The 41,655-nt window shown below is 70.7% G+C and carries 32 protein-coding genes and 1 pseudogene; 11 read left to right on the top strand and 22 right to left on the bottom strand.

All coding sequences use genetic code 11. The features are described from left to right. On the top strand, positions 1 to 1,971 hold a 1,971-nt coding region (locus tag ABZS69_RS63395), incomplete at its 5' end, for a CBM35 domain-containing protein (RefSeq protein ID WP_355393590.1). A gap of 103 nt (positions 1,972 to 2,074) precedes the next feature. On the opposite strand, the gene ABZS69_RS63390 is transcribed toward ABZS69_RS63395, so the two are convergent. Continuing rightward, positions 2,075 to 3,430 carry an OFA family MFS transporter gene (locus tag ABZS69_RS63390; protein ID WP_355393587.1) on the bottom strand — a complete coding sequence of 452 codons (1,356 nt, stop codon included), beginning with the start codon at positions 3,428 to 3,430 and terminating at the stop codon, positions 2,075 to 2,077. A 361-nt stretch (positions 3,431 to 3,791) separates the two neighbouring features. Then, positions 3,792 to 4,367, bottom strand: a complete 576-nt coding sequence (locus ABZS69_RS63385; protein WP_355393584.1) for a helix-turn-helix domain-containing protein — start codon at positions 4,365 to 4,367, stop codon at positions 3,792 to 3,794. 98 nt (positions 4,368 to 4,465) lie between these two features. Here ABZS69_RS63385 and ABZS69_RS63380 point away from each other — a divergent pair, with 98 nt between their 5' ends. Beyond that, complete coding sequence (locus tag ABZS69_RS63380) at positions 4,466 to 5,305, top strand: oxidoreductase (protein WP_355393581.1); 840 nt, start codon at positions 4,466 to 4,468, stop codon at positions 5,303 to 5,305. 176 nt (positions 5,306 to 5,481) lie between these two features. Here ABZS69_RS63380 and ABZS69_RS63375 read toward each other — a convergent pair whose 3' ends face one another. Beyond that, positions 5,482 to 6,315, bottom strand: a complete 834-nt coding sequence (locus ABZS69_RS63375) for an AraC family transcriptional regulator (protein WP_355393578.1) — start codon at positions 6,313 to 6,315, stop codon at positions 5,482 to 5,484. A gap of 80 nt (positions 6,316 to 6,395) precedes the next feature. Here ABZS69_RS63375 and ABZS69_RS63370 point away from each other — a divergent pair, with 80 nt between their 5' ends. Further along, on the top strand, positions 6,396 to 7,214 hold the full coding sequence (locus ABZS69_RS63370; protein ID WP_355393575.1) for a phytanoyl-CoA dioxygenase family protein: 819 nt from the start codon (positions 6,396 to 6,398) through the stop codon (positions 7,212 to 7,214). Here ABZS69_RS63370 and ABZS69_RS63365 read toward each other — a convergent pair. From ABZS69_RS63365 to ABZS69_RS63335, 7 genes are all read right to left on the bottom strand, one after another. Next, positions 7,186 to 8,484: a Gfo/Idh/MocA family oxidoreductase gene (locus tag ABZS69_RS63365; protein ID WP_355393572.1), complete on the bottom strand. Its 1,299-nt coding sequence runs from the start codon at positions 8,482 to 8,484 to the stop codon at positions 7,186 to 7,188. The two genes, ABZS69_RS63370 and ABZS69_RS63365, sit on opposite strands and share 29 nt — an antisense overlap. Positions 8,485 to 8,498: 14 nt before the next feature. Further along, entirely contained in the window at positions 8,499 to 9,323 is an 825-nt protein-coding gene (locus ABZS69_RS63360; protein WP_355393570.1) for a carbohydrate ABC transporter permease, read from the bottom strand. After that, positions 9,320 to 10,300 carry a sugar ABC transporter permease gene (locus tag ABZS69_RS63355; protein ID WP_355393567.1) on the bottom strand — a complete coding sequence of 327 codons (981 nt, stop codon included), beginning with the start codon at positions 10,298 to 10,300 and terminating at the stop codon, positions 9,320 to 9,322. The genes ABZS69_RS63360 and ABZS69_RS63355 overlap by 4 nt, the downstream gene beginning before the upstream one ends. Before the next feature lie 4 nt (positions 10,301 to 10,304). Beyond that, a complete protein-coding gene (locus ABZS69_RS63350) occupies positions 10,305 to 11,759 on the bottom strand; it encodes an extracellular solute-binding protein (protein WP_355393564.1) in 1,455 nt (484 codons plus the stop codon). Positions 11,760 to 11,823: 64 nt separating this feature from the next. Then, the gene (locus tag ABZS69_RS63345; RefSeq protein ID WP_355393561.1) at positions 11,824 to 13,635 is read right to left on the bottom strand and encodes an endo-1,4-beta-xylanase; all 1,812 of its coding nucleotides are present in this window, start codon (positions 13,633 to 13,635) and stop codon (positions 11,824 to 11,826) included. Positions 13,636 to 13,745: 110 nt separating this feature from the next. Beyond that, positions 13,746 to 14,768, bottom strand: a complete 1,023-nt coding sequence (locus ABZS69_RS63340) for a LacI family DNA-binding transcriptional regulator (RefSeq protein WP_355393558.1) — start codon at positions 14,766 to 14,768, stop codon at positions 13,746 to 13,748. After that, positions 14,699 to 15,433 (bottom strand): helix-turn-helix domain-containing protein, encoded by a 735-nt coding sequence (locus tag ABZS69_RS63335; RefSeq protein ID WP_355393555.1) that lies wholly within the window; start codon positions 15,431 to 15,433, stop codon positions 14,699 to 14,701. Before ABZS69_RS63335 ends, ABZS69_RS63340 begins: the two co-directional genes overlap by 70 nt. Before the next feature lie 88 nt (positions 15,434 to 15,521). On the opposite strand from ABZS69_RS63335, the gene ABZS69_RS63330 reads away from it, so the two are divergent. Beyond that, a complete protein-coding gene (locus ABZS69_RS63330) occupies positions 15,522 to 15,872 on the top strand; it encodes a phytanoyl-CoA dioxygenase family protein (RefSeq protein ID WP_355393552.1) in 351 nt (116 codons plus the stop codon). Here ABZS69_RS63330 and ABZS69_RS63325 read toward each other — a convergent pair. Further along, on the bottom strand, positions 15,816 to 17,798 hold the full coding sequence (locus ABZS69_RS63325) for a hypothetical protein (RefSeq protein ID WP_355393549.1): 1,983 nt from the start codon (positions 17,796 to 17,798) through the stop codon (positions 15,816 to 15,818). The two genes, ABZS69_RS63330 and ABZS69_RS63325, sit on opposite strands and share 57 nt — an antisense overlap. A 237-nt stretch (positions 17,799 to 18,035) precedes the next feature. On the opposite strand from ABZS69_RS63325, the gene ABZS69_RS63320 reads away from it, so the two are divergent. Both ABZS69_RS63320 and ABZS69_RS63315 read left to right on the top strand, forming a co-directional pair. Beyond that, positions 18,036 to 19,007 (top strand): Gfo/Idh/MocA family oxidoreductase, encoded by a 972-nt coding sequence (locus ABZS69_RS63320; RefSeq protein WP_355393546.1) that lies wholly within the window; start codon positions 18,036 to 18,038, stop codon positions 19,005 to 19,007. Continuing rightward, on the top strand, positions 19,004 to 19,993 hold the full coding sequence (locus tag ABZS69_RS63315) for a Gfo/Idh/MocA family oxidoreductase (RefSeq protein ID WP_355393543.1): 990 nt from the start codon (positions 19,004 to 19,006) through the stop codon (positions 19,991 to 19,993). The genes ABZS69_RS63320 and ABZS69_RS63315 overlap by 4 nt, the downstream gene beginning before the upstream one ends. Positions 19,994 to 20,066: 73 nt before the next feature. On the opposite strand, the gene ABZS69_RS63310 is transcribed toward ABZS69_RS63315, so the two are convergent. After that, a complete protein-coding gene (locus ABZS69_RS63310) occupies positions 20,067 to 20,675 on the bottom strand; it encodes a maleylpyruvate isomerase N-terminal domain-containing protein (protein WP_355393541.1) in 609 nt (202 codons plus the stop codon). Then, on the bottom strand, positions 20,672 to 21,547 hold the full coding sequence (locus ABZS69_RS63305; protein WP_355393538.1) for an NAD(P)-binding domain-containing protein: 876 nt from the start codon (positions 21,545 to 21,547) through the stop codon (positions 20,672 to 20,674). Before ABZS69_RS63305 ends, ABZS69_RS63310 begins: the two co-directional genes overlap by 4 nt. 118 nt (positions 21,548 to 21,665) lie before the next feature. Here ABZS69_RS63305 and ABZS69_RS63300 point away from each other — a divergent pair, with 118 nt between their 5' ends. Further along, entirely contained in the window at positions 21,666 to 22,673 is a 1,008-nt protein-coding gene (locus ABZS69_RS63300) for a helix-turn-helix domain-containing protein (RefSeq protein ID WP_355393535.1), read from the top strand. Here the strand turns inward: ABZS69_RS63300 and ABZS69_RS63295 are convergent. After that, positions 22,651 to 23,316, bottom strand: a complete 666-nt coding sequence (locus ABZS69_RS63295; protein ID WP_355393532.1) for a DUF2306 domain-containing protein — start codon at positions 23,314 to 23,316, stop codon at positions 22,651 to 22,653. The two genes, ABZS69_RS63300 and ABZS69_RS63295, sit on opposite strands and share 23 nt — an antisense overlap. A 90-nt stretch (positions 23,317 to 23,406) precedes the next feature. Further along, positions 23,407 to 25,989 carry an MXAN_6230/SCO0854 family RING domain-containing protein gene (locus ABZS69_RS63290; RefSeq protein ID WP_355393529.1) on the bottom strand — a complete coding sequence of 861 codons (2,583 nt, stop codon included), beginning with the start codon at positions 25,987 to 25,989 and terminating at the stop codon, positions 23,407 to 23,409. Positions 25,990 to 26,303: 314 nt separating this feature from the next. Between ABZS69_RS63290 and ABZS69_RS63285 the strand changes: the two genes are divergently transcribed. The 4 genes and pseudogenes from ABZS69_RS63285 to ABZS69_RS63270 all read left to right on the top strand — a co-directional run bounded on the left by ABZS69_RS63285 (position 26,304) and on the right by ABZS69_RS63270 (position 33,199). Next, positions 26,304 to 27,161 (top strand): hypothetical protein, encoded by an 858-nt coding sequence (locus ABZS69_RS63285; RefSeq protein WP_355393526.1) that lies wholly within the window; start codon positions 26,304 to 26,306, stop codon positions 27,159 to 27,161. After that, entirely contained in the window at positions 27,155 to 29,869 is a 2,715-nt protein-coding gene (locus tag ABZS69_RS63280; protein WP_355393523.1) for a PQQ-binding-like beta-propeller repeat protein, read from the top strand. The genes ABZS69_RS63285 and ABZS69_RS63280 overlap by 7 nt, the downstream gene beginning before the upstream one ends. A 9-nt stretch (positions 29,870 to 29,878) precedes the next feature. Continuing rightward, positions 29,879 to 30,822: pseudogene (locus ABZS69_RS63275) on the top strand (ADP-ribosylglycohydrolase family protein). A 220-nt stretch (positions 30,823 to 31,042) separates the two neighbouring features. Further along, the gene (locus ABZS69_RS63270) at positions 31,043 to 33,199 is read left to right on the top strand and encodes a fibronectin type III domain-containing protein (RefSeq protein WP_355393520.1); all 2,157 of its coding nucleotides are present in this window, start codon (positions 31,043 to 31,045) and stop codon (positions 33,197 to 33,199) included. 43 nt (positions 33,200 to 33,242) lie between these two features. Here the strand turns inward: ABZS69_RS63270 and ABZS69_RS63265 are convergent, their stop codons facing one another. The 7 genes from ABZS69_RS63265 to ABZS69_RS63235 all read right to left on the bottom strand — a co-directional run. Beyond that, complete coding sequence (locus ABZS69_RS63265; protein WP_355393517.1) at positions 33,243 to 34,100, bottom strand: carbohydrate ABC transporter permease; 858 nt, start codon at positions 34,098 to 34,100, stop codon at positions 33,243 to 33,245. Further along, the gene (locus tag ABZS69_RS63260; RefSeq protein ID WP_355393514.1) at positions 34,097 to 35,011 is read right to left on the bottom strand and encodes a sugar ABC transporter permease; all 915 of its coding nucleotides are present in this window, start codon (positions 35,009 to 35,011) and stop codon (positions 34,097 to 34,099) included. Before ABZS69_RS63260 ends, ABZS69_RS63265 begins: the two co-directional genes overlap by 4 nt. A gap of 1 nt (position 35,012) precedes the next feature. Further along, positions 35,013 to 36,332, bottom strand: a complete 1,320-nt coding sequence (locus ABZS69_RS63255; protein ID WP_355393511.1) for an extracellular solute-binding protein — start codon at positions 36,330 to 36,332, stop codon at positions 35,013 to 35,015. Between the two features lie 11 nt (positions 36,333 to 36,343). After that, the gene (locus ABZS69_RS63250) at positions 36,344 to 38,437 is read right to left on the bottom strand and encodes a glycoside hydrolase family 36 protein (RefSeq protein WP_355393508.1); all 2,094 of its coding nucleotides are present in this window, start codon (positions 38,435 to 38,437) and stop codon (positions 36,344 to 36,346) included. A gap of 69 nt (positions 38,438 to 38,506) precedes the next feature. Further along, on the bottom strand, positions 38,507 to 40,561 hold the full coding sequence (locus ABZS69_RS63245) for a CBM35 domain-containing protein (protein WP_355393505.1): 2,055 nt from the start codon (positions 40,559 to 40,561) through the stop codon (positions 38,507 to 38,509). Between the two features lie 195 nt (positions 40,562 to 40,756). Next, entirely contained in the window at positions 40,757 to 41,323 is a 567-nt protein-coding gene (locus ABZS69_RS63240; RefSeq protein WP_355393502.1) for an NADPH-dependent FMN reductase, read from the bottom strand. Positions 41,324 to 41,340: 17 nt separating this feature from the next. Beyond that, positions 41,341 to 41,655, bottom strand: a 315-nt coding sequence (locus ABZS69_RS63235) for a nitroreductase family protein (protein ID WP_355393499.1), incomplete at its 5' end; no start/stop codon positions are given.

Here is a 41,655-nt window from a genome sequence, read left to right as displayed (position 1 = left end):
GTGAACGGCCGCTTCCCGCCCCAGCAGGAGGCCTTCAACGCCTTCATGTCCACGTGGGTCCCGCCGATCCAGGAGTCCCTGCGGGGCACCGAGGGTGGCGGGTACATGTACGGCGGCATGCAACCGGGCTTCTGGAACGACGGCGCCCACGGCGTGATCACCGTCAGCCGCGACGGCGCTCGGACCCAGTATGTCCATGTGGTGACCAGGCCCAGCACCGATCTGGTGCGGCTGCGTGACAACGGTTACCGGGTGACGGGGGTGAGTGACCTGCGTACGGGCGAGCGGATGCGCTTCAGCCAGTCCGGCGGTTACCTGACGATTCTCGGCGTCACGCGATGGGACGACTACGACACGGTGTTCAAGGTCGAGACGGCCGGCCGCCAGGGCTTCTACGACGGGCTCAAGGCCACCGCGTCCGCCTCGCGCGACGGGCACCCCGCGGCCGCGCTCGTGGACGGCAGCCACGAGGTCTACTGGGACAGCGGCGCGACCCTGCCCGTCTCGATGACCCTCGACCTCGGCCGCGTGCGCGAGGCCGCGTACCTGGCGGTCAGCCAGCGCGAATGGTCGCCGACGTACGCGCGGGAGACGTTCGGCCGCCCCGAGGACTCCGCGCGGATCAAGGACTACCGGGTCTACGCGAGCGACGACGGCCGGCACTGGGGCAGGCCGGTCCGCACCGGCGCGATGCGCAGCGCGCGCGGCACGCAGATCGTCGACCTGGGCGAGCTCCGCGCCCGCTACCTCAAACTCGAGGTGCTGAACACCTGGGCCGGCCCGCAGGCGCCGCGCTTCCAGCGGGAGCTGCAGATCGACGAGCTCCGGGTCGCGCGCGACTACCCGCTCTCCTTCGGCGACCCGGTGCCGCTCGAGGCCGAGCGTCAGCACCGCACGGGGTCCGCCCGCCCCGACCTCTGCCAGGCGTGCTCGGGTCACGCGCAGGTCGCCGGGCTCGGCGGCGGGGCGCGGAACGCGATCACGTACCGGGACGTCACGGTGGCGGCGGCGGGCGACTACCGCCTGCAGATCGACCACACGGCAGCCGCGGCCACCTCCCTGAAGGTCGCCGTCAACGGCGCCGCGCCCGCAGAGGTCCAGGTTCCGGGGGACAACCCGGACGTGCCGCTCTCCACCGCGCTGCCGGTGCCGCTCAAGGCCGGGGCCAACACGATCACCCTGTTCAGCGACGCGGCCAGGGGGCCGGGCGTCGATCGCCTCGCGGTCGCGCCGCTGCCGCCCGCCTCGTCCGTGCCCAAGACGACCATGACCGTCGAGCCCGGCGGCCTGCAGTGGGCCGGCCCCGGACAGCAGACGCTGAAGGTGTCGGCCAAGCTGCGCCTGGACGCCGACGACGCGCTCGACCAGGTCCGGCTCGCCCCGGCCGCGCCCGCGGGCTGGACCGTCGAGGGCGCCCCCGTCACGGCGGCCACGATGCGGCTCGGGCAGACGCTCGAAGGCACCTGGACCCTCACCTCGCCGCCCGGCCAGGACGTCACGGCGACCGACCTCCAGGTGACGGCCGCGTTCGGGGTGCTGGGCCGCCCGAACACGGTCACCCGGCAGGTACGGGTCCGGCCGCGCCCCGCCGACCGGGTGTTCATGCGCGAGGCCGAGGACTCGCGCAACGGGCTCGGCAGCGCGGGCATCACGAGCTGCTCACCGTGCTCCGGCGGCCAGAAGGTGCGCAACCTCGGCGGCACCCCCGACGCCTTCGTGCTGTTCGAGGACGTCGTGGTGCCCGAGGCCCGGCAGTACACGCTGTCCGTCGACTTCACCGTCAACGGGCAGCGCTCGTACTTCGTGACCGTCAACGGCGGGGCGCCGGTCGAGGTGAAGGTGAGCGGGGTGGGCAACAACACCCCCTACACCACGACCGTGCCCGTCACGCTGCGAGCCGGCGCCAACACCATCAAGATCCACAATGATACGGAGGCGGCGCCCGACCTGGACCGGATCTCGCTCGGCTAGTCGAACAGCTGCGTGAGCTTCAGCACCAGCTCGTACACGCCGAACGCGAAGGGCAGCGCGACCCACGCCCACGCCAGCACCATCAGCGGGGTCCGCCTGGACGTCATGTCGCCTGCCCTTCCATCGCCGGCTCGGCCGGCTTCTCGTGGTACTTCTCGCTCACCGGCCGGATCAGCTCGTTCGCGACCAGGCCCACCGCGAGCAGCCCGATCATGATGTAGAGGGAGGTCGTGTAGAGCGCGGGCCCCGACCGCCCGGCCGCCTTCTGCGCGTCGGCGATGGCGTTCACGATCAGCGGGCCGAGCACGCCCGCCGTCGACCAGGCCGTGAGCAGGCGGCCGTGGATCGCGCCGACCTGGTAGGTGCCGAACAGGTCCTTCAGGTACGCCGGGATCGTCGCGAAGCCGCCGCCGTAGAAGGACAGGATGCCCAGCGCGCACAGGATGAACAGCGGCTTGGAGGAGTTGCCCGCCAGCGCGATCACCAGGTAGAGCAGCGCGCCGACGCCCAGGTAGACGCGGTACATGTTCTTGCGGCCGATCAGGTCGGAGGTGGACGACCAGACGAAGCGGCCGGTCATGTTCGCCAGCGACAGCAGCGCGACGAACCCCGCCGCCGCCCCCACCGCGACCGGCGTGGCCGTGTTCGTGAAGAAGTCCCTGATCATGGGCGCGGCCTTCTCCAGGATCCCGATGCCCGCGGTGACGTTGCAGCACAGCACGACCCACAGGCAGTAGAACTGCGGGGTGCGGATCGCGTTGCGGGCCGAGACGTCCGCGTCGGTGATCAGCGGCCTGGCCGCGACCGCGGGCGGCGTCCACCCCGGCGGCGACCACCCCTCCGCCGGGACGCGCACCAGCAGCACGCCCATCGTCATGAAGACCGCGTAGACCACGCCGTGCACGAGGAACGTGGTGGCGATCCCGCCCGTGCTCGTGCCGAACGACTCCAGCATCTGCGCCGACCACGGCGAGGCGATGAGCGCGCCGCCGCCGAACCCCATGATCGCGATCCCCGTCGCCATGCCGGGCCGGTCGGGGAACCATTTGATCAGCGTGGAGACGGGGGAGATGTAGCCGATGCCGAGCCCGATCCCGCCCACGACGCCGTAGCCGAGCACCACCAGCCAGTACTGGCTGGTGGCCACGCCGAGCGCGGACAGCAGGAAGCCGGAGGAGAAGCAGACCATCGAGACGAACATCGCCCAGCGCGGCCCGTTGCGCTCCACCAGCGTGCCGCCGAAGGCCGCCGACAGGCCCAGCATGACGATGCCCAGCTGGAACGGCAGGGCGCTCTGGGTGCCGGACAGGTGGAGAGAGGATTCCAGCGGGGGCTTGAAGACGCTCCACGCGTACGCCTGCCCGATCGCCAGATGGACGGAGAGTGCGGCGGGCGGCACCAGCCACCGGCTCCAGCCGGGTGCCGCCACGATCCGGGAACGGTCGAGGAATCTTGCCACCTCACACGCGTACCACATACGGTATGCAGCGTTGAAGATCTTTACGATGAGTGGTCAGAAACCAGCGACGAACGGTTCGGAGCGAGGGTAGGCAACCTCGCAGTCGCTGCCCCAGTGCCCATTCCGCGACGGGCCGGCACAGATGGCGTTGCGACCGGCCGGGCCGTGGTTCGGAGTCGTTCGATCTCGGCCCGGATGCCGGGCTGGGCGTTGAGCCGGGAACGGGAGACAGAAGCTCTGGGCGACGGTTTGGTGGGCGACTGGGACGCTGGTGCGGTTGTGCTCGCGCAGTGCCTGGATGGCCTTGGAGCGGGTGAGTTCGTGCCGCTGATTGGCTGCGCTGATCAAATAGCGGGTGTTGTCAGCCGTCGGTGGTGCGGGCGCTGGTGGTGAGGCCGGGCAGGGTGAGGGTGAGCCAGCGGGTGCGGGTCGCTTGGGGCTGGTCGGTGGGTGCGGTGTTGAAGAGCAGGTAGATGTCATCGACCGTGACGTCGGGGTGGACGTCCCCGTCTGCCTGTGCCTGGTGGATGAGGGTGGCCAGGGCTGCTTCGGCGCGGCGTTGGTCGGCGCCGGCACCGGTGTCGGCGCCGAGAGCGTGGGCGGCGGCTTTGACGGCGTGGTTGGTCGCGGAGGCTTCGATGACGCGGCCGAGGAAGGCGTTGATCTCGTCGAGGGCGGGGGCGCCGGCGGTGACGCGGTCGCGGGCGGCCTCGGCGTCGGCCGCGACCTGGTCCATGAACTCGGCGATGACGGCGGCGACCAGGTCGGTCTTGGTCGGGAAGTGCCGGTACAGGGTGCCCACGGCCACTCCCGCGGCGGCCGCGATCTCGTCCATCCCGGCGTCCGGTCCCCGTTCGGTGATCTGCGCGCGGGCGGCGGCCAGGATCTTCTTGCGGTTGCGGACGGCGTCGGCGCGCGGCGCTCGGGTTTGGGTCATGGGTCTCTCCAGCGGCCGGGACCTGCACTTGCATTAAGGTGAACCATGGTTCATGATAAATGTGAACCGTAGTTCATCTTACTCTTCAGGGAAGCGACATGCCCACCAAGACCGCCATCGTCACCGGCGCCTCCTCCGGCATCGGCGAGGCCACCGCGCTGAAGCTGCTAGCACTCGGCCACACCGTCTACGGCGCCGCCCGCCGCACCGACCGGCTGCAGAAGCTGGCCCCGACCGGGATCCGGCCACTGGCCATGGACGTCACCGACGAGGAGTCCATGCACGCCGGCATCAAGCACGTCATCGCCGAGACAGGCCGGATCGACGTCCTGGTCAACAACGCCGGCTACGGCTCCTACGGCGCCCTTGAGGACGTGCCGATCGACGAGGGCCGCCGGCAGTTCGAGGTCAACGTCTTCGGCGCGATCCGCCTGGCCCAGCTGGTCCTGCCGTCCATGCGCGCCCAGCGCAGCGGAACCATCGTCAACATCACCTCGATGGGCGGCAAGCTCCACACGCCGCTGGGGGGCTGGTACCACGGGACCAAGTTCGCGCTTGAGGCCCTGAGCGACTGCCTGCGCCTGGAGGCCAAACCCTTCGGCATCGACGTCGTCGTCATCGAACCGGGCGGGATCGCCACCGAATGGGGCGGGATCGCCGCCGACCACGTCGAGAACACCTCCGGCCACGGCCCCTACGCCGCGCAGGCCAACGCCGTCGTCAAGGCACTCCGTTCGGAGGCCAACGCACGCCGCAGCTCGCCGCCCTCAGTCATCGCCGACGCGATCGAGAAGGCCGTGACAGCCCGCCGGCCCAAGACCCGATACGCCGTCGGGTTCGGCGCCCGCCCCCTCATGGCCGCCCGAGCCATCCTGCCCGACCGCGCCTTCGACGCGCTCATCAGCGGCGTCATCGGACTGCCCACCAGGGCGGCCTGACCCGGGCCCGCAACCCCTCTGCCGCCGCCCGCGACACCGGCGAGCCGGCTGACCGACGGCGCAGGTCAGGGCCTTGGGCCTGGTAAGGATGGAGTTTTCGGCAGGCGCGGTCCAGGCGGGTGCCCGGGGAGCGGCTCTGCGGTGTGCCGCGCTCAGCCGCGGGTCGAGCCGCGTTGTCAGGTCCGCCAGAGCGCCCGGTACTCGCGGGGCGACATGCCCCTCAGCTCCCGGAAACGGCGGTTGAAGTTGGACAGGTTGGAGAAGCCGCAGTCGGCGGCGATGCCGGAGACGGTGCGGTCGGTCTCCCTCAGCAACCGGCAGGCGGCGTTGACCCGCAGCATGGTGAGGTAGCCGGTGATCGTGGCGCCGGTGGTGCGGCGGAAGAACCGGCTGGCCGAGGCCGGGGCCAGGTGGGCGGCGCGAGCGACGGCTTCCAGCGTGACCGGCCCGGCGTACTCCTCGTTGAGCAGCCGGACGATCGCGTCGATGCGGTCGCGGGTGGCCCCGTCGAGAGAGGGGACGTGCCGGTCGCCGGCCAGCGGGCGCGTCTCGGCGCAACGCGACAGCCGGACGAGCGCGTCGATCAGCGCGAGGGTTCGCTCGGGTGGCGGCATCGCGTCGAGCTCGCCGAGGTCCACGGCGTACGGGGGAAAGCTCAGCCCCCGCGCCGAGCGTTCGAGCAGCGCGGCCACGTCGGCGAACTCGGGGCGGTCGAAGAAGTCCCGTCCCAGGAAGTCCCGGCGGAACTGGCCGACGATCGCCTCGTGCCTGCCGTGACCGGGCACTGACTGGTACGTGTGCGGCATCTGGGGGCCGATCAGGGTCAGGTCGCCGGGACCGTACTCCTCGACGCAGTCGCCCACGAACCGGGTGCCGGTGCCGCGGGTGATCAGGGTCAGTTCGTATTCGCGGTGGAAGTGCCAGGCGAAGCGGAAGTGCGTCGCCTGGCGGACGTACAGCTTCCAGGAGAGCTGGGAGGTGGCCTCGATGTACTCGTAGATCGCGCGCATGGTGCTCCGTCGTCATGAAAGTATCGGAATCGGTCATCCGTCGCGTGGCTCGAACGCGAGGGGGCGGCGAGGCTGGTCGCATGACGATCACTCACCACGATCTCGAGTCCCGGTACGACCTCGACGCCGTCGCGCGGCGGCATTTCGACGACGACGGGTTCGTGAAACTGCCCGGCGTGCTGGACGCCGGGACGATCGCGGCGTACGAACCCGAGATCACCGCGAAGGTCATCGAGCTGAACACCCAGCACCTCCCCCTCGCCGAACGCGACACGTACAGCAAGGCGTTCCTCCAGGTCACCAACCTGTGGCGGCACAGCGACCTCGTCCGCGAGTTCGTCTTCTCCGCGCGCCTGGCCCGCATCGCGGCCGAGCTGCTCGGCGTGGACGGCGTTCGGCTCTATCACGACCAGGCGCTGTACAAGGAGTCGGGCGGCGGGTTCACCCCGTGGCACGCCGACCAGTACTACTGGCCGCTGGCCGGCGACCGGACCGTGACGGTCTGGATCCCCCTGCAGGAGACGCCGGCCGAGATGGGGCCGCTGGCCTTCGCCGCCGGCAGCCACCGCTTCGAGTACGGCCGCGACCTGCCCATCAGCGACGAGTCCGAGCGGGAGCTGCAGCGGGCGCTGGCCGAGCGGGACTTCCCGTCGGTCGAGACGCCGTACCGGCTCGGCGAGGTGAGCTATCACCTCGGGTGGACGTTCCATCACGCCGCGCCGAACCGGTCGGACATCCCGCGCCGGGTCATGACCGTGATCTACATGGACGCCGACATCACGGTCTCCCGGCCGGTCAACGACAACCAGCAGCACGACCTGCGCACGTGGCTGCCCGGAGCCGAGGTGGGAGCCGTCCCGGACACCCCGCTCAATCCCGTTCTGTATAGGGCAGGGTGACCGGCTCCCCGGTGGCGAACGACTCGTTGGCGGCCAGCCCGATCGCCAGGGCGTGGGCGCCGTCCCGTTCGTCCGCGAGCGCCACCGGGGAGGTCACGCCGTCGAACATCGCGGCGAGCATGCGTTCGTCGGCGCCGCCGTGCCCTTCGTGGACCACCGTCACGGGGATGTCGCGCGGCGGCGCCCACAGCGGGCGCACCCGGATCCGCGCTCCGCCCGAGTTGGGCAGGGCGATGTCACCGTGCAGCGCCCCCGACCCTGCGGTGACGCCCGTGCCGGGATCGGCCCACTGGGTCTCCTCCACCTCCAATTCGAGGCGTCCCCGGGTGCCGTTGAACATCACCCGGTACCCCTCCCAGGGGGAGTACGCCGTGAGGTGGTAGGTCATCGTGGCGCCGCCGGCATAGGTCACGAGGACCGCCATGTCGTCCTCGATTGTGATGCCGTCGCCGAACACGTTGAGGTCGCGAAGGTAGCCGTCCTCGTGCTCGGCGTTCAGGTACAGCTCTCTGAGCTGGTTGTTCGCGGCGAGGTCCAGGGCGAACGGATCATGCGTGGACTCGGGCGTCCCATGGGCGCGTTCGTAGTCTCGCGCGTAGCCGGACGCCCGCCCGTTGTCCGCGCCGTAGAACGCCAGCCGGCCCTGCCCGTATACGCGCCGTGGCACGCTGCCCAGCCACCAGTTCACCAGGTCGAAGTGGTGCCCGGATTTGTGCACCATCAGGCCGCCGCTGCTGTCCCTGAACCGGTGCCAGCGCCGGAAGTAGTCGGCGCCGTGGCGTACGTCCAGGAGCCACTCGAAGTGGACGGACAGGACCTCGCCGATCTCGCCCGCCCGCAGCAGCTGATGGACCTTCTCGTGCACCGGGTTGAACCGGTAGTTGAAGGCCACCGTCACGCCCGATCCGGTGCGGTCCACGGCGTCCAGGATCCGGGCGCAGCGGGCGGCGTCGGTGGTCATGGGCTTCTCGGTGATCACGCGGCAGCCCGCCTCGAGCGCGGGGACGATGTAGGCGTCGTGGAGGGCGTCGACGGTGGTCACCACCACGGTGTCGATGTCGCGGAGCACGCCGGCGTAGTCGTCCGGGCGCAGGGTCGCGGCCGGGGGCCGGCCCAGCGCGGTGATGAGGCGGTTGTGCACGGCCATCCGGGTCTGGTTCGGGTCGCACAAGGCGACCAGGTCGATGTGCTCGCGCCGGGCCAGGCCCTCGGTGAACAGCTGCGCGCGCAGGCCGGTGCCGACGATCGCCGCCCGCCGGGGATGGGACATGGAAACCCTCTCTGTCACTGCTTGACGGCGCCGGCGAGTCCGTTCACGAAGAACCGCTGCAGCACCAGGAAGATCGCGATGATGGGGGCGAGCGTGATGACGGAGCCGGCGCACAGCAGCGTCCAGTCGGTGGAGTTCTCGCCGATGAAGGCGTACATCCCGACGCCCAGGGTGCGCAGCTCGGGACGGGCGAGGGTGAACACGAGCGGGATGAAGAAGCTGTTCCACGCCGAGATGGCGGTGAACAGGCCGACCGTGGCCAGCATCGGCCCCGACAACGGGAGCATGATCCGCCAGAAGACCTGGTGGAAGCCGGCCCCGTCCACCCGGGCGGCGTCCTCCAGCGAGCGGTCGATGGCCCGGAAGTAGCCCATGAACAGGAAGGTGCCGAAGACGATCCCGCCCGCGGACTGCACGATGATGATCGACCAGAGGCTGTTGAGCAGGCCGAGCGCGTCCATGATGTCGAAGATCGGGATGATGGTGTAGCCGTGGGGCAGGAACACCGTCCCCGCGACCGCGACCAGGACGAGCCCCTTGCCGGGGAACTCTGTGCGGGCCAGCGTGTAGCCGGCCATGGCGGTGACGAGCAGGGTGATGACCACCGTGGCGACGGTGATGGTGAGGGTGTTGAGGAAGTACTGGCCGAAGGACGCCCCCTGCCAGGCCTGCCCGTAGTTGGCCCACAGCGGCGTGCCGGGCAGCGGGTTCAGGCCGCGGCCGAAGAACTCGTCGGTGCTCTTCAGCGAGCTGCCCAGCGTCCACAGGAACGGGTACAGCCAGGCGATCCCGCCGAGGAGCAGGAACGCGTGCGTCAGCCACGGCGCGCGCCGGGTCATGCGCGGCCTCCCCTGCGCCTGACCAGCGCCCGCAGGAAGAGGCCCTGGGCCACGGCGAAGAGGATGAGCAGCATCCCGTAGAAGAACGACGCCGCCGAGGCCAGGCCGACGTCCCGCTCGACGCCGGTGCCGCCGAACCCGCCGAACGCCAGGTGGTAGACGTAGGTGTTCACGACCTCGGTGGCGAAGTACGGCCCGCCGTTGGTGAGCACCTGCACGAGGTCGAAGACCTGGAACGAGCCGATGACCGACAGCAGGACGATGACGACCCCCACCGACCTGAGCATGGGGACGGTGATGTAGCGGAAGCTCGCGAGGGCGCCCGCGCCGTCGAGCCGAGCCGCCTCGTACAGCTCGTCGGGGATCGTCTGCAGACCGGCCAGGAAATAGACGAGGTTGTAGCCCAGCGTGTGCCAGATCCCGACCCCGATGATGATGAGCATCGCGAAATTCGGGTCGCCGAGCCAGTCCACGTAATCGTCCGTGAGACCGGTCGACATCAGCACGTCGTTGACCACGTCGCCGAAATTGGAGAAGAGCAGCTGGACGACCACGCCGACGACCGCGGCCGACGTCACCACCGGAAGGAAGAAGAGCGTCCGGTAGACAGTCCGGCCGCGCAGGCGGCGATTGTTCAGCACGAGGGCGAGGGCGAGCGCGAGAACGAGCTGGACGGGCACCACGATCAGCACATAGAAGAACGTGTTGCGCAGGGCTCCCCAGAAGATGGAGTCGGTCATCACTCGGGCGAAGTTGGCGAGCCCGACGAAGTCGCCGGGCTCGCCGATTCCGTCCCACCGGTAGAAGGTGTAGCCGAGCGACGCGATGATCGGGTAGATCACGAACGCCAGCAGCAGCACCAGCATCGGCAGGACGTACAGGTAGGACCAGCGCGCCGCGGCGATCCGCCGCCGCAGGCTGGACGCCTTGCCCTCGGGCAGCGCGCGGGGCCGGCTGACCAGTTGGATGTCCGTCATCCGCTCATCCGCGCTTGGTGGTGTACGACTTGGCGATGTCCCAGTCGGCGAACACGTAGTCGTCCATGCTGACCTTGAGCCCCTGCCCGCGGGCCTTCGACACGGCCTCGCCCAAGGCGCCGTTGAGGCGGTCCTCGAGTTCCTTGAGCGCCTTGGGCGCGTCCTTGAGCTGGGCGGTGTAGATGCCGGCCGCGACGTCCGGGAGGTCCGGCTGGACCGGCGCCACCTCCACCTTGGCGATCTCCGGGTTGCGGATGGCGGGCACCGGGCCGACGAGGGCCGTGTTCGCCATGGCCACGTACTGTTTGAACGTCGGCGAGGTCACCCCCGCCGGGTCGTTGTTCTCGGGGTAGACCGACAGGCCGTAGCCGCCCTGCACCCAGCGCTTGCCGGCCTCGCGGCCGTAGAACCAGTCGAGCCAGGCCCACGCCTGGTCGGGGTTCCCGGCCTTGGCCGAGATGCCCATCAGGTAGCTGCCCGGGGCCCCGTAGAAGAAGCCCTGCGGGGTGCCGGTCGGCGACGGGAGCGTCATGAGGCTGTAGTCCTTGAAACCGGCCTCCTCCCAGGGCGCCTGGTTCCACACCCCGCCGACGATCATGCCGAACCGGCCCTTCGAGAAGAACGCCCTGGCCTGCTCGTCGGAGATGCTCATCGAGTTGGGGTAGATGAAGCCGCGGCTCTTCCAGTCGAGGAGGAGGGCGAGGAAGTCCGCGTAGTTGCGGTCGGTCCCGTACGTCCACCTCCCGGTGCGGTAGTCGACCGACTGGGTGCCCCCGGGCGACCCGGCGCCCCGGCAGAACAGCTCGATCAGCCACGGCAGGGCCCCCTTCTGCGCGTTGCCGAAGCCGAGCCCGAAGACCTTGCCGCCGCTCCTGCTCGTGATCGCCTCGGCGGCGCGGGTGATGTCGTCCCACGTCTTCGGGATGAGCACCGTCCCGTCGGGGTTGGTCAGGCCGGCCTCCTTGAAGACCCCGTTGTGGATGTAGAGCTGCAGCGCCGGCGCCAGGCCGCTGAAGGGCGCGGAGTAGACCTTGCCGCCGAAGATGTTGACGCCCTCGACGAAGCTGTTGGCGGGGAACCTCGACCGCCACTCGGGGGTGGCCCACCTGTCCAGGGGCATCAGCCAGCCCTCCCCGACGTGCGTCTCCAGTTTCGGCTTGGTGGGCAGCAGGAAGACGTCGGGGGCGGTGCCGCTGCGGAAGGCCAGCGCCACGAGGTCGAGGTACTTGTCGGTGACCTGGGTGGTCTTCTTGATCGTGGTCTTGCCGTTGGCCTGCTGGAAGAGCTTGATCTCGTTGTCCACCCATGGCGCCTGGCTGACGTACCAGTCCCAGTACGCCAGCGTGGTGCCCTGCGCCGGGGCGGCGTTCTGCCGGGAGTCGCCGCAGCCGGCGAGGAACGCGGCCCCGCCGGTGGCGACGGCGGCCCCCAGGAGTTGCCGGCGGCTGAGCTGAATCATGGTCTTTCCTTTCGACGAGCCGACCCGATGAGCCGGCTCGATGTGCTGGCTCGATGTGCTGATGTCAGCCGACGACCACCGTGATCGCCTTGCCGGCGATGGTCGGCATCGAGACGGCGACCTCCTTGGTGACGCCGCCGGCCGTGACCTTGACGGTGTAGTCGCCGAGGAAGCCGCGCACCGTGGTCGATCCGGTCGTCCCGGTCGTGGCCGTCGCCCTGGTCCACCACTTGCCGTAGATGAGGTCGCGCCAGGCCACGGCGTTCGGCTTGGGCGTGTAGTCGGTCCGGAACAGGGCCCGCTTGGGATCCCAGGTGTCGCCCTCCCAGAACCCGAACGTGCTGACCCCCGTCACCTGCGGCATGCTGAACATCACGGTGAGGAAGTCACGCGTGTAGTCGGCCTGGAGCTGCTCGTCGGTGGTGCCCACGTCGAACTCGGTGATCGCGACGGGCAGGCCGATCCCGCCGAACTTGTTGATCAGCGTGATCAGGTCCTGCGGCGAGGTGAGCTGCTCACCGGCGAAGTGCCCCTGGATGCCGATCCCGCCGATGGGTGCCCCGCCGTCCTTCAGCGAGCGGGCCAGGGCGGAGAACTGGTCCTGGTGGCGGACCTCCCAGCCGTTGTCCTCGATGATGTCGTAGTCGTTGAGGTAGAGCTTGGGGCCCGCGTCGGCCTGCCGGGTCAGCCGGAACCAGCGGTCGATCTCGCCGTCGCCGAGCACGTTCTGCACGTCGTGGTTGGCGTACGGCTCGTTGACCACGTCCCACTCGTCGATCTTGCCGGCGAGCGTGCCCGCCTCGTCGGTGATGTGGGTGTCGATCCTGTTCCGCAGCGCGGCGGGGTCGCCGCGCAGACCGCAGACGTCGGCGGGCATGTTCCCGCACGAGGGCCAGATCAGGGTGTGCCCGCGGACGAACAGGCCGTTGTCGCGTCCCCATTGGAGCGCGGGCAGCGTGTACGTGTTCCGCTCGGTCACGTTCTCCCAGTGGTTCCACTTGAGGTTGTTGCCGAGCGTGAACTGGTTGAAGTTGGCCAGCAGCGTGTCGCGGTACTTCTGCCCCGCGGTGTTCTGGGTCATCAGCCGCACGCCGTCCGCGGCCGAGCCGAACTTGAAGGCGTGCCTGGTCATCTCCGCCTGGACGGTGGCGCCGGGGACGAGGTGGCCCTGGGAGTCGACGACCTTGACGTAGATGTTGCCCTTGCGGTCGCGTTCGATCCGGTCGTCGGCGGCGGCTCGCCAGGACGCGGCGGCGGCGCGGCCGGCGTAGGTCGCCTGCGGCCACCCGGCCGGGGTCCCCGGTCCGTACCGCAGCACCGACACGCCCGCGATCTGCAGCACCTGCGGCCCGTACCCGAGCCAGAAGTTGACGCGGACCTGCCCGGCCGCGTAGCCGGCGGCCATCCGGAACGGCAGCTGGAAGCGCTGCCACACGGCCCCGAACTTCATCGCCGCCTGGGTGGACTTGCTGTAGCTCCCGCCGTTCTGCTCGAACACGAAGTGGGCCAGGCCGGCCCCGGAGGGGGTCGGCGTGACCGACCGCGCCCAGAACGTGGCCAGCATCGCCTCGTCCTTGACCGTGGGCTGCGCGGAGGGGACGCCCACGCCGAAGGAGTACTCGCCGTCCAGGCCGGACGTGCTCGGCTGCCCGGTCACCGTGACCTGCAGCGCCTGGTCGAAGTCGGGCTGCCCTTGAACGGTGACGATCTTCGTCTGGGGTGCGGGATTACCCGTGAACTGGGTGAACGATTCGAGAATGTCGGCCGGCATGACCTCGGTCGGTGCGGCGGCGGTCGCGGGCGCCGCCGGTCCCATCAGCGCCGCGAGCAGCGCCCCGGGGATCACGAACGCCAGCGCCTTGGTGAAGTGACCCATGAGGGGTCCTTTCTTTCGACGGGCAGGGGGGATCATGACCGGTGCCGCCTGGGCGCCGGTCTTCGCTTCGTCGAGGTGAAAGTCGGGGTGGAGTCGAAGTGAGATGCGTGTCAGGCGGGAGCGGGGCCCGTGCTGTCCCGGACGACGAGAGTGGTCGGCAGCTGGATGCGGGTGGGGGGTGGCGGGTCTTCCCCGGGCTCGGGGGAGACGATGGCGAGCAGCATCCGGGCCGCCTGCTGGCCCATCGCCTCGAACGGCTGGCCGACCGTGGTGAGGGCGGGCTTGACGTGCGCCGACGACGGTATGTCGTCGAATCCGACCACCGACAGGTCCTCGGGCACCCGCAGACCGCGGTCGGCGGCGGCCTCCATGGCGGCGTAGGCGGTGACGTCGTTGTGCGCGAACACCGCCGTCGGCCGGTCGGCACGATCCAGCAACTCGCGCACCAGCTCGCGGGCCCGCGGCGGCTCGAACCCGCTCTGCGCGGTGAGCGAGGCGTCGATCGGGACTCCGGCCTCGGTCAGCGCGTCCTCGTAGCCGCGCTGCCGGTCCTGGCAGCACGGGTACGTCATCGGCCCGGCCAGCGACGCGATCCGCCGGTGACCGAGGTCCAGCAGGTGGCGGACCGCGCCGTGGGCGCCCTCGTAGTTGTCGGCCTCGACCGACGGTAGGTCGAAGTGGGAGCCGAGGGTGTTGATGAGGACCACGGGCACGCCCTGCCCGTGCAGGTCGAGCAGGGGTTTCATGGGCTGGTCCTGGTTGATCACCAGGACCCCGGCCGACAACCCCGAGGCGAGCATGCGGTCGATGACCGGCCCGTAGTCGCGGTCGTTGGTGCTCGTGTAGAGGATGATCTCGTACGGCGTGCGCTCGATGACGGAGGCGACCCCGTAGTTCAGCGGGGCCACCATCCGCCACGTCAGCCCGGGCACGATCATGCCGATGAACGGCGGCCGCCCCTTCGCCAGCGCGCTCGCGGTGGCGTTGGGCACGTAGTTGTGGCGCGCGATGACCGCCAGCACGCGCCGTCGGGTGGCCGGGTCCACCCGCGGGCTGTTGTTGATCACCAGCGACACCGTGGATTTCGATACGCCGGCCAGGCGTGCGATATCGCGGATCGTGATTTTCTCCATGCCCGTTCCTCAGCTGCGCCCGGCCTTTTGTCAAACCGGTCCAACACCATTTCCTGGGACGGTAGCGCTGGACCGGTTCGATGGCAATACCTCGACGAAAAACAGGAGTAACTCGCCCGTAACTCCTGCGACGAATACGGGTGGCCGCTCCGGTCGGTCTCGGCGAGCAGCGTCCTGGCCCGGCGGATCCTCAGACGTGCCTGATGACGGGCGGGACTCACGCCGAGCTGGGCGGTGAAGAGCTCGGCCAGGTAGGACGGTGAAAGCCCGACGTGCCGGGCAAGCAGGGACAGCGGCAGGGGCTCGGTGTAGTGGGTCTCCAGCATGCGCAGGACGCCGTCCACGGCCGGGTGCATGGCACGCCGCCCGGTCGTGCCGCCCGGCATGAGGAGCCTGGCCACCTCGACGAGCAGGTGCTGGGCACCGGCCCGCAGCCCGAAGGCACGCAGGGCCCCCGTCGTGGTCACTTCGCGCAGGAAGGTCTCGAAGGGGGCGACGGCCGGGGCCGCGTCCGCCACGAAGACCGGCAAGCGGCGCCAGGGGACCTCAGGCAGGAGGAGCGGCGCGTCGAGGGCCGCGAACATGAACTGCCAGACCGTGTCGGCGGGCCTGGCCATACGGTGCGGCACGTACGGGGACACGAGCAGCAGCCCGTTCGGCGGCACCTCGTACTCGGCGCCGCCGATCCGCCACCTCGTCGGGGGACGGTCCGTCTGGAGGTAAAGCTCCCAGACCTCATGGGTGTGCTCGGTGATGAGCCAGGTGCGCGGCTCGCGGCGCGTCGAGGTCGTCGTGCCGGAGATCCCGCGCGGCGCGGTCAGCTTCCACCACTGCCGGACGGTTCACGGCAGCGGCCCCAACCTGAGCGGACGGCCGCGCCGCTCGCTGGCCGTTCACCTCCAGCCGGGCGACAACCGCCCCAGTCTCCGGGACCGGCACGGCAACGACGACCTCGTACGTCGTGACCCCGAGGGCCGGCCCGACTACGCCGACCCCGCCGTGTGCCCCCGGCTCTGGCCGGTGGGGCCCGGCGACCCGGCGCCGCCGTCACTCGATCACCTCGCCGGCCTTTCGGGGACGGCCGTCGACGGTGACGACGGCTGAGGCGGTCGAGACGTCGATCACGCGCCCCCGGTGGACCAGCCCGGTCAGCTCCACGTCCCCGTCGGGGAGCGCTGCCGGGATGACGACCAGGCTGCCGTCGAGCCGGAACCGCACGCCCGCCGCGCCGGTCAGGATCGCCTCCGCACCGGCCAGCCCTGCGACGATGTTGACCCGACGGCCTGCGGGCGGTGCCGCCGGGCGGTCGCAGTAGTGCTCCTGGGGGTAGTACGGGAAGTGCTGCCCCATCCAGAGCAGCCGTCGCATGACGCCCCAGGCGAGGGACGGCTCGCCCTGCTCCCAGAGCGTCAGGGCGAGCTGCGGGCCCTCCCCGGTGTACGCCCCGCCGCCCGACCAGTCGGTGTCGCCGAGCTCGTAGTGCAGCCGGTCGTCCGCGGCCACGGCGCTGACGCCGTACGGTGCGAGGAACGAGCCGTCACGCAGCCGCCTCAGCATGGCCGAGGCCATCTCCGGCGTGCAGGCGCCGTTCCGCATCGCGTCGAACGCCTGGACGTGCTGGACGAGTTCGGTGTGCCCGTCGGGGTAACGGCAGCGGAACCAGCCCTCGCGCTCGTCCCACAGCTCGCGGGCGATCGCGTGCCTGATGTCACGGGCGCGGGAGCGCAACTCACCGACGGGCAGCCGCGCGCCGGACGTCTCGGCCAGCTCGGCGAGCCGGTCGAGACACCAGGCGCGTTCGGCGTTGGGGCTGGCGACCACGTGCTCCCAGCCGGTGCCGCGCATCTCCAGCAGGTTGTGCTGGGTGCCGTAGTCGCGTAGCGCCCCGGCCGGGTTGAAGCGGGCGTCCAGCCCCTCGACCAGCTCGTGGAGCTGGGTGACCAGGGCGGGGGAGATGCCTTGGTGGGCGGCGACGGCGGTGGCGAGGGTGACCAGGGACCAGCCGCTGTAGGCGTACGGGACGCCCTGGCCCGTGCCATCGGGAGCGATCGCGTAGTGGCTGGTGAGGTCCACCTTCATGAGGGATTCCAGAACAGGGGTGGTGGCGTCGCCGAGCATGAGGGTGAGCAGGTGGGGGGCGTACCCGCCGGTGTCCCACGCGTAGGCGCACAGCGCCCCGCCGTCCAGTCCGGAGGTGGCCACGAAGGGCGAGGTGATGAAGCCGGGGTTGTCCCAGAGACAGACCAGCCCGCTGGCCAGCGAGCCGCGCCAGTACGCCTCCAGCCCCGGGATGTCGCTGGACAGGCGCGGTACGCGCGCCAGGGCCGCGGCCAGCCGGCGCTCCGACTGATCGCGGGATTCTGCGGCCAGCTCCCGCAGCCGCCCGGGCGGCGTTCCCGCGCCGGCGCGAACGGCCAGCGCGAACACCGCGCTCCCGCCCGCCGGGATGTCCTGGCGGAGTCCCTCGTGGGAGAGCTCGACGGTGACATCACCGGCCTGCCAGGTCCACGGTCCCGTGCGCGTGGCCTCCGGACCGGGTTCGGGCGGGACCCAGCCCCATTCGCCGAGCGAGACACGGCGGGGACCGCCGGGATCGGCGCGCGGGTGCAGGGTCACGGTGACGTCCCGCCCGGACCGGTTGGTGATCTCCACCTCCAGGACGAATCCGGCCTGGCCGTACAGCGGGGTGAGGGTGCTCCGCACCTGGAACGACACGAGTTCGCCGTGGTGGCGGCGGTGGTAGGTGCCCTGCCTCACGATCCGGCCAGGCCACCAGGTGCCACCCGCGTGGAGCAGGCCCACCCCGGCCACGCCGGGCGCCGCGCCGTCGGCGATCCGGTGCCCGTCCACGTCCAGTTCGACGGCCAGCGCGGCGTCGGGGGCCGCGTACGGTGGCGCGAACCACCTGCCGACCCCGCACACCGAGCCCGGTGGGGCGTGGACAGTGGTCCAGCCGCTGGTGACCCAGGTGTGGCCGGGCGCCACGCTCTGGCGCAGGTCGAAGGCGAACTCGTCAACTGCGTAAGGCATGCGTCAATCCCTTGCCTGACGGTGGCTGGGCGGGGAGATCTGTCCAAAGGCGCGGACGACCGGCGGTCCCGGCGCTCGTGACCGATGCTGACATCGGCCCGTATTCATCGCAAGAGTTACCGCAGAATTACTGTCGTTTTTCGGTCAAGTATTGCTATCGAACCGGTCCAGCGTTATCGTCCCGAGTAGGGTTTTGGACCGGTTCGACAAATGTACCGGCCGTTCAAAGGATCATTCGTGCCCCTGCGCCTCGCCATCCTCAGCTTCTGGCACGTGCACGCTCCCGACTACGCTCTCCAGGCATCCGAGCACCCCGAAACCGAGATCACCGCCGTCTGGGACGAGGACGCCGCCCGTGGGCGGGCCTGGGCCGACGACCTCGGCGCCCGCTTCCATCCCGACCTCGGCGGACTACTCGCGCGCGGTGACGTCGACGCGGTGGTCGTCACCTGCCCGACCACCGCGCACCGCGAGGTCATCACGGCCGCCGCGGCGGCCGGCAAGCACATCTTCACCGAGAAGGTCCTCGCCCCGACCCCGGCCGAGTGCGCGGAGATCACCGCCGCCGCGGAGAAGTCCGGCGTCGCGCTGATGCTCGCGCTCCCCAGGCTGTACGACGGGTACACGACGGCCATCCGCAAGGTGCTGGCCGACGGCGAACTCGGCCGCGTCACCCTGGTCCGGATCCGCCTGGCCCACGGCGGCTCGGTCGGCGAGGGCTGGCTCCCCGAGCACTTCTATGACCCGGCTGCCGCCGCGGGCGGTGCCCTCATCGACCTCGGCTGCCACCCCATGTACCTGGCCCGGCTGTTCCTTGGTCGCATGCCCGAGACCGTGACCGGGTCCTTCGGCCATGTGACGAAGCGCGCTGTCGAGGACAACGCTGTCGCGGTGCTGCGCTGCGCGGATGGCACTCTTGGCGTGGTGGAGGCGTCCTTCGTCACACCGGCCTCCCCGTTCACCATCGAGCTGCACGGCACCGAAGGTTCCCTGGTGTACGGGACGCCCGAGCCGCGGCTGCTGCTCGGCACCGGCGGCGCCTGGCGCGAGCTGCCCGTGCCGCCGCGCACCGGCACGCCCTTCGAGCTGTTCGTACGCCATGTCGCCGAGGGCACTCGTGACGAGGAGAACCTCGCCCTCGGCCTCGACCTGACCCACCTGATGGCCGCCGCCACCCGCAACAGCCGCGAGGAAGGAAGCCGCACATGACCCTCTCCATCGGCCTCGTCGGCTGCGGGAACATCTCCCGCTCCCATCTGCGCGGCTATCTCGCCGTCCCGGACGAGGCGGCCGTCACCGCCGTCGCCGACGTGGACCTCGACATCGCGGCCGAGCGCGCCCGGCAGGCGGGTGGTGCCCAGGTGTTCCGCTCCTACGAGCGCATGCTGGACGAGGCCCCCGTCGACGCCGTCGACATCTGCCTGCCCCACCATCTGCATGCCGACGCCATCATCACCGCTGCCAAGGCCGGCAAGCACATCCTGTGCGAGAAGCCGCTGTGCCTGACGATCGCCGAGGCCGAGCGGATCGCCGAAGCGGTGGGCACAGCCGGGGTCACCCTGATGTGCGCGCACAACCAGCTCACCCTGCCCGCGGTCGCCCACGCCCGCGAGCTCATCGACTCCGGCGCGCTGGGCCGTGTGTACGAACTGCGCACCACCGACAGCTTCTTCAACGACTTCGACCCGTCGACGATGGGCTGGCGCGCCCATGCGGCAACCAGCGGCGGTGGCGAGCTCATCGACACCGGCTACCACCCCACATACCTGCTGCTGTACCTGGCTTCCGCCCGCCCGGCCGCGGTTGCGGCGATGCTCAGCACCCACCGGCTGGCGTTCATGGAGGGCGAGGATTCCGCCCGGGTGCTGGTGCGCTTCGCCGACGGCGCGGTGGGCGAGGTGGTGACCAGCTGGGCGTACGAAGCGGCGCCGTTCACCGAGAAGTTCTCGGTGGTCGGCGAGCTCGGCAGCCTGTGGAGCGACGGCACGACGCTGTGCCACAAGCCACGCGGCGGGGCCGCCACCACACTCGAATTTCCGGCCGTCGACTCCATCCCGGCCGTCTGCGCCGACTTCGTCCGCCGGATACGTGGCCGATCGCGGCCGGTGCACACCCACGAAGAGGGCACGGACGTGCTCAAGGTCATTCTCGCGGCCTACCAGTCCGCGCAGGAGAAACGAGAGATCACCCTGTGACGGGGTGCGAGACCGGCGACTCGACCGCGACGGCCACGCCGTCTTCCGCTGATCATCGTGCACGGCGGCAACGTCAGCGGACGGTCCCGTCCCACCGCCAGCGGTCTCTGCGGCCATGACCCGGAAGATCGGCGCGCCCGGTGCACCACAGCAGGGTCTCAGTCGCGTCATCGCCGTGCGGAGCATCTGGGAAGAGGCGTCGCACTGCAGGGACGCACAGCTGCTCCGGCGCCCGCCAGCCGAGCCCGAGACCGCGGCTGATGTCCATGCCGTGGACGAGCAGTTCGACGACTCCCATGGCGGCGAAGCCGGGGCCGTCGGAGTGGCCCCATGGATGCCAGGCACGTACGTCGTCGTCGGCCTCGCGTACGGCGGAGGCCAGGATGTTCGCCGCGATCCTGATCCCCTCCAGGCAGTCGCTGATGGGAGCCTGGGGATCGAGCGAGGCGAAGAGGGTGATGTACCGGTCAGCCGGGCGGGCGATGAGCAGGCCGGCGTAACCGACGATGCCCAGGGCGAGGTGGTCAAGCGTTGTCCGGCAGGTCCATTCCAGCCCTGCGGCGTCACGCGTCCAGTCCTGGGCGGCGCCTTTCTCGAGGATCGCGGTGGTTTCGTGGGCAGCTTCGACGACGAGAGCGGCCCAGGAGGTGGCGTTCATGGTGTGGAGGCCCTGAGCCTTCATGCCGTGGGAGTCCTGAAGTGGTCGATGATGCGGGCGTAGCTGTCGAGGGCGTGGCCGCGGCCGATGGCCTCGGCGAGGAGCTTCTCGGTGTACTCGGCCATGGTCGCGTCGACGCCGCGGATCCGGCTCTCGTGGATGAGGTGCCGGACCGGCGGGGCCTGGGTCTCCAGCGTGGCGTCCTCGGCGGCGTAGGAGTCCTCGTCGATCTGGTGAGCGTACGCCGTCAGGAACGTCGCCACGCCCTTGAGCCAGTCCGTGGCCATCGGCACGAAGTCGGTGGCCGCGACCTTCTCGGTGCCCATGAGCGCCGCGGCGTGCATGAACCCGTTGAACGTCGACCACATGATCCCCAGCAGCGCGACATCGTACAGCGCAGGCAGGCCGACGTCGGAGCTGATGAGCGTGGTACCGCCGCCCAGCACGGCGAGGGTCTTCTCGTGCGTCTCGTACAGCGACGGCGAGCCTCCGTAGAGGATGACCGTCTCCGGTGCGCCGATGCCCGGAGGGGTCATCATGATCGCCCCGTCCAGGTATTCGGCTCCGCGTTCCGCCGCCCATCCGGCCATCGCGCGCGCCTCGTCGGACGCGCCCGATGTGAGGTTGACCAGGACGCGGCCGGACAGCGCCGCCTCGGCCGGGGTGAGCAGCTCGCGTACGGCGTCGTAGTCCCGCACGCAGACGATCACCAGGGGAGCGGCGGCGACCGCGGCCTCGACCGTCGGAGCTTCGCTCGCGCCGGCATCGACCAGGGCCTGTGCCCTGCCCGGGGTGCGGTTCCAGATGGTCGCGGGGTGGCCGGCGTTCATGAAGGCGGTGGCCAGCGCCCGGCCCATCAACCCCATGCCGATGACCGTGACCGGTGTTCCTGCCATGTCTGTCGCTTCCTGTCCGTTTAGTGGGTGGTGGTCCACCACGATGGCAGCGCAAGAAGCCAGCCGAAACTGGCAGGAGTGCCGATGTTCACCAAATTACTGCCATAGGGTGGGGCTCGTGAGTGCTGGTTCCGTGGCGTTGGTCGTGATCGACGACGCCATCTCGATGTGGGACATGTACGAGCTGGGCATCGCCACGGCGGTCTTCGGCGTGCCGCACAGCGATCTCGCGGACCCGTGGTACGACCTGCGGTTGGTCGGGTTGCGCCCGGGGACGTCCTCGTCGGTGCCGGGGTTCACGCTGAACGCGCCGTACGGGCCGGACGAGCTGGAGAAGGTTGACACGGTGATCGTCCCGGTCGTGCCGGAGTCGTACATGTACGGCGACCGCGAGCTGCCCGAGGAACTACTCACTGCTCTCCGCCGGGCCGGCGCCGCGGGGGCGCGCATGGTCTCCCTCTGCAACGGCGTGTTCGCCCTCGCCGCCGCGGGACTGCTCAACGGCCGCCCCGCCACCGCTCACTGGGAGCACACCCGCGAACTGGCCGAGCGGTACCCGCAGGTGAAGGTGGACGAATCGGTCCTGTACGTCGACGACGGCGATGTGCTCACCAGCGCCGGGCTCAGTGGCGGGCTCGACCTGTGCCTGCACATCGTCCGCCGTGATCTCGGCGCGCGGGTGGCCAACCAGCTCGCCCGCCGCCTCGTGGTGCCCGCCCACCGGCCGGGCGGCCAGGCCCAGTACGTGGAACGCGCCGTCGCCGTGACCGACGACGGGATCGCCCCCGTCCTGCACTGGGCCCTGGAGCACCTCGACCGCCCGCTCACCGTCGACGACCTGGCCGCCCGCGCCGGGATGAGCGTTCGCAGCTTCCACCGCAACCTGCGGGCCGCGACCGGCACGAGCCCGATGAAGTGGCTGCTCCATCAACGTCTGGCCCGTGCGCAAGACCTCCTGGAGACCACCGACCTGCCCATCGACCACATCAGCGAGCGCAGCGGGCTGGGCACTGCCAACAACCTCCGCCACCACTTCGCCCTGCACCTCGGAACAACACCCACCGAATACCGGCGTGCCTTCCCCGCTTCCGGATCAGGGGCGATCAAGACCGCACCGCATCCGTAGTCGCAGCATGCGCCCGCCGGGCCCCGCGCCTCCTGATCAGGATCTCCACCACGACGAGGTTGACGATCCACCCGAGCGCCTGCCCGATCGGGATCATGGACTGGGCGCCGGCGCCGATCGAGCCCGCGCTCACCGTGTCGCTGAACGGCACCTGGGCCAGCAGGAGGAGCGGCACCAGGACTCGTGAGGTGACGGCGAGGAAGGTGAGCGCGTAATTGCGCATCATCCAGTTCCGGTGGCGGACGAAGTCGCGTCGGCGGGCGGCCCGGAAGGCGAGCCGGCCGGTGATGAGCCACAGGACGGCAGGAATCACCAGGCCGATCTGGGTGATGAGACGCCCTGAGAGCAGCGCCACCGGTACGGCGGCCAGCGCGGAGGGGAGCACTCCGGCCAGAAGATAGCAACGGCCGATCGTACGGTGCACCCGCCCGCGCGTCCGGATCGCCGGGATGAACTGGAGCGGACCGAGGACGAGCGCGACCAGCGCGGTGAAGATGTGTGCGACGAGCAGGTAGTAGTGCGGCCGGCCGCTCACGTCGAGCCGGCTGTCGTCGATGTCCAGCCCGAGGTAGGGGCCGACGAGCACGGCACCGAACACCGCCGCGACCATGAACAGCAGCCAGATCCGGCGGCGGACTTTCATGCGATGCCGGCCCTCCCTGTCCTGATCCGATGACTGTTCATCATGCGGTGTGGCAGGTCGCCCCGCCTCAGCCCCGGGAGGACGGCTTGGCTACGCGGATCGGCGTACGAACGGGGGCGCCGCATCCCCCAGCGGGAGTAGGCGTCCCGCCGTGCCGACCGGCACGGCGGGGGACAGGCCCGTCAGGAGGTCGGCGGCGTCCAGCAGGCGTGCCTCGCCCAGCGCGTACGGATGCAGCGCGTACGCCCCCGCGCCCGGCAGCTCCACATCACCCGAGACCAGCACCGCCAGGTCCGTGCCGTCCGGCGGCCCCTCCAGAGGCGGGGCGTCGGCGCGGGCCACCAGGCGGGCGGCGAACTCCTCGACCTCCTCGCCGGGACGCCGCTCGTACCGCACCAGGGAGCCGTCGCGGCGGCGCACCACCACGTCACCGGCCCGCGCGGCGGCGTGCCAGCAGCCGATCTCCCACAGCGTCACCCGGTGCTCGAAGGCGCTCTCCAGCGCGGCGCCGAGCGCGGCCAGCTGGCCGGCGTTGCCCGCCACGTTGTGGCCGTAGCCCGCGGCGGACAGGTTGAGGTCGGCCCAGCGCATCGTACGCGTCCACAGATCGGCCACCAGCGGCACCAGGATCTTGGCCGGCCCGGAGAGGTCGAACCGCTGCCGCACCGCCATCGGGTCGAACAGCCCCGACGGCTGCTCCATGAACCCGGCGTACCCCCGTACCAGCTCCTCGAACGGCACCGCGTTGTAGCTGAACACGACCGGCACCAGATAGCGGGCGGGCAGCGCGCGCACGTCCACGTCGATGAACTCCGACGCGCCGAGCGGCTCCGGCGCCGAGGTCAGGTCGCCGGAGTGGACGAGCCCCTTGCCCAGCCGCAGCCGCGTGTAGTCGCACAGGCCGGCGAACCGCCAGTCCTCGTCGAACACCGCCACCGACAGGTCCAGGTCCACCTGCGTGCCCGGCGGCTCGGCCCAGTGCAGGAAGAAGCGGAGCCTCTCGGCGCGCGGGATGGGCTGGACGCTGCCGCGCGCCAGGCGGACGAGCGCCGCCGAGGACGACCGTTCGGAGGTGGGGGCGACCAGGTCGGCGGCGGCCTCGTCCAGCAGCACGCGCCGCAGCGGCGGCAGCTCGCCCGCCCGCCGCAGCAGCTCCGCGATCAGGACGCGCTCGACCTCCAGCACGACGTCGTCGGCCAGCGCGGGCCGGTCGTCGCGCAGCGTCCGGAACCGGGACGTGCCGCCGCGCGGCAGGAACATCCTGATGCCGCCGGGCGGCGTCCTGACCTGGCCGAGCGCCGCGAGCAGCACCCCGGGCGCGACCCGCCGGGCCGCGTCCTCCAGCACGTCCAGGGGCACGGGCCCGAGCCGCAGGAGGTGGCACAGGCGGCGCAGCAGCTCACCGGGGCGCTGGGCCAGCAGGGCGCACGCCTCGGCGTGGCGGCCGTCGGCCAGAGCCGCCTCCACCCGCCCGGCGAACGTCGCCACCCGCACCCGCCCGTCGCGCACCTCCACGTCGGGATGGCGGGCGGCGCCGTCGAGCAGGGCGCGGCCGAACGGCGTGTCAGGGTCCAGCCGCGTGCCGCGCACCGCCGCGAACGCCACCGCCGCCCGCGGGAAGCGGGCGTGCTGCTCGTGCGGGTGCAGCACCTCGGCCAGGTGCTTCCACTGCTCGCGGTACCGGAGCAGGTCCTCCAGCAGGTACGGCATCGCGTCCAGGCAGCCCAGCACCGCGCGGCGCACCCGGCGGGGCAGCGACCCGCGCCGCCGGGGCGGGACGCGCAGCCCGGGGTCGGCGTCCATCAGCGCGTACAGCACCCGCAGCACGTCCGTCGCGGTGTCCGCGTGGCGCGGCAGCAGCTCGTCGGCCCCCCTGCGCAGCCCGTACGCCACCACGGCCGCCCTCGTCTCCTTGACCGGGATCGTGTCGGGCAGCCACGAGGCGGCGGCGGGCCAGTTGTCGTCCAGGAGCGTCGTGAGGTCGGCCCGCTCGGGCGGCTGCATGGGCGTGCGGCGCGCCAGCAGGGCCGTGGCCAGCTCCCGGCACGCGGCGGCCGGGTCGCCGCACAGCCGCAGCAGCGTCGTGGTGGTCACGGCGTCGCGGTGCGCGGAAACCTGCTCCTCCGACGGCTGGAGGAAGGGGTCGTCCAGGTCGATCCGGCGGTGGCAGATCGGGCAGGCGCTGAAGTCGGAGCCGTCCCAGCACGTACGGCACACCAGATGGGCGCACGGCGACACGGGACGCACGGTCCCGGCCTCCCCGCACAGCACGCACGGGCGCGCCGGATCCTGCAGCAGCAGGCTGAACACCCGCCGGACATAGAAGGCGGACGTATCAGCTGGCACGCTCTCCGGAAATTTCCGGAACAGCGGGATGTGCGAGTCGTTGGCCCCCAGCTCCTCCCGCAGGCAGTGCAGCAACCGCCGCCCTGCCTTGGTCAGCTCCTCCGCCGAGAGCCCCGCCAGCGCCCGGTACAGCTCCCCGGACACCAGGAACCCGAGCTGCAGCAGCTCGAACTCCAGCGCCGCCACCCCGGACGCCACGTTCGCCCGCACCAGGCCGAGCCGCTTGGGCAGCTTCCCGACCGGCGAAGGCACGCGCGCGTCCGCGGTCAGCGGCCCGAGGGCGACCAGCCTGCGGCGGCGCAGCAGGACCTCGCCGGAACGGTTCACCAGCCACCCCCGCGGCCTCGTTCGTGTGACAGGCGACGGCGGGCCGCACGGGGAGGAGGCCCCGCACGGCCCGCCCGGGCGGAGAGCGGGCGCGCTGTTCATTAAAAGTGAAGGAGAAGGAAGCACACCCAGGAGCCGCCTAGCCCGGCACCCTACCGGCATCGATCACCAAATGTCCGCTGATTTCCTCCCACCTCGCGCCGACGTCGCATAGGAAATTCGTCGACAGCCCAGCAGCACGGCCGTCGCAGCCGTATAGCTATACAGCAAGGGGGAGAGTCAGCCGCGGTTCGCCGTTCACAGGGGGACGCTTCATGGCCAAAGCGCGCCGGAAAAGGCGGGCCGGATCCGCGGCTGGAGCCGACGCGGCCCCCGAGGCCGGGTCCGGGCGGTGGAAGGCCGCGCGGACGTGGGCGGCGGGCATCCTCAGTGCCGTGCTCATCGCGGCTCTCGGCGTCGTGTTCACCACCTGGTTCAACGCCCGCGGACCCGACACGGTCGACCGGATCAGCGGGACGCCCCCGGTCAAGGTCGGCCACGTGGCCGTCGACTACTCCGCGCAGGACACCGCCCTGAAGACACCGGTGACCGACCCCGGGGAACGCGCGACCCTGCTGGCCAACGCGTCAGGCCCGCGCCGCGACGCGGTCATGGCGCGCCACCTCTGGGCCCCGCTCGAACAGGCGGATCTCACCGTCGTCCTCATCGGGAACCGCAGCAGCGTGCGCATCGTCGACATCAAGCCGCGGGTCCTCGACCGCGCGCCGGTGTCGGACGGCGCGCTGCTGGTCTACACCCCCGCCGGAGAGGCCGACACCATCGAGCTCGCCGCCGATCTCGACGATCCGGCGCCCCGCTTCGCCACGGCCGGGGACCTGGACACCTCGTACTTCAGGAAGAAGCAGATAGACCTGAACCGGGACGAGCGGGTCACTCTCTCCATGTCGATCAAGGGCCGGGCGGCGTACTACGAGTTCGATCTCCAGGTCACCGTGCTCGCGGAGGACCGGACCGAGCAGCTGACGATCGAGGGGCCTAGCGGGAGCCCGTTCCGGGTGACCGGCACCGCCGGGGCCTACCGCGCCTACTACGCCGTCTCCTCGCTCGGCGGCTGGCAGCCGATCTCTCGCGGCGAGGCGTGCGCGATCGAGCGGAAGTTGAAGGGGTGCTGACCGTGCGCGGGCGCCGCGCGGTCGCGGCCCTGCTCGCGGTGGTCCTGGCGGCCTGCTCGTCGGGGGACGCTCCGCGGCTCCGGCTCGTGCCCGTCGAGTGGCGGGTGGCGTGGTCGGTGCCCGCGGACGCCGACACCGGCCTGCCGCCCTTCGAGACCCCGCGCTACGCGGTGTCCGACGACGCGGTCGCCGTGGCGACCCGCCAGGGCACCGTACGGATCCACGATCCGCGTACGGGCGAGCTCCGGCGCACGGTCCCCGCCGATCCGGCTCCCGCCGCGCCCGTCACCGGCGTGTGGATCGCGGCGGGCACGCTGGTCGTGTCGAGAGGAACGCCGGACGTCGCCGGCCACACCCTCGTCGGTCTTGACCTGACCACGGGCACCACGCTGTGGCGGCGCACGATCGCCGTCTCCGCCCTTCAGCCCAGGACGGTGGGCATCGGCGGGTACCGGGGCCCGCGGATCATGGTGACCGAGCGCGGCATCGTGGTGTTCGAGCGGTCGGCCGAGCCGTTCGGCATCCACGCCCTCGATCTGCGGACCGGCGCGACCACGGCGCGGGTGACGTACCCGCGAGGCTGCGACCTGCGAGGCGCCGCGACCGCCCGTTCGGTGACGCTGCTCAGCTACTGCGCGAGCCGTGAGGCGCGGCTCGCCTCGATGGATCCGCGCACGTTGCGGGACAGCTGGGCGCGCCCGCTGTCGTCGCTCGCCTCGCCGCCGGACGGTGGCCCGCCGATGACCCTCACGGCCAACGCGGACGGATACGTTCACGCCTCGGTGGGACAGGAGGACTTCTTCTACGGGCCGGACGGCCGCCTGGTCTCCACCGCCTCGCAAGCCGTGCGGGTCATGGACCCGGGCCGCTGGAGTATGCCGCTGTTCGCCGGCTCGTACCCCGTGGCGGCCGACCACGGCGGGCTCCTCCTGCACAACTCATGGCCGTTGCCCGCCTACTTGGTCTCCGTGGACCCCGGCACCGGACGGCTCGGCGCGCTGCCGCTCGACCTGCCCGCCCGGCTGGTGTCCCTGGTCGGGGCGATCCGGGACATGGCGTTCGTGCGCGGTGCCGGCCGCCTCACCGCGTACAAGCTGAGCTATGGGCCCTCCCGCGGGCCTGCCCGGCTCGGCGGCGTCCCGGCGAGCGCGTGGCCGGACGCCTGCGCGCTGCTGACCGGCCGTGACCTGTCCGTCCTCGCGGACGGCTACCGCGCGGTCCCCGGAGGGGACGATCCGGCGCTGCCGAAACCGGCCGGCTGCGACTGGATACCGCCCGCGGACGACGGCGCCGTCGTCTCGCTCTCGGTGGAATGGGTGTCCTCGTCGAGCGCGGGCGCGCGAAAGCTGTTCACCGCGGAGGCGGGCGCCATCAAGGGGACCGCTGCCGTCGATCCGAACACTGAGGGCCCGGGCTTCCTCTCCTACACCGAGGCCAGGACGAACGGCCTCCACGGCGCGACGCTCGTCAACGTGGGCCCCGTCATCGTCCGGCTGAGCTCCACCTCGCGACAGGCGGTGCGGCTCGTCTCCCCGTTGCTGCGGGACAATCTGCTCGCACGCTATCAGCCGGGCGTCCGTGCTCCCGGCCCCGTTCGCGAGCGCGGCTGGATCCAGCTGACCGACGCGGCCGTCCACGCCGAGCCGGTGGTGGCCGGCGGCGTCGTCTACGCCACGAGCGGCGACGGCACGGTGTCCGCGCTGGACGCCGCCACCGGCGGGCTGCGGTGGCGCTTCCGGACGGGCGGCTCCGTGATGTTCGATCACGTGGTGATGGACGGCACCGTCTTCGCCGCGAACACCTCCGGCAGGCTCGTGGCGCTCGACGCCGCCACCGGCCGCCTGAGGTGGAGCCGCCGGATCAACGCGGCCGGCGACCTGGTGGGCACGGCGGGCCGCCTCTACGTCTGGACCAGGAGCCCCGCCTGGGCCGTGAATGCCGAGATCGTAGCGCTGAACGCGGCCTCCGGCGAGCGGGAGTGGGCCTTCCGGCCGGCGGGCGACGTCCTCAACCCCGAACCCGTGCTGGCCGGCGACGTCGTCCAGGTCGGCAGCGACCACGGCATGGTGTACGCGCTGGACGCCGCCTCGGGAGCCCGGAAGTGGCGTTTCCGGGCCGGCGGAGGACGGGACCACACGTATTCGGCGCGGGCCGGCGGGGTCGTCTACGCCGCGAGCACCGATGGCGAGGTGCACGCCCTGGAGGCCGCCTCCGGGAAAGTCCGATGGAGCTCGGAGATCGGCGGGTCCGTCGGCTTCCGTCCCGTGGTGGCGGGCGGGGTCGTGTATCTCGGCGACAGGAACGGCACGACGTACGCGCTGGACGCCGCCTCCGGCACGAGGTTGTGGCGCTTCCGGACCGAGGACGGGAAGCCCGGCTACAGATGGGACGTCGCGGTGGCCTCCGGACTCGTGTACGTCGCGGGCGCCGACAGCAGGCTGCACGCGCTCGACGCCAACACCGGCGCTGCGCGATGGTCGTTCCCGCTGGGCAAGGGCCGGTCCACCGCTCCCGTGGCGGCAGGCGGGACCGTTCACGTCGGAGACGGCACGGGAACGCTGCACGCGCTGGACGCCGCCACCGGCGCGGTGCGACAGAGCTTCCCGACCGGCAGCCCCCTCGAAACCCGGCCTGTCGTGGCAGGTGCCTTCGTCTACGTCGGCAGCTCGAACGGCAACGTGTCCGCATTCCCCACACCGGCTGAGTAGCCTGCCATCGTGGATCATCTGGAACGCGCCACCGGCGCGGTCGTCGGCTCCGCCGTGGGCGACGCGCTGGGCGCCCCTTTCGAGTTCGGCCCCGCGGGCGCCTTCTCCGCCCGCTTTCCCGTCCCCGGTTCCGGTGGCGAAATGTGCGGGGGCGGCGGCTGGGCTGCCGGGGAGGCCACCGACGACACGCAGATGGCCGTTCACGTCGCCGAATCGCTGCTGGAGCGCGGGGCTTGGACCTGCCGGACATCTTCGCCCGCTTCAAGCGATGGGCGGCCGACGATCCGAAGGACATCGGACTGCAGACCGAGGACGTCCTGACCCGTGGCCTTGCCTGGGACCAGGCCGCCGCCGCCCACTATCGCAGCAGCAACCGCGCCGCCGGTAACGGCGCGCTGATGCGGGCGGCCCCGTCAGCGGTGTACTTCGCCCGCGGCGGACGGCAGGCCACCATGGACGCCGCCCGTCGCATCGCCGCCCTCACCCACGGAGACCCCGCCGCAGGGGAAGGCACGGCGATCTTCCACGACCTGGTGCGCGTCGCCCTGGAAGGCGCCGACCCCCTGGCCGCCCTGCCGGAGATCCTCGCCGCCGTCCACCCCGACCACCGGGAACGCTACGCCACCGTCCTGGGCCCGCACTGGCATCCCGGCCAGGCCACCGAGTTCAACGGTGCCGTCTGGCCCTGCCTCGGCTCGGCCGTGTGGGCGCTGCGCGTCACCGGCGACTACGAGGACGCGCTGCGCGCCGCGATCGACCTGGGCGGCGACACCGACACCGTGGCCGCGGTCACCGGCGGCCTGGCCGGCGCGGTCTACGGGCCGGCTGCGATTCCGGCCCGCTGGACGGAGCCCCTGCACGTGCCGTTGCCCGGAAGCGGCGGCCGGGTCCTCGGCCTGCCGCACCTGCTCAATCTCGCGCGCGACCTGACGCAACGGGGCTCCACCGGGTGAAGGGCCTTTCGCCGAAACTTTCGGGATGACCGGCTCTTCCGAGGCGAAAACCCGCCGATCCCCACAAGGCTTCCGAAAGTTTCGAGATTCATGCCGACATATTCCCAGCTAAATGACCTGGCAAAAGATTGATCTTTGAAATATTTCGATCTTATGTTGACATGTTTCAGGCGGGTTCCCAGACTGATCGCCAACACCCCACCCGGAAGGGAGAGCCCTGGTGATCACCATCCGTTCGAGGGTCGTCGCGCTGACGGTGGCGGCGACGCTGTCGATCGCCGGAGCGGTAACGGTAGGACCCCCCGAAGCCGTCGCGGCCGCCGGAGTCGAGGACGAGGGCGCCGACTGCGCGGTGACCGGCCTGCCCGACCCCGGATCCCTGCCCACCAACTCCAAGCTTCCCGATCCCTTCAAGAAGCTGGACGGCACCCGCATCTCCGCCAAGTCCGAGTGGCGGTGCCGACGGCAGGAGATCAAGAAGCTGGCGGAGAAGTTCGTCTACGGCGAGAAACCCGCAAAGCCCGCGAGCGTCACGGGAACGGTCTCGAGAACCGGCATCACCGTGAACGTGAACCACAACGGCAAGAGCTCGAGTTTCTCGGCGGGCGTCGACCTGCCGAGCGGTTCCGGGCCTTTCCCGGCGGTTGTCGTCGTGGGCGGATTCGGCGCGGACACGGCCGCCATCAAAGCGGCCGGCGCCGCCGTCATCAATTACGACCCCTACGCGGTGGGGAAAGAGGGCACGCCGCGGAACAACAAACAAGGCGCCTTCTACAGCATCTACGGCTCCTCCAGCAGCACCGGGCTGCTCGTCGCCTGGGCCTGGGGCGTGAGCCGGATCATCGACGTCATCGAACAGTCCGACGGCGGCATTCTCAAAGCGGATGCGACCGGCGTCACGGGATGCTCGCGGTTCGGAAAGGGCGCCTTCGTGATCGGCGCGTTCGACCAGCGCATCGCCTTGACCATGCCCATCGAGTCGGGTAGCGCCGGCGTCCCCATTTTCCGCGGGATTCCCGGGGAAGGCGCCCAGAGCCTGAGCAGTGCCTATGGTGAGCAGCCGTGGCTGGGCGACGCGTTCGGCTCCTTCACGAGCAGCCCGGCCAGGCTGCCGGTGGACACCCACGAAATGGTGGCCATGGTCGCGCCGCGCGGGCTGTTCATCATGGACAATCCGCACATCGCCAATCTCGGCCCCAAGTCCGCGAGCGTGGCGGCCCTGGGCGGGGCGGAGGTCTACAAGGCGCTCGGCGCGGGAGACAACCTCACGTACTGGTCCGACATTCAGGACGGCAACCACTGCGCCAACCGGGCCGAATGGCGGACCCCGTTGCAGCAGAACATCCAGAAGTTCCTGCTGAAGACGGGCAACGCGCCCGGCGCGATCAGGATCTCCGCCAAGGCGCTCGGCAATCTGGCTGAGTGGAGAGACTGGCAGACACCCGCCCTCGGCGATGCCACCGACACCACCCCGCCGAGCACGCCCGGCACCCCGGCCGCCGCCAACGTGACTGCCACCGGCGCCACGCTGACCTGGGCCGCCTCCACCGACCAGGGCGGCACCGGGCTGGCCGGCTACAACGTCTACCGCGAGCAGGGCACCACCGACCAGCAACTCGGCCAGTCCGCCACGAACTCGATCACTCTCACCGGCCTGACCGCGAACACCCAGTACCAGGTGTACGTACGGGCGCGCGACGGCGCGGGCAACCTGTCCGGCGACTCGCAACCGGTCACCTTCACCACGACGACAAGCAGTGGCGACACCTCGCCCCCGACGGCCCCGGCCGGGTTGGCGGCCTCGGCGACCACGTCCACGGGCACGACCCTGAGCTGGACGGCCTCGACGGACGACAACGGCGTCGCCGGCTACGACGTCCTGCGCGCGCCCGGCGCGAGCGGCGGCACGTTCACCCAGGTCGGCACCTCGACCGCGACCTCGTTCGGCGACACGGGCCTGACCCCGAGCACCACGTACCGCTACCAGGTCAGGGCGCGCGACGCCGCGGGCAACACCTCGCCGGTCTCGAACACCGCGCAGGTCACCACCCAGCCCGGCACCTCCACCGGAACGTGCACGGCCGTCCCCACCGTGCAGACCCAATGGGCCACCGGGTACGTCATCCAACCGCTGGCCATCACCAACACCGGCACCTCGACGATCACGGGTTGGACGGTCACCTTCACCCTGCCGGCCGGCCACTCGCTGAGCGGCTCGTGGAACGGCACCGCCACCGTCAGCGGGCAGACCGTGACCATCAAGAACCTCGGCTACAACGGAACCCTCGCCCCCGGAGCCGCCACCACCACCGTCGGCTTCCAGGCGACCCGCCCGAACGGCAACACCGCCCTCCCGTCCGGCTACACCTGCGCCTGACACCCAACTCCGGAGCCGGCCGGCTCCACAGCCGGCCGGCCTGCTACTTGACGGCGCCGCTGGTGATGCCGGAGATGATCTTTCGCTGGGCGACGGCGAAGACCACGACCAGCGGCAGGCTCATCAGGATCACGTACGCGAAGATCAGATGCCAATTGTTGAGATACAGCCCGGCGCTGGCCACCCGGAAGAGGTTGAGGGGGAGCGTGTCCAGGCGCCCGCCGATCACGAAGAAGGCGTAGAAGACGTCGTTCCACACGTACAGGCAGACCAGGATGGTGGCCGTGGCCAGCACCGGGCGCAGCAACGGCAGCACCACCAGCCAGAACACCCGCATCGGGCTCGCCCCGTCGAGCTGCGCCGCCTCCTCCAGGGAGGTGGGGATGGTACGCACGAAGCCGGTGACGAAGAAGATCACCGTGGACATGTAGATGCCCATGTAGACGCCGATCATCCCGACCGCGCTCCCGGCCAGGCCGAGCTGGCGCAGCAGCAGCACGACGGTGACGACGGCGGGCGGGAGCACGATGCCGCTGATCGCCAGCGCGTACAGGACGGCGTTGAGCCGGGTGGCGCGGCGGGCCAGGATCCAGGCCGCCATCGAGCCGAACAGCAGCACCCCGATCACCGAGGGCACGACGACCAGCAGGCTGCCCAGCGACGCCCGCAGGACCTCGCCGTCGCCCCACACCTGCCCCAGGTTCTCCAGGAGGTGCCACTCGGACGGCAGCGACAGGTCCGGAGTGAGCGCCTCGCCGCGGGACTTGGCGGCCGTCACCAGCACCAGCCACAGCGGGATGCCGATGGACAGCGTCACCAGCACGAACGTGACCAGGGGCTGGAGCCGGCGCCACACGGGCGCGTCGCTCACGCCGCGACGGTCGGGCAGGACGGGGGTCACAGGATCTCCTCCCGCTTGCGCAGCACGTAGATGACGGGGAAGGCCATGAGGGCCACCAGCAGGAACAGCACCAGGCTCATCGTCGTGGCCTGCGCGAACAGCCCCTGGCCGAAGGTGCGGTAGATGAAGATGTTCAGGATCTCCGTGGTGCGGGCGGGCCCGCCGCCGGTGGTGGCCTGGGCGATGTCGAAGCCGTTCATCGAGCCCAGCAGCGCCGTGGCGACGTTGAACGTGATCGCGGGCGCGAGCAGCGGGAAGCGGACCGCCCAGAACGTCCGCCACCGCGAGGCGCCGTCGATGTGGGCGGCCTCCACGATGTCGTCCGGGATCGTCTTCAGCCCCGCCAGGTAGATCAGCATCGACAGCCCCATCCACTTCCACGCGTGGATCAGCGCGACGACCACGACCGTCCAGGTGGTGTCGCCCAGCCAGGCGTAGTCGATGCCGAGGAGCCGGTTGAGGCCGCCCGTCGGCTTGAGCAGGGCCTGGAAGATGTAGCCGACGGCCAGCGCGGACATCAGCACCGGGATGAGGAAGAAGACCCTGGCCAGCCGGTTGAGCCAGGTGTCGCGTTCCAGCAGCACGGCCAGGCCGAAGCCGAACGCGTTCTGGAAGATCGCCACCAGGACCGCGTACACCACCGTGACCCGCAGCGACCGGAACAGCGTGCCGTTGGAGGCCAGGTCGGTGAAGTTGTCCAGCCCGACGGGCCGGATCGCGCTCTTGAAGCCCGACCAGTCGGTGAAGGCGTAGACGAAGTTGAACACCGTCGGCAGGAAGAAGAACACCAGCAGGATGGCGAACGCCGGAGCCATGAACCACATGGGGTGCGTCCGCCTCCCGACGACCGGGCGCCCGCGGGCCGCGGTCGTGGCGCGGGAGGCGGCCCGCCGTGAGGTCGTGATCAGCACGTCAGAAACCGCTCGCCCCGGCGGCCTTGGCGAGCTGGGCGAACTGGTCCTGCGTGGCCGAGGCCACCTTCTCCGGCGTCATGGTCCCGGTGATCATGTCGGCCAGGTTCAGGTACAGGTCCGGGTTGGCCACCGCCAGCGCCTGCATCGACCCGACCGCGGTGGGCAGCGCGGCGTGCACGTCCAGCAGCGCCTGCGGCACGCCCGCCGGGCTGGGCACCGACGGCTCCAGGGAGACGGTGTTGCGGTCGGTGACGAAGTCCTTGTAGCCGGGCCCCATCCAGTACGCCAGCAGCTGCCGCGCCGCGGCCTCGCGCTTGGCGTCACCGCTCTTGAACGCCACCAGCGCGTTGGACTGGTCGGGGATGAACGTGCCGACGTTCCCCGACGGCGAGATCGGGAAGAAGCCGATCTTCTTGTCCAGCGTGGCCGTGTCGGCCGTGGCCTGCAGCTGCCCGAAGAACGAGTTCACCTGCACGACCATGGCCGCCTTGCCGGACAGCAGCGCCGCGCCCTGGTCCTCGAACTTCGCGGTCTTGATGTCGGAGTTGAACAGCCCCTCGTCGATCAGCGACTTGTACGTCTTGATCGCCCCGACGACGGCCGGGCTGTTGAACGTCTCCTTGCCCGTGTTGATCCGCTCCCACAGGCCGTCCTTGGCCGCGTCCGCGAGCTGGACCTGCACCCACCACTGGGTCGCCCACTTGTCGCCGGCCATCTCGAAGAACGGCGTGACGCCCTTGGCCTTCAGCGTGCGCCCCAGCTTCACCATCTCGTCGAAGTTCTTCGGCGTACCGGTGATCTTGTTGGCGGCGAAGACCTCCTTGTTGTAGTAGACGCCCTCGACCGCGGGGCTCGTGACGAGGGCCGCGTACCGGGTGCCGTCCAGGATGCCGGTGATGTCCTTCAGGTCCGGCGACAGCTGCGCCAGCCACGGCGCGTCGTTCAGCGGCTGGAGGTTGGCCTTGGCGTTGATCGCGGTCAGCATGGACGCGGTCGGCTGCCAGAACGCCAGGTCGGGCTTGTCGCCGGTGGCGACCTTGGTCTGGATGCCCTGCTCGTACGGGTCCGGGATTGTCACCACCTCGACCGTCGCGCCCGTCGCCCGCTGGAACCCGGCGATGACCGCCTTCGGCACGGTGTTGCTGTTCTGAGCCGCCCAGATCGTCAGCTTGACCCCGTCGAGCTTGGTGGCCGGGTCGGGCCAGGCCGCGGCGGTGGCGGGCGCGGCGGAGGAGGTCTCGACGGAGGGGTCGCTGCACGCGGTCAGGCCGAGCGCGAGCGCCGCCGCGGCGGCGACGGCCGTCCATGTGGTCTTCATGCTGGTCTCTTTCATGAGGCGGTGCGGATGCGGAGGATCCGGGCGGAGTGGGGCTCGTCGCAGCATGGGGTGAGCGTCAACACGCCGGAACCGGGCTGCCAGTCGCGAGCCCAGTCCGGCAGGTGCCGCGGGTAGAGCACGTCGATCTCGACCGCGCGGCCCGCCAGGTGCGGCAGCTCCAGCCGTACGGGCTTCGCCCCGTCGCGTCGCCATACGCCAAGGTATGTGACGTCAGCCGTCCGCAAACCCAGGGCGAGGTGGCGGTCGTCCCAGCGCGGCAGCCCGAGCGGCCACACGGGCGTGGCGCGGGCGAGGTCCGCGCGGATCTCCTTGTGGACGCGTACGGCGTCGCGGACCGAGCCGAACTGGGCGTCGCTCATCCCGTCCAGATGGCCGGACAGGTAGAGCCGCCCCAGCATGCCGGTGCACAGCGCGAAGGCGATCTCCTCGTCCGACATGTCGGGCTGCGGATACGCCCAGCTCGCCGACTGCTCGGGCAGCACGGACATCGGCGCCGACGCCGCGATCGGCGGGTACAGGCGGAAGTCCTGTTGGTCGCTGGTGGACTGCAGGTGCAGCCGGGACAGCATGGCGTAGTCCATGCGCATGGCGCCCGACGCGCAGTTCTCCAGGACGAGCCCCGGATGGCGCGCCAGCACGCCGTCCAGCCAGGCCAGGTGGGCTCGGTTGCAGGCCAGCAGCCCGTCCCCGGCGCTGTCGGCGTCCAGGTCGGTGCCCGCGCCCGGGTCGATGTTGTAGTCGAGCTTGAAGTAACCGACGCCGAGCTCCTCCACCAACCGGTCCACGACCTGGTCCAGGTGCGCGATCGCCCGGGGATGGCGCAGGTCGAGGTGGTAGCGGCCGTGCTCGACCAGGCGCATGCCGCCACGCTGCAGGAACGCCTCGGTGGGCAGCTTGTCGGCCATGGGGCTGCGGACGCCGATCACCTCGGGTTCGAGCCACAACCCCGGAACCATGCCGTGCTCCCTGATGCGGCCGAGCACCTCCTCGATGCCGCGCGGGAAGCGCGTCTGCGACGGCTGCCATTCGCCGACGCTGTCCCACCAGGTGCCGCCGTCGTCGTACCAGCCGGCGTCAATGCAGAACACCTCGGCCCCGGCCGAGGCGGCGGCGTCGATCAGCGGCAGGAGCTTGGCCGTGGTCGGATCGCCCGCCAGCGTGTTCATGTAGTCGTTGAACACCACCGGCAGCCGCTCCCGGTCGGGGTGCGGCCGGACGATCATCCGCCGGTGCGCGGTGAGCGCCGCGGCCGCCCCTTCCAGGCCCGCGCCGGACACCGCGACCGACACCGGCACCGTGGTGAACGACTCGCCGGGCTGGAGCAGGTGCTGCCACTGGTGGTCGATGTCGGTCGGGCCGAGCAGCGCGACGTACGGGTCGTCGAGCCGCTCGCCGACCTCCCAGCGCCAGGCGCCGTTGTGCTCGATCTGCCACAGCCACGCCTGCCCGCCGGCGCGGTCGATCAGGCCGCCGGTGGGCAGGTGGGAGCCGGTCGACCAGGTGCCCTTGCTGACGACCGCGAGCCGCCCGCGGCCGTCCTGCCCGTGGGCGCCCAGCCGCAGATCGGGTACGGCGTGCGCGCGCAGGGCCTCGCGGACCCAGCGGCTCTCGCCCAGCCACTCGCTGTCGGCCCGTACGACGTCGATGTCGTCCACCGAGCCCGCGAAGGCGGCGGCGAACGACGTGACGCCCAGCAGCAGCCGGGGGTCCTGGCCGCGGTTGGTCACCCGCGTCCAGACCTGGAACGCGCTGACACCCTCCGCCGAGCGTACGAACACCTCGGCGTCCAGCCCGCTCTCCGCGTCGTGCAGGTCGAGCTGCAGCACGTGCCACACCCCCTCCCTGCGCTGCTCGCAGCCCCGGTAGGCCAGGCGCAGGCCGACGGCCGTCCGGGAGAAGCGGTGCGAGGCCCGCGCCCGCCCCGCCTCCGGGACCAGCAGCTCCACCAGCGGCTGCGTCGCCCTGGGCAGGTGCGCCGTGGCGGCGTCGCCGCCGGACAGCGACCGGACGCCGACCGGGCCGTCGGGTGAGACGTCGAGCACGACCCGCAGGCTCGGGTGGCCCCAGACGACGCTGGTGTTCATGGATCTCCTCTGCTGCTTTTTGCGGGTGCCGCTTTCTTGCGGGTGCTGCTTCTCGCCGACCGGCGCGGCTCAGCCGACCGGGTTGGCGATCTGGATGCGGTCGATGTCGGGCGCGAAGCCGGCGGAGGCGTTGCCGAACGTGATCGTGTTCGCTCCGGCGGTCAGGGTCACGTCCACGACGGTGGTCCGGTAGTTCGACCAGCCCAGCGTGTTGCGGAAGTAGTGCCGCTGGGCCGCGCCGCCGTTGACCGAGATGTCGGCGTAGCGGTCGACGATGTTGCTGTTGTAGTTGGTGGCGCCCTCGCCCAGCTCGCCGTTGGCGTAGGTGACGATCAGGCGGTGGCGGCCGGCCGCGTCGGCGGTGACGTTGTTGAAGCGCAGCGTGTTGGCCGCGCCGGCGCCGACGTAGCCGACGTACTTCCCGCCCGAGGCGGCGGAGTTGGCCGAGACCCTGGCGGCGCCGCCGAGGGTGTTGGCGCTGGACTCGGCCTCGTACGCGGTGATCGTGCCCGACGTCGCCGACACCTCGAGGTAGTCGACGTTGGCGCCGGTGGCGGCGACGTCCAGGCGGTTGATCCCGGCGGTCAGGAACACCTTGGCCGTGGCGGTGCCCCAGTTCGGGGCGGCGGGCAGCGGGACGTCGGTCAGGTCGGAGCCGTTGAGCCGCAGCCTGGCCGTGCGGGCGGCGGCGGCCGAGTAACGCAGGCCCACCGTGTAGTAGCCGTCCGTCGGGGCCGTGACCACGAACCTGGCGCCGCCGTCGGCGAAGGAGACCGGGCCGTAGGTGATCGCGCCCGGCGCGGCGGCGTACTCGGCCTCGTAGCGGGAGCCGGTGGTCGCGTCCTTGTCCGGCGTCACGATCACGTGGTACGCCGACGACCCCTTCAGCCCGGTCAGCGGGATCGTGATCTGGCCGCCGGACGGCGTGAAGCCCGCCTCGGTGACCTTGTACGGGCCGGGGGAGGGGTTCAGCCCGGTGTCGTCCACGCCCCAGACGGTGGCGTGGACCGTCGCGCCCAGGGCGGATGGGATGCCCTTGACGACCAGGTTCGTGTCATATGTGCCGTTGGCCGGGTTGTTGCCGCCGAAGATCACCCTGGCCTGCTTCTTGCCCTGGTCGAGCGCGGCCAGGCCCTGAAGGGAGCCGCCCTGCGAGGGTGGGGTGACGGCCACGGTGTTGCCGGTCAGCTCGCCGTACCACTTGTACAGCCACCAGCCGCCGGTCGCCTGGTTGTTCCTGGTGACCAGGTCGTTGAGCCCGCCGGCCGTCGTCCAGTACGCCAGGCAGCCGTCGACCTTGCTGTTCTCGAACTTCGCCACGAACTGCACCAGGTTGCCCGGCACGCCCAGGTCCCCGGAGAACCGCCCGTACTCGTTGATCGTGATCGGCCTGGGGGAGATGCCCAGGCTGGACTCGATCGCCCGGTAGTCGGCGTAGTGGGTGTGCCAGCCGGTGAAGAAGTCGTCGCCCAGCTCGTGCCAGGTGGTGACGTCGGGCAGCACGGCGTTGTCGCGGGCGAACTGCATGAACGTCCGGATGTCGGCCGAGCGGTAGCTCGCGAAGTTCGGGCCCGCGATGCGGGCGCCAGGGTCGAGGGAGCGGATCCGGCGGTAGACGGTCCGGTAGTCGTTCATGAACCCGGCGAGGTTGCCGCCGTACCAGATCTGGTCGGGCTCGTTGAAGGGGACGTAGACGTACGAGGTGCGGTACGGGTCGGCGACGACCTTCCTGACCATCGTGTCCACCTTGGCCAGGTAGTCGTTGATGCCGAGGTTCTCGTACGGCCACTGCTTGTAGACGTCCTGCATGTAGATCTGGATCTCGCGGCCGCCGGCGCGCTTGAACATGGGGGCGATCTTGAGCGCGTCGCCGTTCGGGTGCTGCAGGCCGTCGGGCGCCTTCTGGGCGGTGACCTGGGGTTTGAGGGCGGCGAGCATGGTCTCGTTCGGGATGCCCTCGTCGCCGAGCCCGTACAGGAAGCCGGTGGCTCCGTACCTGAGCGCGCCGGTCGAGCTGCCGAGATCGACGACGAGCTGAGACGCGGCCTGAGCGGGTGCGGCATGCAGGGCACCCGTCACCATGACCACCGCCAGCATCGCTGACCAGGCATGTTTCCTCCTCATAGCGGGACAACCTCCTTGCGTGCTTCGGGCGTTGGAGCCCTTGGGGGGACGTGGAGGTGCGCAGATGTGACCGGTCACATTTCTTGATGCTTGAGTGTGACCGCTCACATTGAGGAGGAAAAGACCCTGTTACCAGGTTGTTACCGGCAAATGTCGGAGGGGGGTGAGGAGGCTTGGCGGGATCCGCTCCGGAGGCTACAGTTCCGGGATGTCGTGGTGGTGGCGTCGGATGTGCGCCGCGAAGGCCCGCAGATAGCCGGTCAGGAATTCGGCGGTGGAGGGCACCTGGATGTCGCCGTCGTCGTCGATCAGTCCCTTGGTGAACTGGATGTAGGCCTCGGGCTGGCCCATCACCGGGGTGTTGGTGAAGGACAGGATGGTCCTGAGGTGCTGCTGTGCCACGGCGGTGGAGATCGGGCCGGGCGAGGCTCCGATGATCGCGGCCGGCTTGCCGGCGAGCACATTGGCGCCAAAGGGCCGGGTCGCCCAGTCGATGGCGTTCTTCAGCGCGCCGGGGATGGACCGGTTGTACTCGGGGGTGACGAACAGGAGGGCGTCGGACGCCTTGATCGCGTCCTTGAACTCCTGGGCCACGGCGGGATAGTTCGGATCGTGGTCGTGACTGTAGAGGGGCAGCTCGCCGATGGGGATCTCCGTGAGGCGGAGCTCCGGCGGCGCGAGCCGGCTCAAGGCCAGGGCGAGCGTCCTGTTGATCGACTTCTGGGACAGGCTCCCGACGATGTAACCGACGGCGTAGGTCATTGTGTTTCCTCCGGTGTTCATGATCTTTCTTCGACGAATGTGACCGTCTCTTCGAGGGGCGCCCGGCCCGTACGGACGTGATTCACCGTGACGTCCTCGAACCCGATCGACATGCCGCAGTAGAGGACGAGCCCGTCCGGGGGAGAGACGATCTCCGCGACGGTCCTGCGATAAACCGACCACGCCATCTGCGGGCAACTGTGCAGCCCTTCGGCGCGCAGCAGCAGCATGACGGTTTGCAGATACATGCCGACATCGGCCCATTGGGGGCGGCCCAGGTCGCGGTCGATGTAGCAGAACAGCGCGGCGGGCGCGCCGAAGCACTGCCAGTT

It is taken from the genome of Nonomuraea sp. NPDC005650 (genome assembly GCF_040605375.1).
Classification (GTDB): domain Bacteria; phylum Actinomycetota; class Actinomycetes; order Streptosporangiales; family Streptosporangiaceae; genus Nonomuraea.
The sequence above is the reverse complement of the archived record's forward strand: the minus strand, read 5'-3'. Positions and strand labels throughout refer to the sequence as shown.

Bases quoted from the DNA above. Each gene is read 5' to 3' on its own strand.
- ABZS69_RS63250 (WP_355393508.1), bottom strand. From the start codon at position 38,437: ATGAACACCAGCGTCGTCTGGGGCCACCCGAGCCTGCGGGTCGTGCTC.
- ABZS69_RS63330 (WP_355393552.1), top strand. From the start codon at position 15,522: ATGAGCCAGGTGCGCGGCTCGCGGCGCGTCGAGGTCGTCGTGCCGGAG.
- ABZS69_RS63240 (WP_355393502.1), bottom strand. From the start codon at position 41,323: ATGACCTACGCCGTCGGTTACATCGTCGGGAGCCTGTCCCAGAAGTCG.
- ABZS69_RS63385 (WP_355393584.1), bottom strand. From the start codon at position 4,367: ATGACCCAAACCCGAGCGCCGCGCGCCGACGCCGTCCGCAACCGCAAG.
- ABZS69_RS63305 (WP_355393538.1), bottom strand. From the start codon at position 21,547: ATGGCAGGAACACCGGTCACGGTCATCGGCATGGGGTTGATGGGCCGG.
- ABZS69_RS63315 (WP_355393543.1), top strand. From the start codon at position 19,004: ATGACCCTCTCCATCGGCCTCGTCGGCTGCGGGAACATCTCCCGCTCC.
- ABZS69_RS63360 (WP_355393570.1), bottom strand. From the start codon at position 9,323: ATGACCCGGCGCGCGCCGTGGCTGACGCACGCGTTCCTGCTCCTCGGC.
- ABZS69_RS63285 (WP_355393526.1), top strand. From the start codon at position 26,304: ATGGCCAAAGCGCGCCGGAAAAGGCGGGCCGGATCCGCGGCTGGAGCC.
- ABZS69_RS63355 (WP_355393567.1), bottom strand. From the start codon at position 10,300: ATGACGGACATCCAACTGGTCAGCCGGCCCCGCGCGCTGCCCGAGGGC.
- ABZS69_RS63365 (WP_355393572.1), bottom strand. From the start codon at position 8,484: ATGTCCCATCCCCGGCGGGCGGCGATCGTCGGCACCGGCCTGCGCGCG.
- ABZS69_RS63310 (WP_355393541.1), bottom strand. From the start codon at position 20,675: ATGAAGGCTCAGGGCCTCCACACCATGAACGCCACCTCCTGGGCCGCT.
- ABZS69_RS63345 (WP_355393561.1), bottom strand. From the start codon at position 13,635: ATGGGTCACTTCACCAAGGCGCTGGCGTTCGTGATCCCCGGGGCGCTG.
- ABZS69_RS63340 (WP_355393558.1), bottom strand. From the start codon at position 14,768: ATGGAGAAAATCACGATCCGCGATATCGCACGCCTGGCCGGCGTATCG.
- ABZS69_RS63350 (WP_355393564.1), bottom strand. From the start codon at position 11,759: ATGATTCAGCTCAGCCGCCGGCAACTCCTGGGGGCCGCCGTCGCCACC.
- ABZS69_RS63255 (WP_355393511.1), bottom strand. From the start codon at position 36,332: ATGAAGACCACATGGACGGCCGTCGCCGCCGCGGCGGCGCTCGCGCTC.
- ABZS69_RS63375 (WP_355393578.1), bottom strand. From the start codon at position 6,315: ATGCGCGCGATCTACGAGTACATCGAGGCCACCTCCCAGCTCTCCTGG.
- ABZS69_RS63295 (WP_355393532.1), bottom strand. From the start codon at position 23,316: ATGAAAGTCCGCCGCCGGATCTGGCTGCTGTTCATGGTCGCGGCGGTG.
- ABZS69_RS63325 (WP_355393549.1), bottom strand. From the start codon at position 17,798: ATGCCTTACGCAGTTGACGAGTTCGCCTTCGACCTGCGCCAGAGCGTG.
- ABZS69_RS63370 (WP_355393575.1), top strand. From the start codon at position 6,396: ATGACGATCACTCACCACGATCTCGAGTCCCGGTACGACCTCGACGCC.
- ABZS69_RS63380 (WP_355393581.1), top strand. From the start codon at position 4,466: ATGCCCACCAAGACCGCCATCGTCACCGGCGCCTCCTCCGGCATCGGC.
- ABZS69_RS63245 (WP_355393505.1), bottom strand. From the start codon at position 40,561: ATGAGGAGGAAACATGCCTGGTCAGCGATGCTGGCGGTGGTCATGGTG.